Annotated in this window: 43 protein-coding genes, 3 tRNA genes and 1 pseudogene (1 of these 47 running past the window's edge); 26 read left to right on the top strand and 21 right to left on the bottom strand. The window is 38.5% G+C overall.

The window, feature by feature from the left end:
• From J7R10_RS04920 to glmS, 4 genes are all read left to right on the top strand, one after another.
• Positions 1-197 carry the end of a carboxypeptidase regulatory-like domain-containing protein gene (locus tag J7R10_RS04920; protein ID WP_245257366.1) on the top strand. 784 nt of this gene lie to the left of the window's left edge, so the window shows 197 of its 981 coding nt (coding positions 785-981); its start codon lies off the left edge, out of view; its stop codon occupies positions 195-197.
• A gap of 46 nt (positions 198-243) precedes the next feature.
• On the top strand, positions 244-1032 hold the full coding sequence (locus tag J7R10_RS04925; RefSeq protein ID WP_010705156.1) for a cytochrome c biogenesis CcdA family protein: 789 nt from the start codon (positions 244-246) through the stop codon (positions 1030-1032).
• 14 nt (positions 1033-1046) lie between these two features.
• Positions 1047-2396: a bifunctional UDP-N-acetylglucosamine diphosphorylase/glucosamine-1-phosphate N-acetyltransferase GlmU gene (gene glmU, locus J7R10_RS04930; RefSeq protein ID WP_010705157.1), complete on the top strand. Its 1350-nt coding sequence runs from the start codon at positions 1047-1049 to the stop codon at positions 2394-2396.
• A gap of 171 nt (positions 2397-2567) precedes the next feature.
• Positions 2568-4391 (top strand): glutamine--fructose-6-phosphate transaminase (isomerizing), encoded by a 1824-nt coding sequence (gene glmS / locus J7R10_RS04935; protein WP_010705158.1) that lies wholly within the window; start codon positions 2568-2570, stop codon positions 4389-4391.
• Positions 4392-4501: 110 nt separating this feature from the next.
• Here glmS and recG read toward each other — a convergent pair whose 3' ends face one another.
• Positions 4502-6610 (bottom strand): ATP-dependent DNA helicase RecG, encoded by a 2109-nt coding sequence (gene recG, locus J7R10_RS04940; RefSeq protein ID WP_010705159.1) that lies wholly within the window; start codon positions 6608-6610, stop codon positions 4502-4504.
• 393 nt (positions 6611-7003) lie between these two features.
• Here recG and dnaE point away from each other — a divergent pair, with 393 nt between their 5' ends.
• Positions 7004-10492, top strand: coding sequence for a DNA polymerase III subunit alpha (gene dnaE / locus J7R10_RS04945; protein ID WP_010705160.1), 3489 nt, complete (start codon positions 7004-7006; stop codon positions 10490-10492).
• 147 nt (positions 10493-10639) lie between these two features.
• Here the strand turns inward: dnaE and J7R10_RS04950 are convergent, their stop codons facing one another.
• Both J7R10_RS04950 and J7R10_RS04955 read right to left on the bottom strand, forming a co-directional pair.
• Complete coding sequence (locus J7R10_RS04950; RefSeq protein ID WP_010705161.1) at positions 10640-11878, bottom strand: FAD-binding protein; 1239 nt, start codon at positions 11876-11878, stop codon at positions 10640-10642.
• Between the two features lie 34 nt (positions 11879-11912).
• Positions 11913-12161, bottom strand: a complete 249-nt coding sequence (locus J7R10_RS04955; RefSeq protein WP_010705162.1) for a zinc-finger domain-containing protein — start codon at positions 12159-12161, stop codon at positions 11913-11915.
• Positions 12162-12482: 321 nt separating this feature from the next.
• On the opposite strand from J7R10_RS04955, the gene J7R10_RS04960 reads away from it, so the two are divergent.
• Entirely contained in the window at positions 12483-14663 is a 2181-nt protein-coding gene (locus J7R10_RS04960; protein ID WP_010705163.1) for an RNA degradosome polyphosphate kinase, read from the top strand.
• A 6-nt stretch (positions 14664-14669) separates the two neighbouring features.
• Positions 14670-16181 carry an exopolyphosphatase gene (gene ppx / locus J7R10_RS04965; protein WP_010705164.1) on the top strand — a complete coding sequence of 504 codons (1512 nt, stop codon included), beginning with the start codon at positions 14670-14672 and terminating at the stop codon, positions 16179-16181.
• A gap of 164 nt (positions 16182-16345) precedes the next feature.
• Here ppx and rnd read toward each other — a convergent pair whose 3' ends face one another.
• On the bottom strand, positions 16346-17500 hold the full coding sequence (gene rnd / locus J7R10_RS04970; RefSeq protein WP_026501325.1) for a ribonuclease D: 1155 nt from the start codon (positions 17498-17500) through the stop codon (positions 16346-16348).
• Positions 17501-17631: 131 nt separating this feature from the next.
• Here rnd and aspS point away from each other — a divergent pair, with 131 nt between their 5' ends.
• Both aspS and parC read left to right on the top strand, forming a co-directional pair.
• Complete coding sequence (gene aspS, locus J7R10_RS04975) at positions 17632-19425, top strand: aspartate--tRNA ligase (RefSeq protein ID WP_010705166.1); 1794 nt, start codon at positions 17632-17634, stop codon at positions 19423-19425.
• Positions 19426-20201: 776 nt separating this feature from the next.
• A complete protein-coding gene (gene parC / locus J7R10_RS04980; RefSeq protein WP_010705167.1) occupies positions 20202-22451 on the top strand; it encodes a DNA topoisomerase IV subunit A in 2250 nt (749 codons plus the stop codon).
• Positions 22452-22528: 77 nt separating this feature from the next.
• On the opposite strand, the gene J7R10_RS04985 is transcribed toward parC, so the two are convergent.
• From J7R10_RS04985 to rpe, 10 genes are all read right to left on the bottom strand, one after another.
• Positions 22529-23785, bottom strand: coding sequence for a multidrug effflux MFS transporter (locus J7R10_RS04985; protein WP_010705168.1), 1257 nt, complete (start codon positions 23783-23785; stop codon positions 22529-22531).
• 86 nt (positions 23786-23871) lie between these two features.
• On the bottom strand, positions 23872-24204 hold the full coding sequence (grxD, locus tag J7R10_RS04990) for a Grx4 family monothiol glutaredoxin (RefSeq protein ID WP_010705169.1): 333 nt from the start codon (positions 24202-24204) through the stop codon (positions 23872-23874).
• Between the two features lie 98 nt (positions 24205-24302).
• Positions 24303-24536: a BolA/IbaG family iron-sulfur metabolism protein gene (locus J7R10_RS04995; RefSeq protein WP_010705170.1), complete on the bottom strand. Its 234-nt coding sequence runs from the start codon at positions 24534-24536 to the stop codon at positions 24303-24305.
• A 65-nt stretch (positions 24537-24601) separates the two neighbouring features.
• The gene (gene purL / locus J7R10_RS05000; protein ID WP_010705171.1) at positions 24602-26812 is read right to left on the bottom strand and encodes a phosphoribosylformylglycinamidine synthase subunit PurL; all 2211 of its coding nucleotides are present in this window, start codon (positions 26810-26812) and stop codon (positions 24602-24604) included.
• A 302-nt stretch (positions 26813-27114) separates the two neighbouring features.
• Positions 27115-27786 (bottom strand): phosphoribosylformylglycinamidine synthase subunit PurQ, encoded by a 672-nt coding sequence (gene purQ / locus J7R10_RS05005; protein WP_010705172.1) that lies wholly within the window; start codon positions 27784-27786, stop codon positions 27115-27117.
• A 12-nt stretch (positions 27787-27798) separates the two neighbouring features.
• On the bottom strand, positions 27799-28038 hold the full coding sequence (gene purS / locus J7R10_RS05010; protein WP_010705173.1) for a phosphoribosylformylglycinamidine synthase subunit PurS: 240 nt from the start codon (positions 28036-28038) through the stop codon (positions 27799-27801).
• An 87-nt stretch (positions 28039-28125) separates the two neighbouring features.
• The gene (gene purC / locus J7R10_RS05015; RefSeq protein ID WP_010705174.1) at positions 28126-28890 is read right to left on the bottom strand and encodes a phosphoribosylaminoimidazolesuccinocarboxamide synthase; all 765 of its coding nucleotides are present in this window, start codon (positions 28888-28890) and stop codon (positions 28126-28128) included.
• Positions 28891-29061: 171 nt separating this feature from the next.
• Positions 29062-29610: an alpha/beta hydrolase gene (locus J7R10_RS05020; protein WP_010705175.1), complete on the bottom strand. Its 549-nt coding sequence runs from the start codon at positions 29608-29610 to the stop codon at positions 29062-29064.
• 89 nt (positions 29611-29699) lie between these two features.
• A complete protein-coding gene (purB, locus tag J7R10_RS05025) occupies positions 29700-31004 on the bottom strand; it encodes an adenylosuccinate lyase (RefSeq protein ID WP_010705176.1) in 1305 nt (434 codons plus the stop codon).
• A 10-nt stretch (positions 31005-31014) separates the two neighbouring features.
• On the bottom strand, positions 31015-31689 hold the full coding sequence (gene rpe / locus J7R10_RS05030) for a ribulose-phosphate 3-epimerase (protein WP_010705177.1): 675 nt from the start codon (positions 31687-31689) through the stop codon (positions 31015-31017).
• Between the two features lie 157 nt (positions 31690-31846).
• Between rpe and J7R10_RS05035 the strand changes: the two genes are divergently transcribed.
• Both J7R10_RS05035 and dksA read left to right on the top strand, forming a co-directional pair.
• On the top strand, positions 31847-32380 hold the full coding sequence (locus tag J7R10_RS05035) for a flavin reductase (RefSeq protein WP_010705178.1): 534 nt from the start codon (positions 31847-31849) through the stop codon (positions 32378-32380).
• Positions 32381-32695: 315 nt separating this feature from the next.
• Positions 32696-33112 carry an RNA polymerase-binding protein DksA gene (gene dksA / locus J7R10_RS05040; protein ID WP_010705179.1) on the top strand — a complete coding sequence of 139 codons (417 nt, stop codon included), beginning with the start codon at positions 32696-32698 and terminating at the stop codon, positions 33110-33112.
• A 52-nt stretch (positions 33113-33164) separates the two neighbouring features.
• On the opposite strand, the gene J7R10_RS05045 is transcribed toward dksA, so the two are convergent.
• Positions 33165-33683 (bottom strand): flagellar biosynthetic protein FliO, encoded by a 519-nt coding sequence (locus tag J7R10_RS05045; RefSeq protein ID WP_010705180.1) that lies wholly within the window; start codon positions 33681-33683, stop codon positions 33165-33167.
• Between the two features lie 212 nt (positions 33684-33895).
• Between J7R10_RS05045 and J7R10_RS05050 the strand changes: the two genes are divergently transcribed.
• Positions 33896-36439, top strand: a complete 2544-nt coding sequence (locus J7R10_RS05050) for a response regulator (RefSeq protein ID WP_010705181.1) — start codon at positions 33896-33898, stop codon at positions 36437-36439.
• A gap of 290 nt (positions 36440-36729) precedes the next feature.
• Here J7R10_RS05050 and purN read toward each other — a convergent pair whose 3' ends face one another.
• A complete protein-coding gene (gene purN, locus J7R10_RS05055; protein WP_010705182.1) occupies positions 36730-37320 on the bottom strand; it encodes a phosphoribosylglycinamide formyltransferase in 591 nt (196 codons plus the stop codon).
• Complete coding sequence (gene purM / locus J7R10_RS05060; RefSeq protein ID WP_010705183.1) at positions 37317-38402, bottom strand: phosphoribosylformylglycinamidine cyclo-ligase; 1086 nt, start codon at positions 38400-38402, stop codon at positions 37317-37319. Before purM ends, purN begins: the two co-directional genes overlap by 4 nt.
• A gap of 165 nt (positions 38403-38567) precedes the next feature.
• On the opposite strand from purM, the gene J7R10_RS05065 reads away from it, so the two are divergent.
• The 5 genes from J7R10_RS05065 to J7R10_RS05085 all read left to right on the top strand — a co-directional run bounded on the left by J7R10_RS05065 (position 38568) and on the right by J7R10_RS05085 (position 41449).
• Positions 38568-39779 (top strand): AI-2E family transporter, encoded by a 1212-nt coding sequence (locus J7R10_RS05065; RefSeq protein ID WP_010705184.1) that lies wholly within the window; start codon positions 38568-38570, stop codon positions 39777-39779.
• Complete coding sequence (gene hdaA / locus J7R10_RS05070; protein ID WP_010705185.1) at positions 39776-40465, top strand: DnaA regulatory inactivator HdaA; 690 nt, start codon at positions 39776-39778, stop codon at positions 40463-40465. Before J7R10_RS05065 ends, hdaA begins: the two co-directional genes overlap by 4 nt.
• A gap of 399 nt (positions 40466-40864) precedes the next feature.
• A tRNA-Pro gene (locus J7R10_RS05075) sits at positions 40865-40941 on the top strand.
• A gap of 87 nt (positions 40942-41028) precedes the next feature.
• Positions 41029-41334 carry an ETC complex I subunit gene (locus tag J7R10_RS05080; protein WP_010705186.1) on the top strand — a complete coding sequence of 102 codons (306 nt, stop codon included), beginning with the start codon at positions 41029-41031 and terminating at the stop codon, positions 41332-41334.
• 38 nt (positions 41335-41372) lie between these two features.
• Positions 41373-41449: transfer RNA gene (locus J7R10_RS05085), tRNA-Arg, on the top strand.
• Between the two features lie 658 nt (positions 41450-42107).
• On the opposite strand, the gene J7R10_RS05090 is transcribed toward J7R10_RS05085, so the two are convergent.
• From J7R10_RS05090 to J7R10_RS05100, 3 genes are all read right to left on the bottom strand, one after another.
• A tRNA-Val gene (locus J7R10_RS05090) sits at positions 42108-42182 on the bottom strand.
• A gap of 98 nt (positions 42183-42280) precedes the next feature.
• Positions 42281-42643 carry a cell cycle two-component system response regulator CpdR gene (gene cpdR, locus J7R10_RS05095; RefSeq protein ID WP_004858948.1) on the bottom strand — a complete coding sequence of 121 codons (363 nt, stop codon included), beginning with the start codon at positions 42641-42643 and terminating at the stop codon, positions 42281-42283.
• 669 nt (positions 42644-43312) lie between these two features.
• On the bottom strand, positions 43313-44230 hold the full coding sequence (locus J7R10_RS05100) for a serine aminopeptidase domain-containing protein (protein WP_010705187.1): 918 nt from the start codon (positions 44228-44230) through the stop codon (positions 43313-43315).
• Between the two features lie 274 nt (positions 44231-44504).
• On the opposite strand from J7R10_RS05100, the gene J7R10_RS05105 reads away from it, so the two are divergent.
• Positions 44505-44993 carry an Hsp20 family protein gene (locus tag J7R10_RS05105; RefSeq protein ID WP_010705188.1) on the top strand — a complete coding sequence of 163 codons (489 nt, stop codon included), beginning with the start codon at positions 44505-44507 and terminating at the stop codon, positions 44991-44993.
• Between the two features lie 145 nt (positions 44994-45138).
• Positions 45139-45696, top strand: a pseudogene (locus tag J7R10_RS05110) (phage tail tape measure protein); the annotation flags it as partial.
• Positions 45697-46109: 413 nt separating this feature from the next.
• Here the strand turns inward: J7R10_RS05110 and J7R10_RS05115 are convergent.
• Entirely contained in the window at positions 46110-46637 is a 528-nt protein-coding gene (locus tag J7R10_RS05115) for a helix-turn-helix domain-containing protein (RefSeq protein ID WP_010704483.1), read from the bottom strand.
• Between the two features lie 147 nt (positions 46638-46784).
• On the opposite strand from J7R10_RS05115, the gene J7R10_RS05120 reads away from it, so the two are divergent.
• The 7 genes from J7R10_RS05120 to J7R10_RS05150 all read left to right on the top strand — a co-directional run.
• Positions 46785-47078, top strand: a complete 294-nt coding sequence (locus J7R10_RS05120) for a helix-turn-helix domain-containing protein (RefSeq protein WP_010704484.1) — start codon at positions 46785-46787, stop codon at positions 47076-47078.
• A 73-nt stretch (positions 47079-47151) separates the two neighbouring features.
• Entirely contained in the window at positions 47152-47292 is a 141-nt protein-coding gene (locus tag J7R10_RS05125) for a hypothetical protein (RefSeq protein ID WP_192813159.1), read from the top strand.
• A complete protein-coding gene (locus tag J7R10_RS05130) occupies positions 47276-47674 on the top strand; it encodes a hypothetical protein (protein WP_010704485.1) in 399 nt (132 codons plus the stop codon). Before J7R10_RS05125 ends, J7R10_RS05130 begins: the two co-directional genes overlap by 17 nt.
• Positions 47674-48648 carry a ParB/RepB/Spo0J family partition protein gene (locus J7R10_RS05135; protein WP_010704486.1) on the top strand — a complete coding sequence of 325 codons (975 nt, stop codon included), beginning with the start codon at positions 47674-47676 and terminating at the stop codon, positions 48646-48648. Before J7R10_RS05130 ends, J7R10_RS05135 begins: the two co-directional genes overlap by 1 nt.
• Positions 48645-49103, top strand: a complete 459-nt coding sequence (locus J7R10_RS05140; protein WP_010704487.1) for a hypothetical protein — start codon at positions 48645-48647, stop codon at positions 49101-49103. Before J7R10_RS05135 ends, J7R10_RS05140 begins: the two co-directional genes overlap by 4 nt.
• Positions 49100-51079: a transposase domain-containing protein gene (locus J7R10_RS05145; RefSeq protein ID WP_010704488.1), complete on the top strand. Its 1980-nt coding sequence runs from the start codon at positions 49100-49102 to the stop codon at positions 51077-51079. The genes J7R10_RS05140 and J7R10_RS05145 overlap by 4 nt, the downstream gene beginning before the upstream one ends.
• A gap of 323 nt (positions 51080-51402) precedes the next feature.
• Positions 51403-52018, top strand: a 616-nt coding sequence (locus J7R10_RS05150; protein WP_484792987.1) for a TniB family NTP-binding protein, incomplete at its 3' end; no start/stop codon positions are given.

A 52018-nucleotide genomic window follows, 5' to 3' on the forward strand; every position in this document is an offset into this window, starting at 1 on the left:
ATTCTGGTGATATCATTTATGAAACAGTTGGCGCCTATGCTTCACTTGTGTTAGCTGAGGGAGAGTATATTGCGATCGCTAAAAATAAAGATAAAATTTATCAAAAAATTTTTTCAGTTGTTTCTGGCCATGATGAAGATATAAGTGTGATTGCAGATACACAAAATATGCAACAAATTGATGAAGAAATGGATTGATGCTTATGAAGCGGCATAAATCATCATTAAAAGTGGATAGAGTGTTTTGGTTGTAGAAATTTCAACAGTTAGTGTGTTTTTTGCTGGTGCTTTATCTTTTTTATCACCGTGTGTTTTGCCTTTAGTCCCTCCTTATTTGTGTTATATGGCAGGTATTGGTATTGATGATTTGCGTTCCCAAAAGCATGAGGGAAAAGTATTTATACGGCGAGGGCTGTTATCTTCTATTCTTGCTTTTGTGTTGGGTTTTACAACCGTTTTTGTTGCTTTAGGTGCGAGTGCAAGTACAGTTGGCAAGTTCATCGGTTATTATCGTGATTGGTTTGCAATTGCTGCTGGAATTACCATTATTATTTTTGGTTTAAATTTTCTGGGTCTTTTCAAAATTGCTTTTTTATTTCGTGAAGCGCGGTTTCAAACTCATAAAGTGCCTACTGGTCCTTTAGGAGCCTATGTTATTGGTTTAACTTTTGCATTTGGTTGGACACCTTGTATTGGTCCAATTTTAGGACCTGTTATAACGCTTGCGGGAACAAAAGAAACTGTAGGTGAGGGAGCACTCCTTTTAGGGATTTATGCGCTGGGTCTTGGTGTGCCTTTTGTGTTAGCAGCTTTATTTTCAAGTAATTTTATGAGATTTTTAGGTGCTTTTCGTATTCATTTAGGAAAAGTTGAAAAAATGATTGGTATTTTTTTGATCATTACAGGTATTTTATTTTTAACAGGCTCTATGCAGAATCTTTCCTTTTGGCTTTTGGAAAAATATCCTTTGTTGAGTGATATTGAAGCGATTCGTTGGCATGATATTGTCAGTTTTTTTGGATTTTCTCGTTAGTTTTATGTGTTTTTATGGTTAGAAATTGTCTTTCTATTGTTCTTGCAGCAGGTGAGGGGACGCGTATGAAGTCGTCTCTTCCTAAAGTATTGCATAAAATTGCTGGATTACCTCTTATATGCCATGTTCTCAAACAAATAGAATTGGCAGGCATTTCACGATTAGCAGTTGTTGTAGGGCTTGGTGCTGAAGATGTCACTGAAATTGTTCAATCATTTGTAAAAAATGCAATGATTTTTGAACAAAAAGAACGTTTAGGAACGGCTCATGCGGCTCTTTGCGCTCGTCCAGTTTTGCAAAAAGGGGCGGATGATGTTCTTATTGTTTTTGGTGACACGCCTTTGGTTGAGCAAGATTCATTGCTAAAAATTCGTGCGCAGCTTGCTGAGGGAGCTGATGTTGTTGTTGCTGGTTTTTATGCTTCAGATCCAACAGGTTATGGGCGTCTTCTTGAGAAAAATAGTAAAGTTATCGCGATTGTAGAAGAAAAAGATGCAAGTGATGAAGAGAGAAAAATTTCTTTTTGTAATGGTGGAATAATGGCCATTAATGGCAAGCATGCACTTTCTCTTTTAGAGAAGGTTGATAATCATAATTTGAAGCAAGAATATTATTTAACGGATATTGTTTCTATTGCGGCACGTGAAGGATTAGATGTTCGAGTTGTTGAAGTACCTTTTGACAATTTTATAGGAATTAATAACTGTTTGGAGCTTTCTGATGCTGATGCTGTGTGGCAAAAGCGCAAAGCACACGCTCTCATGTTGTCTGGTGTTACGATCCTTAAACCAGAAACTGTTTATTTTTCTTATGATACAGAAATTGAACCAGATGTCGTCATCGAGCCAAATGTTTATTTTGGGCTAGGAGTAAAAGTACATTCTGGTTCTGTTATTCATGCATTTAGTTATTTAACAGGAGCGGTGGTTGGTGCGAATGCAAGGATTGGTCCTTACGCACGTTTGCGTCCTGGAACAGAGTTAGCACGATCTGTGAAGGTTGGAAACTTTTGTGAAATTAAACAAGCAAAAGTAGGAGAGGCTACTAAAATTAATCATTTAAGTTATATCGGTAATGCAGAAATTGGTGCAGCGAGCAATATTGGAGCTGGTACGATTACGTGCAATTATGATGGATTTCATAAATATAAAACTGAGATTGGTGATAATGCTTTTATTGGTTCTAATTCAGCACTTATTGCTCCCTTAATTATTGGAAAAAGTTCTTATATTGCTTCAGGAAGCGTTATCACTGAAAATGTACCTATAAACAGTATAGCTTTTGGGCGTGCACGACAGGTTATAAAAGAGGATTGTGCAGCAAGATTGCGTGCACGTTTGTCAGCAAAAAAACAGAAAAAGTGATCAGATTCAGTTTATTTTTTTACTTTATGATAATCTCACAATTGGGAGACTTATTTTTAAGTATTGTTATGTTACATATTTGAGTTATGTGGTGATTTAAGGCTTTAAATAAAGGCTTATTGGATTGTTTTATGGAATACTCTAAATTTAGGATGTGAGTTGGAGCTTTTAATGTGCGGTATTATCGGAATTCTCGGCAATAAGTGTGTTACATCCTCTTTGGTTGATGGTTTGAGGCGTCTTGAATATAGAGGCTATGATTCATCTGGTATAGCGACAGTGCATAATGGACGCCTTTACCGTATGCGTGCTGAAGGAAAACTCTTTCACTTAGAAGAAAAGTTAAAAAAGACACCTCTAGAAGGAAATTTAGGAATTGGTCATACACGCTGGGCTACACATGGAGTTGCTGTGGAACGGAATGCGCATCCTCATGTAACGGAACGACTTGCGATTGTTCATAACGGTATTATTGAAAATTTTGTAGAATTGCAAAAGGAACTCATTGAAGATGGTTATATCTTTGAAACAGAGACGGATACAGAGGTTATTGCCCATTTAATTACCCGTGCACTAAAAAATGGTCTTTCTCCGCAAGAAGCAATGCGCACAAGTTGGAAAAGGTTGAAAGGCGCCTTTGCTATTGCTGTTATTTTTCAAGGTGAAGATAACCTTATGATTGCTGTTCGTTCTGGTCCACCTTTGGTGATTGGTTATGGAAAAGATGAATTTTTTGTAGGATCGGATGCCATCGCTTTAGCTTCATTTACAGATCGTATTAGTTATATGGAAGATGGTGATTTGGCTGTTCTGACACGGGAAGCTGTAACAATTTACGATGCCAATAACAAATTGGCAAAACGTCCTATTACAACATTATTTGAAGGAGCTTTATTGGTTTCTAAAGGGAATCATCGTCATTTCATGCACAAGGAAATGTTTGAACAACCTGAAGTGATTTCTCATAATTTAGCGCATTATCTTGATCTTGGAAATCATACGGTTCGCTCATTTGAGAATTTGATTGATTGGAAAAATATTAATCGAATATTTTTTGCAAGCTGTGGAACAGCTTATTATTCAACTTTAGTTGCACGTTATTGGTTTGAGAGTTTTGCTGCTTTAAGTGTTGATAATGATGTGGCTTCTGAATTTCGTTATCGTGAACCTCCTATCACAGCTGATGTCTTGCCGATATTTGTTTCTCAATCTGGTGAAACAGCTGATACATTGGCATCTTTGCGTTATTGTCGTGAGAATGGTATGAAAACAGCAACAATTGTCAATGTTGAGCAATCGACAATGGCAAGAGAAGCTGATTTTATTCTCCCAACATTAGCAGGTCCAGAAATTGGTGTTGCCTCAACAAAAGCTTTTACTTGTCAGTTGGCAACGCTTGCTGCAATGGCGCTTAGTGCTGCTAAGCAACGTGGGTTTATTGCAGAGAAAGCAGAACATCAATTTGTTCAACAATTGGCAGAAGTGCCGCGGATTTTAAACGAGGTTCTAAAGTTAGATGATAAGATTGAACAGATTTGTCGTCATCTCGTAAGTGTAAAAAGTGTTCTTTATCTCGGACGGGGGACTTCTTACCCCATTGCTTTGGAGGGAGCACTTAAATTGAAAGAGCTTTCTTATATTCACGCTGAAGGTTATGCTGCAGGAGAGTTAAAACATGGGCCGATTGCACTGGTGGATGAGACAATTCCAGTGATTGTTGTAGCACCTTATGATCGGTGGTTTGAAAAAACTTTTTTTAATATGCAAGAAGTGGCAGCACGCAATGGTCGTATTATTTTAATCACTAATAAAAAAGGGGCAGAAGCAGTTCATTTTGATACCTTATCAACTGTTATTTTGCCCGATATTCCAGAATTTATTGCGCCCATTATTTATGCTTTACCCATTCAATTAATTGCCTATCATACAGCTGTTTTATTGGGAACAGACGTTGATCAGCCCCGTAACTTGGCAAAATCAGTCACTGTTGAGTAAAATTTTTTGAGGGTTTTATTGAAAAATAATAAGAGATAAAAATTTATAAAAGCATTTTCACAATAGTATCTTGTGAAGCTTTTCATTTTTATTTAATTGCTTTTTTCTTGTTATCCTGCGCGTAATAGACGTGTAGCATCATCACGTCCGAAAAGATAAAGGAGCAAACGGAGCGTTTTTCCTCGTTCTGAAGAGAGGGTAGGATCACGTTGTAAAAATAAACGTGCATCTTTTCTTGCCATTGATAAAAGATCACTATGTACTGCAAGGTTTGCTATGCGGAACTCAGGCATACCAGATTGACGTGTTCCTAAAAGCTCCCCTTCTCCTCGTAAACGCCAGTCTTCTTCTGCAATTTTAAAGCCATCTTCTGTATTGCGTATGATATTAAGACGTTCTGCAGCATTTTTTGTGAGTGGATCTTTATAGAGTAAAATACAGGAAGACTTTTTTTCTCCCCGTCCAACACGTCCACGCAATTGGTGCAATTGTGAAAGACCAAAATGCTCCGCATGTTCTATGATAATGATGGAAACATCAGGAATATCTACTCCGACTTCAATAACCGTGGTTGCAACTAAAATACAGATATCTCCACATTTAAAAGATGCCATTGCGGACTCTTTTTCAACTGTAGACATTTTTCCATGTATCATACCAACACGTGCTCCAAATCGTTCATGGAGAATAGCAAAACGACTCTCAATGGAAGTGAGATCAAGAGTTGATGATTCTTCTACTAAAGGACAAATCCAATAGAGTTTTTCACCTTTTTCTAAGGCAACAGCAATGCGTTTTATGAGTTCATCAATACGTTTTAAAGAAAGTGTTGCTGTTGTAATTGGTTGTCGTCCTATTGGTTTTTCGGTAATTTTAGAAACATCCATATCACCAAAAGCGGTCAAGACGAGTGTGCGTGGAATAGGGGTAGCGGTCATTACCAGCATATCAGGTTTATGGCCTTTTGCTGTAAGGGCAAGACGTTGATGCACACCAAAACGATGCTGTTCATCGATAATGGCTAAAGTAAGATTATGATAGGTGACGGTATTTTGTATAAGAGCATGGGTTCCGATAATAAGAGAAGCTTGGCCTGATAAAATATTATTTAAAATATTTGTGCGTGATTTTCCTTTTTCTCGTCCTGTTAAAAGAACTGTTTGTAGCCCGATCCTTTCAGCAAGAGGCGCAATTGTAGCAAAGTGTTGCCTAGCAAGAACTTCTGTAGGAGCCATTAAAGCGGATTGTCCTAAATTTTCAGCAACTTGTGCCATTGCCATCAGTGCAACAACAGTTTTTCCTGCTCCTACATCACCTTGGAGAAGTCTTAGCATTGGTTCTGGTGAAGCAAGATCATTTGCAATATCTTGTATTGCTTTTGTTTGTCCAGTTGTCAGTTGAAAGGGGAGGGCTTTCAGCAATTTTTGAATGTAAGTTCCTGTTGATGGTTGAGAAGCGCCAGAAAGAGATTTGGTTTTTAAACGCATTAGGCCAAGAGCTAATTGAGAAGCGAGTAATTCATCATAGGCAAGACGTTTGCGTGCAGTACTTTCTAAGGTTAAATCATCAGGGTCTACGGGTGCATGGATGCGGCGTAAAGAAACAGAAAAAGAAGAAAAGTTTTGTTGCTTTTTGACGCTTTCTTCTATCCATTCTGGTAAGAGAGGGATGTAATCTAAAGCGTTTTGTATTGCACGTCTTAGTGTTTTTCCTGATAGTCCGGCGGTAGAGGGGTAAATGGGTTCAATGAAGGGAATTTGATTTGGTTGTTCGCTTGGTACGATATGATCGGGATGTACCATTGAAAGTTGACCATTAAACAGTTCAACTTTTCCTGATACAATAACTTTTTTTCCTTCAGGTAGTTGTTTTTTGAGCCAAGAATTTTGGGCACGAAAAAAAACTAAGTTTATTTTTCCTGTTGGATCATGCGCAATAACTCGATAGGGCAAGCGGTTATGGCCAACGGGTGGTGGTTGATGCTGATCAATAACAATTTCCAGAGTAGTGGTGCTCCCTTCTTGTGTGCAGGCAATGCTGGGACGCATTCTACGGTCTATAACGGAATGGGGCATTAATTGTAGCAGATCAATAAGGGTAGGGTCACGTTGTATTGGATTAATGTTTAAGACTTTGGCTAGTAAGCCATAGACCTTCGGTGTAACCCCAGAAAGAGTGCGGATAGAATTAAAAAGAGGTGTAATAAGGCTTGGAGGCATAAGGAAATTTAGCCTGCTCTTTTCATTTTTTCTAGTGTTTTAAAAGGCTTTTTGGGGATAAGTTATATACGTGAAATTTTCTTTCTTTATACTTTGCATTTTAAGAAAAAAATTCAATATTTAAAGGTACATAATAAAAAGAGTACAAAAATAGAGTGTCAATAATATTCTATCATTTTCTCCTTTTTGTTTTTGTGTGTTTATTTGCTGTGAATAGAGATATTTTCTTCATGGAAGTCTTCTGTAAATATCAATAAAACTGGAATGTCTTGGCTTCATATGCAGAGTAATGTTTTTATAGATTTAAGAGCATAATCATTTAGAGTATTTTGTTATGATTAAGACAAATAAGGATTGCAATTTGGTATTTATTTTGCAGTGGGAAATTTGAGAGTGGCAGAAGATAAAAATACAATACGAGAGATAAAAAAATCTCTTCCTCGCTTTATTCATTTGAGAGTGCACTCTGCTTATTCGCTGCTTGAAGGGGCTTTAAAAATTCCGCAAATTATTCAACATGCGATTTCGGATCAAACGCCAGCAGTTGCTATCACTGATACGAATAATTTATTTGGTGCGTTGGAGTTTTCACAATATTGTTTTTCGCATGGGATACAGCCTATTATTGGCTGTCAGCTTACCGTTGATTTTGGTGATGAAAATGATAATTCGCGTTTTGCTAAATGGCACCATCCTTCTGATTTGTGTTCTCTTGTTTTGTTAGCGGCTAGTGAGATCGGTTATGCTCATTTGGTTCGTCTTGTTAGTCGTGCCTATCTTGATAAGTGTGATACTGAACCTCCTCATATTAAAGCTGATTGGTTATCGTCACACAGTGAAGGAATCATCGCTTTAACAGGTGGTAAGGGAGGTCCACTTAATTTTTCTTTGGCAGAAGGAAGAAAAGAACGTGCTGTTGAACGTTTAATTTCTTTAAAAAATCTTTTTGGTGATCGTCTTTATGTGGAATTACAGCGGCATGGCTCTTTTGATCGACAAGTAGAAGCTGCACTTATTGAGTTGGCTTACGCACATGAAATTCCTCTTGTTGCAACCAATGACGCTTTTTTTCTGAAGAGAGAAGGCTATGAAGCACATGATGCACTGATGGCGGTTGCAGAAGGACAAATTGTCTCTAATCCAGATCGTAAACGTGTAACACCGGATCATTATTTGAAGTCACAAGATGAAATGGTTGCACTGTTTTCTGATCTTCCAGAAGCTCTGGAGAACAGCGTTGAAATTGCCTTGCGTTGTCATACGGCCACACCCATTCGAAAACCAATTTTGCCTCGTTTTATAGAGCAGTCTGTTGATTCAAACTTTGCTTTAGAAGTAGAAGATCGTGAATTATTAAATCAAGCCAAGGCGGGTTTAAAAATGCGCCTTGAGACAATTGGATTGGCCGAAGGATATACTGTTGCAGATTATGAGCAGCGGCTTGACTATGAAGTTTCCGTTATTACGCGTATGCAATTTTCTGGCTACTTTCTTATCGTTTCAGATTTCATAAAATGGGCGAAGGCGCATGATATCCCTGTTGGACCGGGACGTGGTTCTGGTGCTGGTTCACTTGTTGCTTATGCTTTGACTATTACCGATGTTGATCCATTGCGTTTTTCTCTTCTCTTTGAACGTTTTCTGAATCCAGATCGTGTTTCTATGCCAGATTTTGATATCGATTTTTGTCAAGAGCGGCGCGAAGAAGTTATTCAATATGTTCAAAAAAAATATGGACGTGATCAAGTTGCACAAATTATTACATTTGGTAAGTTACAAGCACGTGCGGTGCTGCGTGATGTTGGGCGTGTTTTAGAAGTTCCTTATCGTCAAGTGGATTATCTTACAAAATTAGTTCCTGCTACACCTGGGAGCCAAGTTGAATTGGCTGATGCTATCAAGGATGAGCCTAAATTTGAGGAAGAAAAGAAAAAAGATCCGGTTGTGGGACGCGTGTTAGATATAGCACTTCAGCTGGAGGGGCTTTATCGTCATGCATCAACTCATGCAGCAGGGATTGTCATTGGTGATCGGCCACTTTCAGAACTTGTTCCTATGTATCGTGATCCTCGTTCCGATATGCCTGTTACACAATTTAACATGAAATATGTTGAACAGGCTGGGCTGGTAAAATTTGATTTTCTTGGATTAAAAACGCTTACTGTTTTGAAAATGGCGGTAGATTTTGTCGCACGAAAGGGTATTCAAATAGATTTGTCGAATATCTCTCTGAATGATGAAGCAACCTATGCTATGATGGCACGTGGTGAAACGGTTGGCGTGTTTCAAGTGGAAAGTTCCGGTATGCGTAAGGCATTAATTGGGATGAAGCCAGATCGTATTGAAGATATTATTGCTCTTGTGGCGCTTTATCGTCCTGGTCCAATGGAGAATATTCCAACCTATAACGCGCGCAAACATGGGGAAGAAGAAATTGCTTCTATTCATCCGAAGATAGATCATCTGATTCAAGAGACACAAGGTGTTATTGTGTATCAAGAACAGGTCATGCAAATTGCTCAAGTGCTTGCTGGTTATTCGCTTGGGGAGGCGGATTTATTACGTAGGGCTATGGGCAAAAAAATTCATAAAGAAATGCAACAACAACGTACGCGCTTTGTAGAGGGAGCTGTTGCTGGTGGTGTTGATAAGGATCAAGCTGATATTATTTTTGATCTTTTAGCAAAATTTGCAGATTATGGTTTTAATAAATCGCATGCCGCTGCTTATGCGATTGTTTCTTACCAAACAGCTTATATGAAAGCACATCATCCAGTTGAGTTTTTAGCTGCTTCAATGACGTATGATATGACAAATACGGATAAATTAAATGATTTTCGGCGTGAAGCATTACGATTGGGTATTAAAGTGATTGCACCTTGTTTGCAAACATCACATCGGTTTTTTGAAGTTGGTGATAACTGTATTTATTATTCTCTTGCTGCCATTAAAGGTGTGGGAGAAGCGGTCGTCGATCATATTGTAGCTTGCCGTGGAAATAAACCTTTTAAGGATATAGAAGATTTTTGTGAGCGTATTGATCCCCGTATTGTTAATAAGCGTGCAATGGAAAGTTTGATTTGTGCTGGCGCCTTTGATTGCTTTCATATTGCACGTGAGATTTTATTGGAAAGTCTTGGAACTCTTCATGCACGTGCACTTCGTATTCTTGATAATCATTCTAGTGGACAGATTGATATATTTGGGATGACGGATGGGTTAAAAGAGCCTTTGATTTTATCGCAAACAGCTCCTTGGTTACCAGATGAAAAACTTTATCGAGAGTTTCAAGTAATAGGTTTTTACTTTTCTGCTCATCCTTTGGATGAGTATCAGGATATTCTTGCTAAAAAACGCGTACAAACTTGGATTAATTTTGCTAATGCTGTCAAAGGAGGAGCAGAAGCTGCTAGGCTTGCTGGAACTGTCGTAGCAAAACAAGTACGTAAAACAAAATCTGGTAAGAAAATGGGGATTATTCATTTTTCTGATACGAGTGGTCAGTATGAGACAGTTCTCTTTTCCGAGGGACTTTCGGATTATGAGGAGATTCTAGAGCCAGGGAAATCTTTTATCATTACAGTGAGTGCAGAAAATCGCTCTGAGGGCATCAGTTTGCGACTTGAGACAGTTCAATCTTTGGAAAATGAGGACTTACAACGTCATAAAATGATGCGCCTTTTTATCAAAACAGTTGATATGCTTCCGCAAATTGAGCAGAATCTAAATCTTGGTGGAAATGGGGAAGTGGGACTTATTCTCATTCAAGAGGATGGATTACGTGAAGTCGAAATTACGCTTCCAAAACGATACAAGGTTAATTCACGTGTGGCGAATGCTATGAAAGTGATACAAGGTGTTGTCAATGTGGAATTGGTTTAAAGCAAGAGTTATGAAGTAACGGCTTATTTTGAAGCGTGTTCTTGCTTTATCAGTGGCTTAAAACTTTGCTTTGAATTGGATTGTAAGTTTTAAAAGGTTTTATTGCGCTATGATGCATTTCTTATGTAACGAAATCAAAAAGACATCTCATTTTATTTCCGTTAAGTTCATAGCATCATACATATAAAGCCAATTAAGGCTAGACATGATATTCTCTGGTGTGCGAATTTTCATGATGAAATTACGTGCAATTGCTAGAGAACCCGTTGCATGATAAGCTATTTTATTAAAGTCTCCACGTTTTTTTACTGCTGTAATTCTGGGCATGCGTATTTTTTCGTAAAGCGAAAGAGCTTTCGTTAATGAAAGGTCTTTAAGCGAAAGCACTTCTGCTAATGTGGCTGCATCTTCGATTGCCATAGCAGCACCTTGCGCTGCAAAGGGTAAGGCTGCGTGCGCACAGTCTCCAACAAATACTTGTCTTTCTAAACCTAAAAAACGGTTCTGTTTCATTTGAAAGAGGGGCCAATAGGTCCATTCATCGATATGGTCAAAGACTTGCAAAATTTGCGAATTCCAACCTTTAAAAAGAGATTTCAAATTTTCTTTATTTCCTTTGTGTGTCCATCCTTTTTTTGAAATTTTTCCATGCGTAATGGCGACAAAATTAAACACGTTTGCTGATGATTGAATGGGATAGACAACAAGATGGTTTTGGGGTCCCATCCAAGCGGTAATTGTCTTCACATTTTGTAATAAAGAACAAAAGCTTTTAGGAAGATTATCAAATTCTGTTGTTGCACGCCAAGCAATAAAGCCACTGAAACTTGCTATTTCACGAAAAGGAGCTAATTGCCGTAATGTGGACCAAACACCATCACAGCCGATAAGAAGTGGTGTTGAACAAAACTGATGTTGTTGTGGCTCAGTTGATACATCTGTCTTTCTTGTTTTTATATGAATGCTATTAGGAGCCGTTTGGGTAGAGGATACAACAGTTTCGCCTGTTTTATATTTGACCAAAGGATTTTCCATGACAACGTTGTATAAAACTTTTTGTAAATCTGCACGATGAATCGTGATATACGGAGCACTCCAATTTTTGTCCGATAAATTGATGAGATTAGCACGCAGTCGCACTTTTAAAGAAATTCCATCTCTCAACTCAAGAAAAAGTGGTGTTGTACCTTTTTCAAGAAGCTTGCTGAGAATTCCCCAATGTGCAAGGATACGGGTTGCATTGGGGGTAAGCTGAATACCAGCACCTACAGCATCAAGCTGTGTACACTTTTCGATAAGTGTCGTTGCAATTCCTTTATGGGCGAGAGCCAGAGCAGTACTTAAACCAGCAATACCTCCTCCAACAATGATTGGTGATTGATCCATGTGTTTCCTTCATATTGAAAGAGCAGAGGATGCACTATAATGAATTGTTTGGGTGATATAAACATCCTGTGGGGTTTGTTTGATTGTATGATAGTGAGGGAACATAGCGATAAAGTGTTGAACAATAAGGACAAATTTTTTCATCCATTGATCCCATATCGATAAAAATATGGGGATGATCGAATGGTTGTGTCGCACCTACGCACATAAATTCTTTTACACCAATTTCGATGGTTTTATATCCAAGATCATTCTGAAAATGGGGAATGTTGTGATCGGCCATAAACAAGCTCCGAATAAATTGCATAAATTAGGTATGATTTCGATCTTCTCTTTTCTATACATGAGTTTGTAATAAAGCTTAGAATAATGCAAGGAGCTTTTTAAGATAAACCAAAGTTCTTTTTGTTATACAGACCCATTACCGTGTTTTGAACATTTGGAAAGGGAAGAGAGTTCCAAGGGTTTTGAAATATGAAATGCCTATAAATAAGGAAATTTATTCATTAATATGTTATTATTACGGTAACAGATCATAAAGCGTTTTATGAGATATTTATCCATAAGAATTTTAGAGAATAAAAAGGAAGCTTAGCGAGAGTCTATGAAACAGAGGGTGACAGATCAGATTTCTCTATCGGATATAACAATGAAAAATCCGATGCGGTTTGTTAATAGAGAATTTTCATGGCTACAATTTAATATGCGTGTATTGATGGAAGCAGCTAATCCAAAACATCCTTTACTAGAACGGCTACAATTTCTTTCGATTTCAGCAGCTAATCTTGATGAATTTTTTATGGTTCGTGTTGCTGGTCTTGCTGCTCAAATTCGTGATAAGGTTACAGTGTGTAGTGCGGATGGGCGTACACCACGGGAGCAACTTGATTTTGTGTTAGCTGAGACTTCACATTTGCAAGCGCGCCAACTAAAAGAGTTGAGAGTTTTACGTTACGAATTAAAACAGAATGATATTGAAATTATTTGTCCTGAGGGGCTTTCGGAAATTGAAAAATCATGGCTTGAAAAATATTTTCTTGATATAATTTATCCTGTTCTAAAACCTTTATCTGTTGATTCTACACATTCTTTTCCATTCGTTCCTAATTTAGGGCTTTCACTTGCTCTTCGATTATCTCGATGTGCTGATCAAAACTCATTCATAGTTGTGCTGCCTGTTCCAACGACTTTAAAGCGTTTTATTCTTCTTCCTCAAGAAAGCAGTAATTTTCGTTTTATTGCGTCTGAAGATGTTATGAGCCTTTTTATGCGTTATGTATTTCCTGATTTTAAAGTTGATGGAATTGGTACATTTAGGGTAATTCGTGATAGTGATATTGAAGTAGAAGAAGAGGCAGAAGACCTTGTTCATTTTTTTGAAATGGCTCTTAAAAAGCGCCGTCGCGGGCAGGTTATTCGCATTGAATTTGACGCAAAAATGCCCAAAAATTTACGTCAATTTATAACGAAAAGTCTTTCTGTTCCTGATAATTGTATCAGTGTTCTCGATGGATTTTTGGCACTTAATATGCTGTCAGAGATTGTGTCTATTCCACGTGATGATCTAAAATTTATTCCTTATAATCCTCGCTTTCCTGAATGTATATGTGAGCATAATGGTGATTGTTTTGCGGCTATTCGTAAAAATGATATCGTGATTCATCATCCTTATGAATCATTTGATGTTGTTGTGCAATTTTTACGTCAAGCTGCTCGTGATCCTGATGTTTTGGAAATCAAACAAACGCTTTATCGTACATCAAATGATAGCCCCATTGTTAGTGCTTTGATTGAGGCTGCTGAACAAGGAAAAGCGGTCACTGCTTTGGTAGAGCTTAAAGCACGTTTTGATGAGGAAGCTAATATTCGTTGGGCGCGTGATCTTGAGCGTGCAGGTGTGCGTGTTTTTTTTGGTTTTATTGCTTTAAAAACACATGCTAAAATGTCACTCATTGTAAGACGTGAAGGAAAACGTCTTTGCTCTTACGTCCATCTTGGAACTGGAAATTATCATCCAGTTAATGCTAAAGTTTATACCGATCTTTCTTTTTTTACCACTGATGATGCTATTGGTCATGATGTTTCGTTGTTGTTCAATTATATTGCTCAATATGAACGCCCAAATAAAACAATGAAGATTGCTTTTTCACCCTTAACATTGCGTAGTCGTATTCTGAAACACATTGAAGAAGAAATTACCAATGCAAAACAGGGGCGGTTTGCTGCTATTTGGATGAAAGTGAATGCATTGGTTGATCCTGAAATTATTGATGCTTTATATAGAGCTAGTCAAGCGGGTGTACAGGTTGATTTGGTGGTGCGTGGCATATGTTGTTTGCGTCCTCATATTCCAAGAATTTCAGATAATATTCGTGCAAAATCGATTGTAGGGCGTTTTCTTGAACATAGTCGTATTTTTTGTTTTGGTAATGGTCAAGATTTACCGAATGAGAACGCTGTTGTTTATTTAGGATCGGCTGACATGATGCCTCGTAATTTGGATTATCGGATTGAAATATTGATTCCAGTTTTGAATAAAACGGTTCGTAAGCAGATTCTTTTACAAATAATGCTGGCTAATATTATTGATAATCAACAAAGCTTTGATATACTAAATGATGGGACCTCAAGGCGTATAACACCGCAAAGAGGTGAAAGACAGTTTAATGCGCAGGAGTATTTTATGGCCAAAGCAGGTCTTTGGGGATGGGAGAAATCTTTTGAGTCTTCTGCTTCACGTTTGGTTGCGTTGCATCGGCAGCGAGCCGAAATACATAAAGACTGAAATCCAATGACATATAAAGATGCTCAGGGTCGGCTAAAAGGATGTAAGCCTGTTGCTGTGATCGATATTGGTTCAAACTCTGTTCGGCTTGTTATTTATGAGGGACTTGTTCGTTCACCAACAGTTTTATTTAATGAAAAAGTTCTCTGTGGTCTTGGTCAAGGTGTTGCAAAAACTGGTTTTTTAGAAGAGAAATCAATGCAAATGACATTGCGAACACTGAAACGGTTTCGTACGCTTTGTCAGCAGATTGGAGCAGATGATGTCTATACAATAGCAACAGCCGCAGCACGAGAAGCAAAAAATGGATTAGCATTTATTCAAAATGCCGAAAATGTCTTGCAAAATAAAATAGATCTTCTTTCAGGAACTGAAGAGGCGCTTTATTCAGCATATGGAGTTATTTCTACTTTTTACCAGCCAAAGGGGATCTCTGGAGATCTTGGTGGTGGAAGTCTTGAACTTATTGATATTGATTACCCTCATATGGGTGAGGGGATAACTCTGCCTTTAGGTGGTTTACAGCTACAGTATATGTCCAATCATGATATTGCTGTTGCTACAAAAATTGCTCATGAGCATTTTAGTAAATCTGCTGTTATTCGTAAAAGCATGGCACGTTGTTTTTATGCAGTAGGAGGAACTTGGCGTAATTTAGCAAAACTTCATATGGCAACCAAACATTATCGGCTACCTGTTATGCATGGCTATGAAGTTGATGCAGTTGAAATGGAAGATTTCCTGCGTTTTGTCGTGCGTGACAGTATCGATAATATGAAAGGAATTTCAGCTGTTTCAAAAAATCGCCGTCAGCTGTTATCTTATGGGGCGATTGTTCTTATTGAGCTTATTCAATGTATGAGATTTGAAAAGATTATCTTTTCTGGTGCTGGAGTTCGTGAAGGCTTTCTTTATTCACGGTTGCCGCAAGAGATTCGTCTTTCAGATCCTCTCATTGCAGCATGCACTGAAATGGCCATTCTACGGGCGCGTTCACCAAAGCAGGCAGAAGAACTCATTAATTTTACTACCAATGCTTTTGAGGTTTTTGGAATTTCAGAGACTGAAGATGAATATCGTTACCGTAAGGCTGCTTGTCTTCTTGCGGATATTGGTTGGCGTATCCATCCAGATTATCGGGGGAATGAAGCGGCGCATCAGATAGCTCTGGGATCTTATCCGGGAATTTCTCATGAGGGACGTGTTTATGCTGCGCTCGCTGTTTTTTTTCGTAATACAAGTTTGCTCGTTGATGAAGAATCTCTTCCTATTTTTCAATTAGCAACGAAGAACATAATTGAGAAAGCACGCATTCTCGGTGAAACTATGCGGATTGCTCACCTTTTTAGTGCTTCTACTGCAGGCATTTTACCCTATTTATCGTGGTATAAAAAAACAGATCATGTTGTTTTGCACATTCCCAAGCGTTATACTGATTTATTAGGAGAACGCCCTCTCGCTCGGTTAAAGAAATTATCAAAAATAGTAAAACTGCCTCTTTCTTTTGAAACATCCTGATTTTTACTGTATTATCACGTATTTTGATTGCTCTGCAGCATCATCTTTTAGTTGTTGAGCGATATGTGTGATAATGCATTCATTTTTATACTCAATAAGGTAAATCCCATCCTTAGAAGACTTTTATAGCAATTCTCTGAATACAAATAGCTCATTTTTGTAAATCAAAACTGTTTGGTGCTTATTTTTCCATTGTTAAAATAAAACCCTATCTGACCTTTGAGCATTTGTTCAGCTTTTTGACCAAATATTTCATAGCGCCAACCATTCATAGCGGGAATATTTTTCTTTTTACATCCATGGGCGATTTTTTCTAAGTCATTGGAAGTTGCAATAATTTTTGGTGCAATACCGTTTTCATTTGCAACAAGTTTTAATAACACTTTGAGAAGATCGACAACGGCATTCGATGTTTCATTCAGTGGATTATATTTAGGAAGAGCGGGTACAGTAGCAAGATCAACTTCTAAACCTTCGTGGACAGCTTTTATTAACGTTTGTGCGATGGAGAATTTATTCCAATTTTTATTCAAGCTACGCAAACGTTTCAAAGCAGCTTCATCTTTTGGTTGTTGGATGGCGATTTCAATAAGACATTCGTCTTTCATGATGTGACGACGTGGGATATTATATCTTCGTGCTTTGCGTTCACGCCAAGCTGCTATTTTTTGTAATACGGCAAGTTCACGCTGTTTTTGTACTTTGCCTTTTACTCTTTTCCATGCTTCATCTTCAGGCATATCATAGGTTTTTGGTGCTAACAGTACCGCTATTTCATCATCCATCCAATGGGTACGTTTGTTTTTTTCTAACTGCTTTTTTAATAAGAGATAAACGTCTCTTAGATAGGTCACATCAGCAAGCGCATAGAGCAGTTGTTTTTCGGAGAGAGGACGGTAACTCCAATCTGTAAAACGGGATGATTTATCAATGTGATGACCTGTGCAGCGTTGTACAATTTGATCATAGGAGATAGAATCACCAAATCCACAAATTGATCCTGCTATTTGTGTGTCAAAGAGAGGATAGGGAATGATTCCTCCAAGATGATAAATAGTTTCGATGTCTTGACGTGCAGCATGAAAAACTTTGATGATTTTTTTATCTACCATGAGATCAAAAAATGCTTGTAGATTTATATCTTGTGCTATTGGGTCAATGAGTATTGTGACATCTGGTGATGCAAGTTGAATTAAACACAATTGAGGCCAAAAGGTCGTTTCACGGATAAATTCAGTATCTACTGTTACAAAATCTGAGTTACGTAGAGCAGCAATGGCAATTTCAAGATCTGTTGTTTGTGTAATAAGATTCATCATTCTATTATAGCTAGATAAATTAAATTTGTCTTTTATTGACTTTTTTTTTGAGTCTTTATTCTCATATCTTGACAAATGGTTGTTAAAAAGCGTTTGTAACGCATGTGGAATTATAATCAAAGGCAAAAACTATGCATCGTTATCGCAGTCATCATTGCGCTGCTCTTCGTAAATGTGATGTAGGAACAAAAGTTCGTCTTTCGGGATGGGTTCATCGTGTCCGTGATCATGGAGGAATCCTTTTTGTAGACTTGCGTGATCATTTTGGAATCACACAGATTGTTGCTGATCCTGCTTCGCCAGCTTTTAAAATTATCGAAAAAGTGCGTTCTGAGTGGGTTATTCGTGTAGATGGGGAAGTGTGTGCACGTTCTGATGAAGTCATTAATAGCTCTCTTCCAACAGGAGAGATTGAAATTTTTGCGAAAGAAGTGGAAATCCTTTCAAAGTCTGAAGAGTTGCCTTTACCCGTTTTTGGCGAACCTGATTATCCAGAAGATATTCGATTAAAATATCGTTTTCTTGATTTACGTCGAGAAACTATGCACAAAAATATTATGCGGCGTACTGAAATTATTGCTGCTCTTAGACGATCCATGCAAGAGAATGGTTTTACAGAGTTTATGACACCACTTCTGACAGCATCATCACCGGAAGGGGCGCGCGATTTTTTAGTTCCAAGCCGTATTCATCAAGGAAAATTTTATGCATTGCCGCAAGCACCTCAACAATACAAACAATTGTTGATGATGTCAGGTTTTGATCGTTATTTTCAAATTGCTCCCTGTTTTAGAGATGAAGATCCGCGGGCTGATCGTCTCCCTGGAGAGTTTTATCAATTAGATGTTGAAATGAGTTTTGTAGAACAGGAAGATGTTTTTGTGACAATGGAACCTATTATGCGTTCTCTTTTTGAAGAGTTTGCAAATGGAAAGCCTGTAACACAAAGCTTTCCTCGTATTTCCTATGATGAAGCAATACGAAAATATGGTTCGGATAAGCCAGATTTACGTAATCCAATCATTATGGAAGATGTTTCTCAGCATTTTTATGATTCTGGTTTCAAAGTTTTTGCTCAAATTTTAGCGAATGATAAAAATGCGCAAGTTTGGGCTATTCCGGCTAAAACGGGTGGAAGCCGTGCTTTTTGTGATCGTATGAATGGATGGGCACAAGATGAGGGGCAACCAGGGCTCGGTTATATTTTCTGGCGTGAAGAAGAAGGAAAGTTTGTAGGTGCTGGTCCTATTGCCAAAAATATTGGTGAGCAAAGGACTGAAGCACTCCGTATGCAGCTTGGATTTGAAAGTGGTGATGCCTGTTTTTTTGTGGCTGGAAATCCAAAGAAATTTGCATCTTTTGCAGGAGCAGCGCGTATACGTGTAGGGGAAGAATTAGATCTAGTTGATAGGGATTGTTTTTCTTTAGCGTGGATTGTTGATTTTCCATTTTTTGAATGGAATGAAGAGGAAAAAAAGCTCGATTTTGCACACAACCCTTTTTCTATGCCTCAGGGTGGGGAAAACGCTCTTGAAAGTCAAGACCCTCTTACTCTTAAAGCTTTTCAATATGATCTTGTTTGCAATGGTTATGAGATTGCATCAGGTGGAATTCGTAATCATTCACCAGAAATGATGCTTAAAGTTTTTAATCTTGCTGGTCTTTCTAAAGAAGTCGTAGAAGATCGCTTTGGTGCTCTTTATCGTGCATTCCATTATGGAGCACCACCCCATGGTGGTATGGCGGCGGGTGTTGATCGTATTATTATGCTTTTGCAAGGTGTTAAAAATTTACGTGAGGTTGCTTTATTTCCTATGAATCAGCAAGCACTTGATCTTTTAATGAATGCTCCATCTGATATTTCTCCTGCACAATTGCGTGATTTAGGGATACGAGTTGCCCCTGTTTCGAAAAATGGTTCATAAATTGATTATGAGTTGTTGCCATTTTTCTCTATCAGTGAAGCTTTAATGCCTTTAAATGAACATCAGTATATATGTTATTTATAAAAAGCTTAGGCCTTATTTGAGTTTTTAACGTTGTAGAAAAGAATTGACGTGTCCTTAGTGTTTATAAGAATAATGCGCTGTTGTTAAATATCGCCTTATTCTAAGGGTTTATTTTATGAATTTTTAAGATGCTCTATAAAATATCATTTTATATTCATTATTGCCTGAGAAATTAGATTATTAATACGTAATCAGATTTTCAGGAAAAGATATCCGTATCAATAATCTTTTTGAAATATTCACACTAAAAATACCAGCAAGGGTAAATTGTTCTTATTAAAAATGTAATGCTTTTGGCTATTTTAGAGCCGCTAAACTTAAATTGGCAAGAGCATTTTTTTTAGATTTTCTGTTTATTCTAAAAGTGACAATCGCTAGATTTAATGATGAATGTGTTTTCTCATCTTTTTGTTTTGTTTGTTGTTTATATTATCTCTTAAAGGCGGTGTTTTATTATTTTTTCAAAAAGGTTTTGAATTAAGACATTAAGTATTTTGTTATCTTATTTGGTTAAAGTGTAAAGCACGCGTATGAATTTTTCAAATTGATATAATTTTCTGTTCATGTTTTAATCACAAGGTTTATTTTTATACAGTCGATTTTTAATAAAAATAATTGGCTTATGAAAAATTGTATCGAAGAAATCTTATAGAATAATTGCTCGTTATTTTAGGAATTGTTGTCCTCATATTATGTCTGATAAAATAAATTTACCTTTTGATAAAGAACATATTGAGCCAATAGAATTACGTTCTGCTTTACAGGAGCGTTATTTGGCTTATGCGCTTTCTACTATTACACACCGTGCATTGCCAGATGTGCGTGATGGTTTGAAACCTGTGCATCGGCGTATTGTTCATGCTATGCGTTTACTCAAACTGAATCCAGGGCAATCCTATGCAAAATGTGCACGGATTGTCGGGGATGTAATGGGAAAATTTCATCCGCATGGTGATGCATCTATTTATGATGCATTAGTGCGCTTAGCGCAGAGTTTCGCTGTTCGTTATCCACTGATTGATGGACAAGGAAATTTTGGTAATATTGATGGTGATAATGCTGCTGCTATGCGGTATACAGAAGCACGCATGACTGAAGTGGCTGCCTTGCTGCTTGAGGGAATTAATGAAAATGCTATTGATTTCCGTTTAACCTATAATGAGGAAGATGAAGAGCCTGTTGTGTTACCAGGAGCTTTTCCTAATCTTTTAGCGAATGGTTCATCAGGTATCGCTGTTGGTATGGCGACATCTATTCCACCTCATAATGTTGCTGAGCTCTGTGATGCAGCACTCCATTTGATTGCACATCCCGATGGAAATGATGCGGAATTAAATCAATTTGTGCTTGGTCCTGATTTTCCAACAGGTGGTATTTTAGTTGAGCCTAAAAAGAGTATTGAGGAATCTTATCGTTCAGGGCGCGGGTTCTTTCGATTGCGTTCACGTTGGCATCAGGAAACTGGTAGCCGTGGTTCTTATGTGATTGTTGTTACTGAAATTCCTTATCAGGTTCAAAAGTCACGCCTTATTGAAAAAACAGCTGAGTTACTCCTTGCACGACGATTACCAATGCTTGAAGATATTCAGGATGAATCGGCGGAAGATATCCGTATCGTGCTTGTTCCCAAAAATCGTACTGTTAATCCTGCGCTCCTTATGGAGTCTCTTTTTAAATTAACGGATTTTGAAGTAAGATTTCCTCTTAATCTTAATGTTTTGTCTTTAGGAAAAATACCCAATGTTCTTTCTTTGCGTGAAAGTTTGCAGCAATGGCTCCAACATCGTCAAGAAGTGCTTGTTCGCCGTTCTCATTATCGGCTTGATCAAATTGATTGCCGATTAGAAATTCTCCACGGCTATCTTGTCGCATATTTGAATCTTGATGAGGTGATCCAGATTATTCGTGAAGAGGATGAACCGAAAAAGCAGCTCATCAACCGTTTTGAATTAACAGAAAATCAAGCGGAAGCTATTCTTAATATGCGTTTGCGTTCTTTACGTAAACTTGAGGAATTTGAAATTCGTAAGGAATTTGAAGCGCTGAAAACTGAAAAAGAACAACTGCAGAATTTGTTAGCTTCTCGTACAAAACAATGGAAAATAATTTCAGAGGAAATCATAAAAGTTCGTAAAACTTTTGCTCCTGATACTCTCTTAGGAAAAAGGCGGACGACATTTGAAGAAGCACCAAAGCATGATATTGATGATATTCATCAGGCAATGATTGAAAAAGAGCCGGTCACTATTGTTATTTCTGAAAAGGGATGGATGCGTGCTTTGAAGGGACATTTGAGTGATTACAAAGCACTTTCTTTTAAAGAAGGAGATTCTTTAAAGATAGCATTTCCGGCATTTACTACAGATAAAATTGTGCTGCTAAGTACTGGTGGAAAGTTTTTTTCTATTGCTGCGAATAGTTTGCCTGGGGGACGGGGGCATGGTGAACCCATTCGTATTTTAGTGGATATGGATGATGAGCATGATCTTCTGACAGCTTTTGTGCATAATGCGCAGGAAAAACTTCTTTTAGTTTCATCTCATGGAAATGGTTTTATTGTATCTGAGGCGCAAGTCATTGCTAATACACGAAAAGGCAAGCAGGTTATGAATGTGAAGTTCCCTGATAAAGTGAGGCTTTGTGTTCCGGTAAGAGGTGATCATGTTGCAGTGGTTGGAGAAAACCGCAAGATGCTTGTTTTTTCTATTGAACAAATACCAGAAATGAGTCGCGGTAAAGGTGTTCGTTTGCAACGTTACAAAGAGGGGGGCATTGTTGATGCTAAAACTTTTAATTTATCAGAAGGCTTAAGTTGGCAAGATACAGCTGAGCGCAGTTTTCATCGTCAAGCTGATGATCTCATTGAGTGGATGGGAACTCGTGCTGGAGGGGGGTGTTTGGTTCCAAAAGGCTTCCCAAAATCAGGGAAGTTTAGCAATTAAATTATAAAGGTGTAAAGGGGAAATGCTGTGTGGTTTTGTTACCATGAGAGGTATTTTTAATCTTTTCAGAGTAGTGTTTATTCATGGGAATGATTGCTATATTGCCTAAAAAGACGCCCACGCTCCGCCCATAAGACAAAAAGTATGGCGACGAGGCTAAGAAAGAAAAAACCTGCCGAATTGGGGATGGTTGTTTCATTAAATTGCTGTGCAATAAAAAAGCCAAGGCCAGTTGCAATAGATGTTTGAAGAAAACCAGAGATAGAAGATGCTGTTCCTGCAATTTCCCCTACAGATTCAAGAGCGAGTGTATTGAAATTGGCCATCATGCCGCCGCAAGCAAACATCAGTATACAAAACAACAGCATGTATAAAGGAAAAGAGATAATACCATCTGTTAAGATGGAACTAATAAACCAGATGCATGAAGTAGCACAAAATAGCAAAAGCATAGTATGTGCGATACGTCGCATTCCAAGGCGTCCAACCAGCTGAGAATTAAAGAACGAAGATAAAGCTTGAAAAGCCGCGCCGATAGCAAACGCAATTGGAAACCAGAGACCTAGATTATAAATCCCTTCATATGTCTGCTGCGATGTATTAACAGCGGTAAAAATACAGCCTAAAATAATGGAAGTTGCCAGTGTGTAGCAAAGTGTTGTGCGATTGGTGATAACAATCCATAAGTTATGTTTGATCGAAGAAAAGGAAAGAGAGCGTTGTCTATAAAGAGTTTCAGGCAAGCGCAATTGAATCCAAATCATAAGTCCAAAACCAATAATTGCCATGAATATAAAAATAAATTGCCAGTTCCCAAATAGTAAAAAAGCTTGTCCTGTTGCGGGTCCAACCATTGGTGCAATAAGGAAAACCATCATAACGATAGACATAACTTCTGCCATTTTTCTACCACTATAGAGATCACGTACAACAGAAACTGTGAGCACGCGCATAGCAGCTCCTCCCATACCTTGTAAGGCACGCAAAATCAGGAGTATAGAAAAATTGGATACAAAGACACAACCAATTGCTGTAAATGAATATAAAGCAAGAGCAATAAGAATAATCTTACGGCGTCCATAACGGTCACTTATGGGACCGAAGAGTATTTGTGTGATGCCATAGCTAATAAGATAACCGGAAATGATATAATGTTGATCATTTTCATTCATAACATGTAAACTATTCAAAATATCGGGCATGGCTGGCAGCATAATATCAACAGCTATAGAATTAATAGCCATGAGCGCACCAATAAGAATAACAAATTCTTTATAACCAATTTTTTGTTTAATTGCGTCACTATGCTTCTGTTCGTCGATTGAATATGACATATGGCATCCTTGAAATAAAATTTCGACTGAACGCAGCTCTATAAAAGACTGAATACAATGAAAGATATCTATGACTTAGGAGATATCTACGGTTTGTTGCAGGGAATGTTCTTTTCTTTTAGAAATTCTTGCAATTCATTATTTTGAAACATTTCTTTAACAATATCACAGCCACCAATAAATTCACCTTTGATATAGAGTTGCGGAATTGTTGGCCAATTTGAATAATCTTTGATTCCTTGACGCAATTCGTCAGAAGTTAAGATATTAATTCCTTTATAATCTAATCCTAAATAATCAAGGATTTGAACAACCTGTCCTGAAAATCCACATTGTGGAGCATCAGGCGTTCCTTTCATGAATAAAATGACATCATTCTTTTTAATTTCGTTGTCAATAAAATCATGAACAGTGCTCATTTCTCTTCCTCGATATTGTAGATTTTTGTGAATGTATGTGTATGTTCGTACTATTTTCTAATCTTATTGAGTGAATGAATGCAAGAAGAAATTTTGGATTATTTTGGAATATGCGTTTGCAACATTAAAGCATGTAGGTCATTTCCCATATTGCCTTTAAGAGCATCATAGACCATTTTGTGTTGCTCGACACGGCTTTTACCACGAAAACTTTCGGAAATAACTTCTGCGGCGTAGTGTTCTCCATCGCCAGCAAGATCACGAATTGTCACAGTTGCATCGGGAATACCCTCGCGAATAAGTGTTTCAATTGCAAGAGCACTCATTGCCATGATTATCCTCCTTTATTGGTTTTTAGTAAGATGTAGCATATAGTCCAAGAAAGATGAAAAACTCTTTATTTCTCACCCATAAATTGTGGAAACCAACTCTCATAAGCTTGTGTGAGTTTGTCTACTGAAAGTGTTAATATTCCCTCTATGTTGAGCAAATTACCTTCAACTATACCAAGCTCTGTTAAAGAAACTGCGCTTACTTGTGCAAGTTCTTTAAGGTCGTTGAGGGCATGGGGTCTGACGGCTAAGAGATAACGTCCTTGGTCTTCTCCAAAAAGCTCTGCATGAGGAGGAAATGTGTTGCTTAATTTGGCTTTAACACCTTTACCTACTTTAATGACCATTTCTGCAAGTGCAATGGCTAATCCCCCATCAGAAATGTCATGAGCGGCATGAACAAAACCACGATGAATGACATCTCGAACAAATTCTCCATGTTTTTTTTCAAGCTGTAAATCTACATAAGGTGGTGCGCCTGTCTCAATCTTCAAAATGTTACGCGCGTAGATTGATTGTCCTAGATGAGAGCCGCAAGCTCCAATCAAAACAATATGATCTCCATTTTGCATACCATTGATTGTTGCCATTTTAGACCAGTCGTCAAGAAGTCCTACACCAGCGATTGTTGGTGTAGGAAGAATGGCTTCTCCATTGGTTTCATTATAAAGAGAAACATTGCCTGAAACGATAGGGAATTCGAGGACTTTACAAGCTTCACTTATACCTTTAATGGCGAATACCAATTGTCCCATAATTTCAGGTTTTTCAGGATTACCAAAATTGAGATTATCTGTGGCAGCAAGTGGTATTGCACCTGTCGTAGTGATATTTCGCCAGCATTCTGCAACGGCTTGTTTCCCTCCTTCATAAGGGTCTGCTTCACAATAGCGAGGCGTCACATCAGAAGAAAAAGCAAGAGCGCGTTTGTCGTTATTGCTTATGCGAATGACACCTGCATCACCACCTGGACGAACAAGAGTATTTCCTTGAATAAGTGTATCATATTGTTCATAAACCCACCGCCGTGAACTTTGATTTGCAGAATTTAATAGTGTGAGGAGTGCATCACCAAGATTTTCAACCCTTTTGACTTCTTCTACTTTAAGAGCCACTTTTTTTACAGGTTCACTCCAAGGGCGATCGTAAACAGGAGCTTCATTGCCAAGTTCTTTGATTGGAAGATTAACAACTTCTTCCCCTTGGTGGTATACACGGAAACGCAAATCATCTGTTGTTTTTCCAATAATGGAAAAGTGAAGACCCCACTTATGAAAAATTGCCGCTGCTTGTTTTTCTCCTTCTGGTTTAAGTACCATGAGCATGCGTTCTTGGCTTTCAGAGAGCATCATTTCATAGGCTGTCATGTTTTCTTCACGAACAGGCACTTTATCAAGATTAAGCTGTATTCCTAAATTTCCTTTTGCTCCCATTTCAACTGCAGAGGATGTGAGTCCTGCTGCACCCATATCTTGAATAGCAACAACAGCTCCAAGTTCCATAAGCTCTAAGCAAGCTTCAAGAAGACACTTTTCTGTAAAAGGGTCACCTACTTGAACGGTTGGGCGTTTTTCATCAATTGAATCATCAAATTCGGCTGAAGCCATTGTTGCTGCACCAACGCCATCACGTCCTGTTTTTGCTCCAAGATACACAACAGGAAGTCCTACTCCTTGCGCTTTAGAATAAAAAAGAGAGTCTGTCTTTGCAATACCAGCAACAAAAGCGTTAACAAGGATATTGCTATTATAACGCTCGTCAAAATTGACTTCTCCGCCAACAGTTGGAACGCCAAAAGCATTACTATAGCCACCAATTCCAGAAACAACACCAGAAACAAGATGACGTGTTCGGGGATGATCAGGAGATCCAAAGCGCAATGCATTCATCGTTGCAACAGGGCGGGCGCCCATTGTAAAGACATCACGCAAAATACCTCCTACACCTGTTGCTGCACCTTGATAAGGTTCAATATAGGAGGGATGGTTATGGCTTTCCATTTTGAAAACGACGCATTGACCTTCACCAATATCAACAACACCAGCATTTTCACCAGGTCCTTGAATGACACATTTTCCTTCTGTTGGAAGAGTTTTAAGCCATTTTTTAGATGATTTATAGGAACAATGTTCGTTCCACATTGCAGAAAAAATTCCAAGTTCAGTAAATGTTGGCTCTCTTCCAATAAGGGTTAGAATATGTTGATATTCATCATTTTTTAGACCATGTTGTGCAATCAATTCTGGTGTAATGGCGATGTTATTGCAAAGATTCATGAGTATTTCATTCCGTTAAACTAATCAAAATTTAGTATTCTTGTTGCTTCTAATCCAGCTTCTTAGTTCACTTATTTTGTTGTTTGATGACGAGATCATTAATGAACTATAAGCCAAAATTTTATTCGTTTGCTTTTTGAATTTAATGAAAGGGATTTATTTTCAGTGTCCAGAAAATATCTTTCATGATTTCAGGTGAAGAAATTTATTTGGTAAGATTATTTTCATTTCATAGTTTCTATGCCGTTTGGGATTGAGCAGTGCAAAAGGAATCTAAGGAGCTTTCAAAACTGTTAGTATGATCACCTATTTGCCCATTCTAAAACACTTTGGAAAAGCAAACGACCATCTGTACCACCATGTGCGGATTCGATAAAATTTTCAGGATGAGGCATCATACCAAGAATATTGCCAGCTTTATTGATGATACCAGCAATATCATGAATCGAACCATTAGGATTTGTATTTTCTGCATAACGAAAAACAATTTGCCCATTGTCTTTCATTTGTTTTAATGTTTCATTGTCGACAAAATAATTTCCGTCGTGGTGAGCAACAGGACAACGAATGATTTGCTCTTTAGAATAATATCGAGAAAACCTTGAGTTGGCGTTCACAACTTCAAGTTTTATTTCACGACAAACAAATTTTAATGAAGCATTACGCATTAAAGTACCAGGCAATAATCCAGCTTCCAATAAAATTTGAAATCCATTACATATACCGATTATCGTAACACCTTTTTGTGCTTTTTCACGAACGGCTTGCAAAACTGGTGTTCGTGCACCAATAGCACCACATCTTAAGTAATCACCATAAGAAAAACCACCAGGAATTACAATGACATCTACCTCTGGAATCGTGGTATCTGTTTGCCAAATTTTAAAGGGCTCAATTCCTGTTATATGATGTAACGCTGCAACCATATCCCGATCACGATTAAGTCCAGGTAATTGAATGATAGCAGTTTTCATGAAGAGATCCACTTAAAGAAGTTCTATAGTATAATTTTCAATAATAGTATTCGCTAATAACTCTTCACACATCTGTTCAAGTTTTTGCTTTGCTGTTTCAGTAGGTTGATCGTCCAGCACAATATCAAAAATCTTTCCTTGACGAATGGAGTGAATTCCTTTGAAAGCTAAACTTTTTAAAGCACCAACAATTGCTTCTCCTTGTGGATCAAGGACGCTGTTTTTTAAAGTCACTGTAACGCGTGCTTTCATTTCTTATTTCCTGTTGCTAGAATCTCTCTCTTTTGAAGAGGTATACTGAATCCATATAAGAAAGGTAACATGATGCTACCTTTTTGTTTATTTTACCAAAACGGGACCACTTGGTCGTGGAGGCTCATTTTCATTGATGATACCAAGACGTTTTGCAACCTCTTGATAAGCATTAATGAGTCCCCCCATATCGCGCCGAAAACGATCTTTATCCATTTTTTCTTGTGTTTGCATATCCCATAATCGGGCAGAATCAGGGGAGATTTCATCAGCAAGAACAATGCGCATTGTTTCATCTTCCCACAAGCGACCAAATTCCATTTTAAAATCAATCAATTGGATGTTAACGCCTGCAAAAAGTCCAGAAAGGAAGTCATTAATACGAATCGAAAGTTGCATAATATCTTCGATCTCTTGCGGTACAGCCCATCCAAAGGCAGTGATATGTTCTTCAGTTACCATTGGATCATCAAGAGAATCATTTTTGTAATAAAACTCAATGATGGATTGCGAAAGAGGCATTCCTTCTTCTAGTCCCAAACGCTTAGAAAGAGAACCAGCAGCAACATTACGAACAACAATCTCCAACGGAATAATTTCTACGGCCTTAATGAGTTGTTCGCGCATATTTATACGCTTGATAAAATGTGTTGGGATACTCAAACGGCTAAGATGGCTAAAGATATGTTCTGAAATGCGGTTATTTAAAACCCCTTTTCCGTCGATAACTTCATGCTTTTTTGCATTAAAGGCAGTTGCGTCATCTTTAAAAAATTGAATATAGGTCCCTGGTTCAGGTCCTTCATATAAAATTTTGGCCTTGCCTTCATAAATACGGTGGCGACGATTCATTATGATTCTCTATTGATTTGAGAGGTCTTAAATAACACGAATAAACAATACTATCCTAATTGGTAAAAATTCTCAATCATTGCTATAACACTTCTTACAATTTTTGTCATTGAGGCTTTACCAAAGAGAAATGAAACCCATAAAGGGTGAAGAAGATTACTTCTCTTAAAATCAGATTTTTGCAAGAAAATGGGAGAGAACCATAAGCCCTTCCGGCCAAGGACCATGCCCAGATTCTGCATTAATATGCCCAGATTGACCAGCATCAACAAAGAGTGCTCCCCAATTATTGGCAAGATTCTCTGCTACTGAAAATTCACAAAACGTATCGTTCTGGCTGGCTATGACAACAGAAGGGAAAGATAATTTTTGGCAGTGATAGGGACCAAACGTCATTAAATGTTTAGGACGTATTTTTTCATTGGTTATATCTGGAGGTGCAACAAAAAAGGCACCACGAACTTTTTCTGCGTTTTGTAGCGTTGCATGAATAGCTATGGGAACTCCTAATGAGTGAGCAATAATGACAACAGGTTTTTGAGCTTGTGCAATGGCGATTTTAACTTCATGAACCCATTCTTCACAAACAGGTTTTGACCATTGGGTCTGTTGAACACGGCGGGCTGTAGACAGTTTCTTTTCCCATCGTGTTTGCCAATGATCAGGACCAGATCCTTTGTAGCCAGGAACAATAAGAATATCGAGTTGATTTGCTTTCATGATATTGTTTCCTTCTTACAACAGATTTTGTATTATATTGGAAACAATATGTTTGTTCCCCGATGTTTGTTCTTTGTATGCATTTTTTGTCACTCTCCAAAAATGCGTTTAAAAATTGTGTTGATATGTTTGGTGTGGTAAGAAAGGTCGAATTTTTCACGCAGTTCTGCTTCACTTAAAGCTTTTGTTACATCTTTGTCATTGAGCAATTCTTCTAAGAAATCTTTTCCTTGTTCCCAAACCTTCATCGCATTTCGTTGTACAATCCGATAGGAATCTTCACGGCTTAGTCCAGCTTGCGTGAGCGCTAAAAGTACGCGTTGTGAGTGAACGAGCCCACGAAATTTATTGAGATTTTTTTGCATATTTTCTGGATAGACAATCAAATTTTCAATGACCGATGTGAGACGCATAAGAGCAAAATCAAGTGTAATGGTAGCATCAGGGCCAATATAACGCTCAACAGATGAATGAGAAATATCACGTTCATGCCAAAGTGCTACATTTTCCATGGCAGGTATTGCAAATGCACGTACCATACGTGCTAACCCAGTTAAATTTTCTGTTAAAACTGGATTGCGTTTATGGGGCATAGCAGATGAGCCTTTTTGTCCAGGTGAGAAATGCTCTTCTGCTTCAAGGACTTCTGTACGTTGTAGATGGCGTATTTCGATGGCTAATCTTTCAATAGATGAAGCAATAACACCAAGTGTTGCAAAGAACATGGCGTGACGGTCGCGTGGTATAACTTGGGTGGAAACGGGTTCAGCTCGCATTCCCAATGCTTGTGCTACATGTTCTTCAACACGCGGATCAATATTAGCAAAAGTTCCGACAGCTCCTGAAATAGCACAGGTAGAAATTTCTTCGCGTGCTGCAAGGAGGCGTTTGCGACAACGGAAAAATTCAGCGTATGCAAGAGCAAATTTAATCCCAAATGTTGTTGGTTCAGCATGAATGCCATGACTTCGCCCAATGGTAATGGTCTCTTTATGTTCAAAAGCACGTTTTTTTAATGCTTCAAGAAGTTGATCTATATCTTTTAGTAAAAGATCGCTGGCACGCATCAATTGAATATTAAGCGTTGTATCTAGAACATCTGATGATGTCATACCTTGGTGGATAAAACGTGCTTCTGGTCCAACAAATTCAGCTAAGTGAGTGAGAAATGCTATAACATCATGCTTGGTGATCGCTTCAATTTCATTAATGCGGTTGATATCAAATTCGGCGGCTGCCCCTTTTTCCCAAATGATTTTTGCTGCTTCTTTTGGAATGATCCCTAGCTCAGCTAAAGCATCACAAGCATGTGCTTCAATTTCAAACCAAATACGATATTTGGTTTGAGGTGACCAAATAGAAACCATTTCAGAACGAGAGTAACGTGTTATCATAATTTTTCCTTTATTGTGAGAGAGTGGCTGCTTGGCGCAATGCGTGAATACGGGTTTTGTAAAGTTCTTTGTTTCCATTTTTATAAATTGCAGAGCCTGCAACAAAGACATTTGCACCAGCTTTTGCAGCTATCCCAATTGTATCAACAGTGATACCACCATCGACTTCAAGATCAATAGGTTTTTTAGCAATCATGCTTTTAACACGTTTGATTTTATCTTTCATTTCTGAGATAAAGTTTTGTCCACCAAAACCAGGATTAACAGTCATAATGAGAATAAGATCTAATTGATCAAGCAAATATTCAAGCACATGTTCTGGTGTACTTGGGTTAATTGCAATTCCTGCTTTTTTTCCATTTTCTTTTATTTTTTGGAGTGAACGATGAAGATGGGGGCTTGCTTCAGCGTGAATGGTTATAATATCAGCACCCGCTTTCGCAAAAGCTTCAAGATAAAAATCGACTGGTGCAATCATTAAATGAACATCAAATATTGCGTTGGTTAATGGACGTAGTGCCTTGACGATATCAGGACCAAAAGTAATATTAGGAACAAAATGGCCATCCATAATATCAAGATGGAGCCAATCTGCCCCCGCAGCAACAACATCCAATACTTCTTGGCCAAGTTTGGAAAAATCAGAAGCCAAGAGTGAAGGTGAAATGAGATGAGAATGGGGCATTAAGATCTCCTTGATTGGCTTATTGGCTGTTTCTATCATGTAGTTCTGTATACTAAAATGTCTTTTGTGTTATATGATGTAAAAGAAAAAATACGTTTAATAGACCGTTTTATGGAAAGATTGTTTGAGATTTTAAAACTGTACTTAAGTGAAAGATATGTCAAACCATACAACACATTTAATGCCTAAACTTCAACATAATATTACTGTTTCTTCGCAAGAATATCGAGATGCTATGAGCCATTTTGCAGGAGCTGTACATATTGTGACAACAAATGGAATTCATGGAAAGCGCGGGGTAACAGTTTCAGCCTGTTGTTCTTTATCTGATGATCCTCCAACAATCCTTGTTTGCCTCAGACGACATAATCCTAAGAATCAGTGGTTTATAAAGAATGGAAACTTTTGTGTGAATAGTTTGGCAGGAAAGCATCGTTTCTTAGCAGATATTTTTTCTAGGCGTTGTAATTATGCACAAAATGAACCTTTTGGTAGAGAAAAATGGGGTACTTTGCAAACAGGTGCTCCTAGTCTTTCAGATGCTTTAGCGTCTTTTGATTGCCGTTTAATTTGTTGGCATGAACATGCAACGCATTGTGTTTTGATTGGTGAGGTTGTTGCAATTCACTCTAATCAAGAAAAAGACGCTTTGATATATTTGAATCGTGGATATCATACTCTTCTTTTGTAAGGATTTTAATTTGCATTTTGAGATGAATTTTGTTGGTAAGCTTGAGGTTGCACTTAATCAAATGGGTAAGGATTATTTCACATGACACTGAATATTTAAATTTCTCTCTTTATATAGACTTGCCGGCATAACGAAAAAAAGGGAGATTCCTGACAAAAGTTATGCCAAGAAAATACATGTTCTACAAAGAAGCGGCTAAAAAATGATAACTTTAAACATATTTGTAGGTTGTTATAAAAAAGCATTTTACTCTTGTGTTGATCATTGTTGAACAATATATAGACCACACTTACCATATGTGGAGATTTTTATGGCATGAGCGAAGAGATTGATAGTCAATATCGCCCTAGTGAAGATGAGCCTTTCATGAATGAGCGGCAAAAGGCATATTTTCGTGCTAAATTAGTTTCTTGGAAGAATGATATATTAAAAGAAGCGCGTGAGACTTTAGAAAATTTGCAAGAAGAGAATATTGGTCAACCTGATATGACTGATAGAGCCTCTTGCGAAACTGATCGTACAATCGAATTGCGTGCTCGTGATCGTCAGAGAAAACTTATCGCAAAAATAGAAGCTGCTCTGGAGCGTATTGATAATGGAACTTACGGTTTTTGTGAAGAAACTGGGGAACCGATTAGTATAAAGCGTCTTGAGGCGCGGCCGATTGCAGTTTTATCGTTGGAAGCACAAGAGCGCCACGAGCGACGGGAAAAAGTTTATCGTGATGATTAAGGTGGATTGCGGTGATTGACAAATGAATTGCATGGTATGGGAATTTTGTATTTTATTTTTTTTGAGTAGGGATAAATAGAGAGGGCTCTTGCCGCCCTTCAATTTCCGCAGTGATCGCTGAATCTTCAACATTTTGATTCATAAAAACTGTGGAGCTTTTGTCTTTCCTGTGTTCTCTTTTTCCCGAAGAAGATCTTTTTTCTGTAAGGCCAAATTGGGGGAGGACTTCTGTTGGTGTTAATGTTGGCTGTGTTTCTCTTTTTTGTATGATGGATGTGCTGTTAGTATTGGATTCTACAACAACATCTGTTAGCCCGCCGATAAGGAGCAAATGCTCTTTATCATCACACCGTACCAAAACGAGACGACGTGTGCGATCAAGAGCAATTGTCTCACATAGAGTTAATCGCGATGGATGCTTTTTTTTGTGGAAACTGAATTTTTTTCTCTTTAAACCGCGTAAAAACAAGAGGATTGCAGCAATAGCTGTTATTGTTATTATGAAAAATATAAAACTTACGGTTATGTTAGCCGCTGATGCGCCTATTTGGTTTGATAACCAGACATACATAGAATTCCTCCCATTTTAGAACGGAAATATTATTTTTATTGATATAGGTTCGTAAATATACCCCTAAAAGGTTTACTTATTAAGAGAAGAAAAGATCTTTTTAACATTGAGTGATTTTTCTGAGAAAGATATTATCATGGCCTATACTTCATAACAATGATTATGGAGAGCATTTGTGGCATAAGAAACAGCTATGATCAAGGCAAAGTGACATGAATAAAGGTTTTGAAAAGAGTAAGAAATCATCGTCTTTTTCTGTATATCGAAGAAGTATGATTCTTGGTATTTTTTTAATATTAACGTTTCTATTCATTATAGCACTTCTCAGTTTTTTTTATCCGCTGAGTCCTTTACAAAAGATGGAATTGGCATCTTTTTTTGTTTTGGCGTTTATAGGGGCTGCTGCACTTGTTCTGAGTGGAATGGGGGTTTTGAGATATCATGTGGCACAGTTGCATGATGCGTTTGATCTTGCTATCTTTAATAATACTGATGATGCAATTATAGTCTCTGATTTATCAGGTTTTGTTTATTATTCTAATCAAAGTTATCAAAAAATTCTTACCTATAAGCCTGAGTCTTCTTGCTATGTGGTTATTGCTGATCTTCCAGAAGCTGGTGCACTTGCGTATCGCTTAAAGGTCGCGGCATGTAGTAATCTTGCAGCACAAGAAGAGTTCAGAGTGGAGCAGTCGATTTTTTCCCATTCTACACATAAAAAACCTTTTTGGTATAACATTTCTGTTCAACCGATCACAAAGCACAGCAAAAAGTTTTTATTTTGGCGTATTGTTGATATTTCGCATTTACAGGAAAATCGTGAAGTTTTTTTCTCGAATCTTCAAGAAGCGATCAATCATTTAGATCAAACTCCTGTCGGTTTTTTATCCGTTAACACACAGGGGATGATTTTATATGCAAATGCGATTTTTGCTGAATGGTTTGCAATTGATTTGGCAAATTTTTCTGTTGGTCAATATAGTTTTGATCAGTTATTTGATGGTGGTGGAACCAATAGCACATGGAATGATATTTGTTTGCAAAGCAATAAATATCAAAGTTCAGGTTACTCTTTGCCGTATACGTTTTCGTTAGCTTTAAATTCAGAGACTTCTCCTAAAAAGATATTGAATTGTTTTATGTGTGCTTCTTCATTCTTAGAGGATGAAGCCGTTTATCGTATTGTGATGATCCCACAGCAAATAGAAAAGAGAGAAAACGATCATCAATTTAAATTACCTCATGCATTAGTAGAGTATTTTGATGCGAGTCCATTTGCAATAGCAGTGGTCAATCAAAAAGGACACTTTATTCACATCAATAATGTCTTTTCATCACTCATGGGATGTATAGACGGAACTCTTAACCTTTATGATGTTATCTCTCATCGTGATTGTGCACAGTTAGAGCGTGCATTTCAGAAAATTATGACAAATAAAGACTGTACAGTTTCGATAGAAACCGTTTTAGAAAATAATGAGGAACGTCATTTGCGTCTTCATGTTATGCCTGTAAAGCCGTATTATGATGATGTCTTACGAGATTTCATCATTGTCTCTGTTGTAGAAACAACAGAGCAAAAAACACTTGAAGATAAAATGGTGCAAAGCCAAAAGATGCAAGCTGTTGGTCAATTGGCTGGTGGTATTGCTCATGATTTTAATAATGTTTTAACAGCAATTTTGATGTCATGCGATTTGCTTTTAAATACACATCGCAGTTCTGATCCTGCACATGCTGATCTTATCAATATCAAAAATAATGCTAATCGTGCAGCAGCACTTGTGCAGCAATTATTAGCTTTTTCTAGAAAACAAACACTTCGCCCTGTAAAGGTTGATTTTACAGAATTTTTATCAGATATTCGCAATCTTATTTTACCCCTGTTAGGGAATAATATTCAGTTAAAGATTATTCATGGAAGAGATTTGTGGAGCGTTGAAGTCGATCAAGCGTCTTTCCAGCGTGTTATTATGAATTTGGTTATTAATGCGCGTGATGCTATGCTCGATGGAGGTATTGTTACGATTGCGACAAACAATATTACAAAACAACAAAGTGCTGAATTTGATCATGTTGGTTTTGGAATTGGTGAGTATGTGCAATTAACTATTTCAGATACAGGAACTGGTATATCATCTGCGATACAAGAAAAAATGTTTGAACCATTTTTTACAACAAAAGAAGTTGGAAAGGGAACTGGGCTCGGTTTATCCATGGTTTATGGAATTATCAAACAGACAGGTGGTTATATTTATTGTGAGAGTAAAGAAAGGGAAGGAGCAACATTTCATATTTTTCTTCCCCGCTATATTCCTCCTCATAATATAGAGGTTTTCCCACAGATTGAAAAAGGTGAAGAGCAAGAAAAAAATACTGACTTAACAGGATCTGCGACCGTTTTATTGGTTGAAGATGAAGATGCTGTCAGAACGGGTGGGGTGAGAGCACTTCAAATGAGAGGCTATACTGTTTTAGAGGCTGCCAGTGGAGTGGAAGCACTCAATATTCTTGACGAAAATAAGGGCACTGTTGATCTTATTGTTTCCGATGTGGTGATGCCAGAAATGGATGGACCGACTTTACTGAAGGAAGTGCGCAAAAGCTATCCTGATATCAAGTTTATTTTTGTTTCTGGATACGCAAAAGATGCTTTTGCTAAAAATCTTCCACAAGATGCGGTATTTGGTTTTTTATCTAAACCATTTACACTCAAGCAGTTAGCTTTAACAGTTAAAGAAACACTTGCACAATGAAATGAAAAATTATGTAAGAGAGAAATTGTTTGTCTTAAGTTTTTTAGTTGAAAAGTTGGAGTATTTTGGACAGATCAACATAGAACTTTCTAAAAATAGAGAGCAGGATAAGTAAAAGTAGTTTGGGAATTGATAGTCAGAAATTTTTAAAAATCATTACACATTCTAAAAAAATATTTGTCAGATAATAGATTCTGTTATGACAAAACTTTATAAGTGAGGAAGAGGTAAATTGGGAGTGCAATATTAAAAACCGGTGATTGACATACTCAAAAGGATAAAAGTTGTTGTTAAATATCTCTCATTTTTTCACTTCCTTCAATAAAGGCTTTTAAGGCTTCAGGATAAAGTTTATGTTCTGCTTTAAGAACTCTCTGCGCTAAGCTCTCAGCAGTATCGTTTGGACAGACTGGAACAGCCGCTTGAGCAAGAATCTTTCCTGCATCCATATCTTCTGTAACAAGATGAACAGTGCAACCAGTGATTTTAACGCCTGCTTCTAAAGCCCTTTCATGGGTATTTAAACCTTTAAATGAAGGTAAAAGGGAAGGGTGAATGTTTAAAATTCGTTCTTCATAAAGTTTTACAAAATGCGATGAGATAAGGCGCATATATCCTGCAAAGCACAGTAGATCTGGTTTATATTGGGATAAAATCGCCAAGATAGCTTCTTCGTGTGCTTCTTTTGTTGGGTAACTTTTACGATCAATGATATGCGTAGGAAAGTTATTGTTGCGCGCCTTTTCAATACCGGCAGCATGAGGATTATCGCAAATAACTGCGATGATTTCGGCGGGGTATTCCTTTTGTTGGCTGGCTTTGGCAAGAGCAACCATATTAGATCCGTTGCCGGAAATAAAAACAATTATTTTTTTTTTCATAAGTGAAGTCCCCCTTTATAGAGTATTCCTTTGTCTTGGCGTTTTGTTAAAACGCCAAGGAGGGTAACCGTTTCTCCTTGCATTTCGAGCATTTGCGTAATTTTTTCAACTGCCTGTTGTGCTACAATGATCACCATGCCAATGCCGCAATTGAATGTTCGTAGCATTTCTGTTTCCTCTATTTTGCTTTGTTTGGCAATCCAAGAAAAGACTGATGGAACATGGATAGCAGAAAGATTAATTTCAGCGCAGAGAGAAGATGGAAGCACACGAGGAATGTTTTCAGGAAAGCCTCCACCTGTGATGTGAGCAAGAGCTTTGATTCCTTTATAGTTTCGTATGATGGGCAGGAGTGATTTTACATAAATGCATGTTGGTGTGAGCAATGCTGTACCAAGACTGATTTGAGGATTGAAAGGAGCAGAGTCTTCCCATTTTAAATTACTTTGTTGGATGATTCGTCTTACGAGAGAAAAGCCGTTGGAATGAACTCCAGATGCGTTAAGGCCTAAAATAACGTCTCCTTCTGTAAGATCTTTTGAAGGGAGTAATGCGCTGCGTTCGCATGCTCCTACAGCAAAGCCCGCTAAATCATAATCTCCTTCTGCATACATATCTGGCATTTCTGCCGTTTCTCCTCCAATAAGGGCAGCACCTGCTTGTTTGCATCCTTCTGCAATTCCAGAAACAATTGCTGCACCCTGTTCAGGATCAAGCTTACCAGTTGCAAAATAATCGAGGAAAAAGAGAGGTTCGGCACCTTGTACAAGTAAATCATTGACACACATGGCAACGAGATCAATCCCTACAGTGTCATGGATACCTACTTCAATGGCAATTTTTAATTTTGTTCCTACACCATCATTGGCTGCTACGAGAATGGGATCTGTGAAGCCTGCTGCTTTTAAATCGAAAAGTCCACCAAAACCGCCAATTTCAGCATCTGCTCCTGCTCGTTTTGTTGAGCGTATGAAGGGTTTAATTTTTTCTACTATGGCGTTACCCATATCGATATTTACACCGGCTTTTGCATAGGTAAGACCACATTTGGATTTATCATTTATAATATCTTGATTGTTCATTGGAACCTTCCTTATGGAAAATCAGGTTTTGAAGTTATGCAATGCCATGATAGAGTTATCTCTGCAAGAGATATTAATTTACTCTTTAAGAAAATATGCAACCCTGCTTGAGACCCATGTTGAGGAAGTTTATAATCTTTGTGAAGCGTTTTTTTAGGATATTTTATGAGCAAGATATCAGATAAGCACGGACAGTCTTCTTGGAAGCTTATGAAGAAGAAAGTGAATGAAAATCAATCCCGTGACCATTATAAAACTTATGTACCAGCTTATACTCAAGTTCCGTTACCGAATAATATGAAAAAACAAATTTTTTTCTGGCTTGGTACGCTGGTTTTTTTCATTCTTTTTATGTTTGTTTTTGGATCTATTTTGCTTCCTTTTGTCGCTGGGATTGTATTGGCTTACTTTCTTAATCCTATTGTGCAATTACTTGAAAAATGTGGGATTCGTCGTGTTTTTGGCACTATTCTCATTACCTTATTTATTGTTGTTGTTTTTGTTGCTTCTTTAATCATTTTAATTCCTATTATCAGTTGGCAAATACAACAATTTATGAGTGATGGTTTACCCATTTATATTAATCGTATTCAAACTTTTTTTGTTGAGCATGATTTTGATTGGGTCAGGCACTATTTTGGGAGTGATCCAAATGAATTACAAAGTAACATTAAAGGGCTTTTGGGAAAAAGTTCTGATTTTATTACATCTCTTTTGAATTCACTTTTGAAGTCAGGAAAATCGATCGTTAATCTCGTTAGCCTTTTTATTGTGGCACCCGTTGTGGCATTTTACATGTTATTAGATTGGCCGCGTATGGTTGCAGCAGTTGATTCGTTGATACCGCGCGATCATCTTGAAACCGTTCGCAGTATTTTTCATGAAATAGATCGAGCTATTGCTGGCTTTGTTCGTGGACAAGGGACAGTTTGTTTAATATTGGGAGGATATTATGCTATTGCTCTGACGATTACGGGACTCAATTTTGGTCTTTTGATTGGTATGTTTATTGGTCTTATCAGCTTTATTCCTTACATTGGTACAATGAGTGGTTTTGTGCTCTCTGTTGGTGTTGCATGGGTCCAGTTTTATCCAAACAATTGGGGATGGATCGTCGTTATCATAGTTCTTTTCTTAATTGGTCAATTTATTGAAGGTTCTATTCTGCAGCCAAAACTTGTGGGTTCATCAGTGGGGCTCCATCCAGTCTGGTTAATGTTTGCACTTTTTGCATTTTCTTCACTCTTTGGTTTTACTGGCATGCTTGTTGCTGTTCCTGCAGCAGCAGCTGTTGGTGTTTTAGTTCGTTTTGCTCTTCATACTTACCTTAATTCTCAGATGTATTCGCGAAGTGGAAATTCGGAGACGCTAGAATGAAGAGGTATGAAATACAATTACCCTTAAATTTTTCTTATAATTCAACTTTCCAATTTGATGATTTGGTCGTAACGGAAAGCAATCGTATGGCTTTTCAGCTTATTGATCATTGGCCAAACTGGGTTTTACCTATCGCAATTTTGGTTGGAGAAGAGGGATCTGGAAAAACCCATTTTTCTAGCTTATGGGCGCAAAAAGCTAAAGCTTTAGTTCTTCCTCGCAATGAAATTGATCAAGCTATTGCTATGGCTTCTTCAGGAAGATCTTTTTTAATTGAGGATATTGATACGGGTGAAATCAATGAGACAGGGCTTTTCCACTTAATTAATAGCGTTAAGCAAGCAAATCTTGATGCATGTCAAGCTACTTTGTTGATAACTGCACGTACAGTACCTTCCGTGTGGAATTTAAAATTAAATGATTTAAAGAGCCGTCTTAATTCGGTGATGTTGGTTGAAATTAATCAACCTGATGATGCATTGTTAACAACTGTCGCTTTTAAACTTTTTTCTGATAGACAGATCATTGTCCATCCAGACACTGTTTACTATCTTGTAAGCCGTTGTGAGCGTTCTTTATTTTCATTGAAGCGTGTTATCGATTCTGTTGATCAATTAGCATTACAAAGGAAAAGAAAAATAACGCGTGCTGTTATTGGTGAAGTTCTTAATAGGCAAATACAATAAATGCTTTTTTAGCACAGTTCAAATTATCGAATAAAAAATGCTTGTGTTCTGTTGTTATTATAGTACGAGAGAGGAATGCTGTTATTTCCGTTTTCAGTTTTTGAGGACTTCCTGGAGGTGAAGAAACAGTAATTTTTATGGATTTCTTTTTCGCATGATGCATTTCTTTTATAATGCACTTTATACATTATTCAAATGGTTTATGGAGAAGTTGTAGCTTCGTTTTTTGGGGGGCTACTATTTCCTTATTTTTGCTTATTGAATGCGTCATTTAGCAGAAAAAGCTTTAAAAAAATTTTTCTTGTAAAGAAAAACAACAAAATTTAAAAAAAAATGTGTTTTTCTCTTGCACTTCTGTTGTGAAAATTTTAGGGAATATGCATCATAAATGTAAAATGGCGGAGCGTAGCGCAGCCTGGTAGCGCACCTGATTTGGGATCAGGGGGTCGTAGGTTCGAATCCTATCGCTCCGACCATGTTTTTTTTATATAGGAGAATAGTCCAATTGAATGTGTGATGAGGGATTATTATTCAAGCGTTGGATATTCTGAAGGAAGATAACCATGATCGCACGTATTTATAGTCCTGCGAAGACGGCGATGCAGTCAGGTAAGAGAAATACTGGTTTTTGGATTTTACAATATGAGCCGTTGCAGGCAAAAATGCTTGAACCTTTTATGGGATATACGGCGACATCTGACATGAATAATCAGGTGAGAATTCATTTTAATAAGAAGGAAGAGGCAATTGCTTTTGCGCATAAGAATGCTATTCCTTATCGTATAGAAAAGAGACATAGATCGATTCGACGTGCTGTTTCTTATTCTGATAATTTTCGCAGTGATAGACAGCTATCTTGGACACATTGAGTTAAGAATGCTCTTTTGAATTGAGGAAATGATCAGTTGGTCCCGTAGCTCAGCTGGATAGAGCAACGGCCTTCTAAGCCGTGGGTCACAGGTTCGAATCCTGTCGGGATCACCATTTTTAAGTAAAATTAATAGATTATTCAAAAGTTCGGGAATTTTGATTACATTGATTCTTTTAACTTATTTTCAGTCTATCCCGAACCTTTTTGAAGCTTTTTCATTGTTTCTATTTCTGGTTGTTTTCTCTATGTTTCTTTTTGTAGAGAAAGATATTGCGCTATCTTCAGTTTAATTAAGAACTCGCTTTCATTTTTGAAGCTGTAGCGCCAGCATTATCTTTATACTTACTGTTTCTTTTTTTAATTTTTATGTACTGTTTTTAATCTCTGCTGCATTGCAGTTTTATATCAGACAGTTTTGGCAAAAAATCCAGTAGGAATGAAAAAATTATCAAGAAAAATCTCTTATCTTAAGAGATAACAGTACTCTTGAGAAAAGAAGCAGATGTTTGTCGTAAAATCATTACAACTAAATCTTTTGATTCGTTAGGCTGTGGAATCATAGACATGTTTGTAAGATTATTGAATAGTTCTTCATAATAGGATTTAGAAGTATTCAAAAATTTTTTAAAAGTGATTAGAGAAAGGGAAAGCAAAAAAATACCCCGCTGTAGAGGCATAATTCGAAATCCTATTCCCACACTTTTATTCACGCATCCCTCACTTTAAAAAATACATTTAGAATCAGTAAATTACGTGAAGTTTAAAAGCGCATGGTGGGCGTGACAGGGATTGAACCTGTGACCCCTACGATGTCAACGTAGTGCTCTCCCGCTGAGCTACACGCCCATTCAATGACGTTGCATACACCACATAGAATTACAAACGTCAATGCCTAATTTAGTTTTCTCTTTAATTAGGCGTGAATATCTTAGAAAAATGTTCTCTTAAGCAGCTATAAGTATTTTTTCAACCTCATTAACGAGCTCACGCAAGTGAAATGGTTTAGAAAGTACTTTTGCGTCAGGGGGAGCATCACTATTTGAATTGAGTGCAACTGCTGCAAAGCCTGTAATGAACATTACTCGTAAATCAGGATCAATTTCAGTCGCGCGTCGTGCCAGTTCAATTCCATCCATTTCTGGCATCACAATATCAGTCAGGAGAAGGGAAAAGGGTTCTTCTTGTAAACGTTCATATGCGCTAGCACCATTATCGAAATCGGCAACTTCGTAGCCTGCACGTTCTAAGGCTTTTGCTAGAAAGCGACGCATATCGTTATCATCTTCTGCGAGCAGGATTCGTTTCATGATTATGTTCCAATAGCTCCATTCATCAGAGTTTTTTGCCACATCAATTATACAATAGAGAGTATTTATAAAAAAGATGATAAAATCCTCATAATTGAAATGAATAGCAAAATGGTTAATTCTTACATTTTGTCAAGAATACAGCATATTAGTTGTGAGTTCGTTAAATTCGAAATGTATGTGACATTGAAAGAAAGAAGTTAAGTGCGATTAATCGTAATTTGTATTTCTTTTTTTCATTTTGGTTAGAGCTCCTATAAGAGTATTCACTTGAGAGACTATCTTAGGAAATCAGAGGGATATTATATTCATTCACTCTTTTTGAATATATACGGGAAGGTAGAGTTTATGGCTATTTGTTTTCTGTATTTTTACGGATGTACATTGTAAATGTACAGAGTTTGTTTCTAGAGTATTAGCTTTAAATGGATAAAAATCATCATCTCTCTATACTATAACATAAGAATAAAATTTTTAATAACATACTAGAAATAAAATCTTAATATGTTTTAAGAGCTACATGATATTATCTTAACATAAAACTCTTAAATTTGACAATATTATAAGTAAAGATCTCACTTTGAGTTTTTTTATAGCATTCATGAAGTTTTGCGAAAAGATTTTTTATATAAAAAGCAATTTCTCTTTATCCATTAAATTATGGTTTTATTAAAAAAGATGACTTTCATTGGGAATAAATGCATCAAATGCAGCCCAAAATTGTTTTTTGTAGTCTTCTTCATGCATGATTGTATCAAGGTTAGCACCTGTGATGGTAATACACTCTGTCAAACGTATCTGTTGACATAATTGTTGCACTTCAATGTTGTTCGCAATATTGTTTTGATTGGCGAGAATAAACAGTGTTGGGATTTGTAAATGCCCAAGAAATATATTTTTTTTCATAGAATCAATGGCATTAAGTACTGATGTCATCCATTGGGATGTTGGATTCTTGATAAAGGGAAAAGGAGTGTTGTAAGTGCGCTCCAATTGTCTATTTTTTTGTTGTGTTTGTTTGAGTTTTTTCCCACCTTTAGCCGGTAAGAATCCAAGACCTATATCAGTAAGAAGCTGTGTTAATTTATGTTGAAAACCATTCGTTTTATTGCCAAATGGAGCAAAAAGGGGAGAAACACAGAGCATTCTCTTAAACTGATGATTAATGAGATCCAGCCCGCTAAGGGCAATCAATCCACCTATACCATAGGTTAACATGTAGTAAGGTGATGGACAATTAGGATAAACAACATTTTTAAGAAATTCATCTAAGTCATTAATATTATTATTAATATCAAAATAATGATATCTGCTTTGTTTTTTTGTATTAGAAGGTGATTTTTTTCCACCAAACCAGTCAAATATTGCTGTATGAAAGCAGCGTTTAGAAATTTCATTCATTGGTAAAAAATATTCTTCTAAAGAATCCGCATACCTTTCGAGAATAACGACTGTTCCTTTGGATTTTCTTATTTCAGGATGCGTTATCGCAAAACGAATTTCGCGATCAATAGCGGTTTTAAGGGAGTTATTCCAGATATGAGGAGGAATGGAATTCCAGTTTGTGCAATAAATAGGTGTTTCCAATTGACAACTTTTATAGTGTATTTTGCGACTTAGTGCAAAGTGAAATAATGAAAGGATCGCTCTTTATATCATGATAAAGAAGGGTTAAGAAACAGTTATGTTGCTTTTTTTGTATTTTTTACGAATTCAAGCACAAAAGAGTTGACATAGAGCAGAGCAATTACCAGATAATTAATGTGGTCGCCACTCTGGGGCCGCTGGTTCACGAGCAAGTTTGCTCTTTGGAACTTTGTGAGCCAATTTCATTATAGTCGCTCTAAAGGAGGGCAATGTTATGCGTCAAGTAGATTTTTCACCATTTTATCGTTCAACGGTAGGTTTTGACCATCTTTTTAACTGGTTTGATTCTAGAACAAAACCAGACGATATTTCTTCATATCCACCATATAATATTGAGCGTTTAACTGAAGATTCTTATAGAGTTTCTATGGCTGTTGCTGGTTTTTCTCAAGATGAAATTGATATAGAAACGCATTGTAATCAGCTAATCATTAAGGGTGAGAGAAAACCTGATAACGATGACGAAGAGCGAGAATTCCTTTATCGAGGGATTGCTTCGCGTGCTTTTGAACGGCGTTTTCATTTGGCTGATCATGTTAAGGTTATTGGAGCAGAGCTTTGTGATGGACTTCTTCATATTCAGCTTAAAAGAGAAATGCCGGCTGAGCTAAAGCCAAAAAAGATAGCTGTACAGACATTATCATCTGCTATGAAAAATGATAATAATAACCATAATATGCGTAAAGCGAGTTTAGAAGCTTAAAAAACAGAATAATAATCAATTCTTTTAATATAGCAGGCTAACGCGAGGCTTTTGTCTCGCGTTTTCTTATCCTTTCTATTAAAAGAAAAACTATGTAGATAAAAACTCTTTCTTCCCAATTTATGATAATACTCTATTGGATCAGAATCAAGCGGGCATTGAAGATCTAGGCGATGCTATCAATCATCTCTCCAACCATATGGCGGCAAAAGCCAGTGAAGTGTCTGATTTTACCAATCGTGCCACCGGTGCGGCAACCATGTTTAAACTCACCGCACGGGAAACAGCGGCTTTTGGCACGGCAATGATTTCTGCGGGGATTGTCCCTGAAAGTGCAGCACGTGGTTTTAATGCTATGAGTGCCCGCATTCAGGCAGGGGGCAAACATATTGAAGATGCTTTTGCCAATATCGGTCTTTCACGCCAAAAATTCATGGAAGATTTGGATAAAGATGCTACCGGTACTTTGGTGCGCTTTTTTGATGTTTTAGCCAAATCAGAACAGGGCATGCGTTCTCTGATTGCCATTGCTGGGCGCGATTTTACAGGTGATTTTGCCAAATTGGTTGGTAATCCAGAATTGTTAGGGCAAGCTTTAGAATATGTGAAAGATCCGCAAGTCTTTAAAGGCTCTGTAGAGCAAGAGGCGGACAAATGTAGTTTGACACTAGGTTTTATACTAAGTGGGAAGAGGTGGGATTAGGTAGGAATACGTGGTAATTTATTGTTTTTATGGATATTTTTTACCATTAAATGCGCGTTTTATCAAAATCTATTTTGACACCTAGAATTGCAAAAAAGAGCGAAAATCAGAAAAAAGTGCGTTTCAAAAGTAAAAATGAGAGAAAGCTTTGAAAGGTCTTTGAAAATGCTTTGAAAAATTTTAAAAAGTCTGTGAAAGCCCAGAAAACCGCCTTTTAAGCCCTTTTGAAAAAAATGAAACAAAAAGTGAAACCAGCTCAAAAATCAGCCAAAAATGACCAAAAAAGCAAAAAAGATTTTCATCTATTGATGATTATCTATTTTTAGAGGTAATATATACTTATTAATCAAATGGTTATATTATTTTTTTAATGTAAAAAGATTTTCATATTGATTTTTCATATTAAAGGGGCATTAAGCCGTATCTTGTGTAGTTTCTAGATGTACTCTTTCAGCCTCTATTTGACGCTTTAAATGCAATTTTAGAAGAGGCAAAGTAAGTTCCACTTCTTCACTGTCGTTTATGTTTTGAACAAGCTCTTGCAACTTTTTATAAAGCTCTGCCGCTAATTCCGCTATCTCTTCAGGGGGGAGTTTTATTTTTGCATCGCGATAGGTTGTATAAGCCACGCGGCCGAGCTTTTTCATGAGCCCAGCAGGAATGGTAGGTGGAGAGATATTGAAAGCCCGAGCCATCATCATGTCTATAAACATCGCATCTTCACCAGTTAAAAGCCAATTCAGGTTCACTCCAAATTTTTCCTTATATGCTGATAAAACTGTTGCGTCTGGAGTTCTGTCACCGCGTTCGTAATTTCCGAGTCCCTGAATACTGATACCAATTTTAAGAGAAAATATATCACGAGATAAGCCCACAAGCTTTCTAACTTCTGTGAGTCGTTTTGCTAATGCGGTTTTGGGCTCATTTTTTTGTCGTTTCATATTACAAATGTTTACAAATGGGGTTGACTAATATCCCATTTGTAGATATACCTCATATTACCGTCTGTTAAAAAAGACAGTTATTACACAAAGAACCCCACAAAAGACGGATGGTTGCAGCATCCGTTTGAAGCAGGAGCGAAAGTTATGACTCTCACACAAACATGGGATCGCCATAGTATTTTAGCCGAGCTACGCCGCCGTAATATGACCTTGGCGGAGCTCGCGAAAGCTTATCAAATACCGTCATCCAGTGTCAAAAACATTTGGACACGGCCTAATGAGAAAGCCGAACGTGCCATAGCCGATTTTATCGGTTTGCCCGTCGAGCAGGTTTTTAGCGACCGCTACCCCAAAAGTCGCCGTCGTATTTTCAAAGCAGCAAAACATGCCAATACGGTTTCGATAAAGCATTCCGCTTTGCGTGGTAACGCTGCTTAAACTTCGTTACACGGCTTTGCGTTTTTGCGCATTTGCCATGAATTTAAATACCATAAGATAATAAGGTTTATCAATGTCTAAAGATCAATACGAAATGGGCAAGATAAATTGCAGAGAGTTGCGTCGTCAGGCAGCCGTTTGGAAGGGTTGGTTTTGGCGATTAGGTGGTGAGCATATTGTTTTTATAGGGGGTGGTTATGGTTGCTGCTTGTAATTTATGGACCCCAGATGTCAGAAGCGATATCGTTAATCCTTATTCAGAAGTTGAACGTTTACAGGTGATGCTTTCCTGTTCTTTTAAGGCCGTGAGTAGTGGATTTAAGCATCTGCCGATCCGGTATATTATTGACCCTCCGCATGGCTTATTTGATGCAGCATTAGCACGGCAGATTGTTATTCATATCTTGCATTATCAGTTTGAGGTGCCACGGCGGCGTATTGTTGCCATACAGGCACGGCAGCGGACTTCTATTTCTCTGTCTCTGCAGGTGATTAACCGGCGGTTAATGGAACCTGTTTTTGCCAAAGCTTACCAAAAATGGGCAGGGCGTGCGATGGATTTGTTTTTAAAAGAGATCAGAAAGGCGGCGGCGTGATGGCACAGTTTCAAAAGCTTTCTCTTGCTATGATTGTTGTGCCGGAGCGCATTCGCCCTGTGGATGATGAGCATGCCAAGGCACTTGCGCAATCGATGGCGCGGGAGGGATTGATGAATCCGATTACGGTGCGCCATACCCCCAATGCTAAAGAGGGTAATTATACGCTTATTGCTGGTGCGCATCGGCTTCGTGCTGCTGAGCTTTTGGGCTATAGTGACATTGATGCGGTTGTGGTGCAGGCTGATAAGGACAATGCCGCGCTTTTAGAAGTTGCAGAAAACCTGTTTCGCAATGAATTGTCTGTTATTGACCGTGCCTTGTTTGTCCAGACTTACCGCGAATTGTGGGAAAAGAAGTATGGGGAGATTAAGATTGGTCGGAATAAAAAATCAAAGGTGCAAGTTGCGCCAATTGCTCTAAAGGACAGCAATACATCTTCAGATCACAATGAAATCGCGTGTGAAGGGGATGGAAAATCAAACGGTCAAGTTGACCGTTTGATCGGCGGTGATGGACATTTAGAGAAATTGGATCAAGTTGATCCTATTTTTTATACGAGTGAAGAAAGTGGCGCCAAAGGGATAACTTTGTGCTTTTCTAAACATGTAGCGGACCGTATTGGTTTGTCTCAAGTTTCAGTAAAACGTCTTAACAGCATTGCCCAGCATTTACAGCCGGAGTTGCGGGCGGTTTTGCGAGGGACCGCCTTGGCAGATAATCAAGCGCAATTGTTAAAGTTGGCGAAGATGGAGCCGGTTGCGCAACGGCGGGTTGCGGTTGCTTTGCAACAGAATGAGGGGGATTTACGGCGGGCTGTTGATTTGGTCAATGGCATTAATATAAGCCCACAAATCAATGAACAGGAACGGATTTTTGCTCAGTTATTAGGGGTGTGGCAGAGAGCAGATGCGCAGACAAAGGCGCGGTTTTGTGATTATCTTGCAAGAGAACGGGGGGAGGTGGTGTCATGAAGATGCATGGTTGCGGGCAGCTTGATTTTTTTCAACAGTCGGTTTTTCCCTGCCGCGAACCGGTTGCGCAGATTGATTTAGGGCGGTTTCGCTCACACATGAAGCGTGCTATGGCGCGGGCTTTACGCGAATGCCGGGTTGAACGCAGTGTGATTGCTGAACGTATGGCGCATTATTTGGGCATTGGTTGTTTGAGTAAGGCGAGTTTGGATGCTTATGTTGCGGAGAGTAAGCAGGTGGATATTTCTCTGCCGCGTTTTAAAGCCTTTGTGCGGGCGACGGAAGCCTTTTGGCTTTGGGATGAGGTGGTGCGTGAAGATGGTTTGTTGTTGTTGCAAGGGGATGAAGCGCGCTTGGCAGAGATTGCTAGGCTTCAACAGGAACAGCGGGAGATTGCGGCACGGTTAAAGGTTATGCGTGCGACACCTGTGAGAATTAGACGGGGGCAGCCATGAAAGAATGGTTTAGTATCGCCGAATTGGCTGAGGCTCATTTGCCAGGGTTGCCGAAAACAAAAATTGGTCTCAACAATCTTGCGCTTAAGAAATGGCGTTTGAATACACAATTGTTTCGCCAAACATTAGGCAAAACTAAGCCGGTTTGGGAGTATCACATTTCTTTATTGCCGGAGGGGGCACGGGCGGCATTGTTGGTGCGATTTGGAGTGGGTGTTGATGCGAAACAGATGCAAGGGGAGCAAAAGACAAGCATTTGGGTGCGTTATGAGGGGCTTTCAAAGGCGCATAAAAGGCGCTGTGAAGAGCGTTTAAAGGCGCTTTGTTTTATGGATGATTTGCTCCATGGCGGTCTTGGCGTGCATGATGCGGCAACAAGCACTGCGGTGCACTTTGGTGTGAGCCGGATGTCGCTGTTTAATTGGCGGCAGATGGTGGAGGGATATGCGCGCCCTGATTGGTTGGCAGCGCTAGCGCCTTGTTATGGTGAGGAGAATGTTTCGCAATTTGCGCTTTGTCATGAGGAAGCTTGGGAGGTTCTCTGTTCGGATTATTTACGTCCCTCTAAACCAGCATTTTCGGCGTGTTATCGGCGGATGGTTTCGGTTGCGCAGGAGCGGGGTTGGGCGCCAATACCCTCAGAGCGGGCTTTGCGGCGTCGTTTTAATAAGGAGATTTCCAAAGCGGTTGTGGTTTTGGCGCGTGAGGGAGAAGAAAAGGCAAAAAAGCTTTATCCGGCACAACGGCGTGATCGCTCATGTCTGCATGCTTTGCAAGCGGTGAATATGGATGGACATAAGCTAGATGTTTTTGTGCGTGTGCCTTGGGCAGAGAAGCCTGTGCGGCTTTATTTGATTGCCATTCAAGATCTTTATTCGGGCAAGATTTTATCGTGGCGCTTGTCTGATGCCGAGACTTGGGAAATCGTGCGTTTGGTGATTGGGGATATGGTGGAGGCTTATGGAATACCGGAGCGAATGACTTTGGATAATGGGCGCGCTTTTACCAGCAAATGGATTTCTGGGGGTGTGCAAAACCGCTTTCGTTTTAAGATTAAGCCGGATGATCCGCAAGGGCTTTTGACGAGTTTGGGTGTGCAATTGCAATGGACGACCCCTTATAGCGGGCAGTCTAAACCGATTGAGAGAGCATGGCGTGATTTAGCAGAAGCGATTTCGAAGCATCCTTTTTGTGCGGGGGCATATACGGGCAATAAACCAGATGCCAAGCCTGAAGATTATGGTAAGCGCGCGATAGAATTTGAAGCGTTTAAAGCCCATGTTGGCGCGCAGATTATAGCGCATAATGGGCAAGCGGGGCGCAAGGCACTTAACTGTGCGGGGCGTAGTTTTGATGAGACCTTTACTGAGAGTTTAAAAGCCGATGGGACGATTGTTCGGCAAGCAACGGCGGCACAACGGGCTTTATGGCTTTTAACATCTGAAGGATTGCGTGCGCAAAAGGGGACGGGAGAGATCCATTTTTATGGCAATCGTTATTGGGCGCGGGCATTGAATGAGCATGCGGGGCAGAAGGTGATTGTACGCTTTGATCCGGATCATTTGCATCAGGATTTGCGGGTTTATGATTTGCATAATCGGTTGATTTGTCTAGCACCATGCCTTTGCGATGTTGGTTTTTACGACCAGCGGGCGGCACGTCTCAATGGGCGTTTGCGTAAAGAGTATGTGAAGGCTGTTAAAGCAGAAAAGCAGTTAGCGGCAAAGCTTGCGCCTGATCACTTGGCAGATGTTTATGGGCGCCTTGAGAAAAAGGATGAAGCGTTCAAATCTAAGCTTTCGATAAAGCCAAAGGTTACGAGATTGGTTCCAAACAATGTGGGCAATTTAGCTTTGCAAGCAAAGGAGGACGAGGCTTTGGGGGAAGAAGAATTTAGCCATCATTTGCATAAAGCTTTGAGAAAACTTTCAGCGTCTGATGAGGGGCGTGAAGTGATAAAGTTTCCCAAGCAATAGAATAAGGAACTAGGAAAAGGAGAGGGGGGATTTAAGGGGACTGGTTGAGGTCCATGTGCGGGGTTGAAGAATGAACAAAGAAAGGGGGGAGAAGTCTTATCCATTTCAATTTTCAAATCAATACAATTAAATTTTCAGGTGCCTTTGCTGATCGGGTGAGGAGTATCAAGTGATTTAAGTTTCCCCTTTGAGTGAAGAAGGAGCAGGGGGGAGATTGTCGGGAGCCGGTTGAGTATCGCGTACGGCTTGAAAAATAACAGGAATGGGTAGGTGGGAGCCTACCCATTCAAGAGTCTAAAATCAATACGAGAGGGAGATTATAGATGAAACACGCGATAAATGCAACGGTCGATAAAAATCCTTGGGCGCGACCTAAAATCCAGCCTAATGGAACAGCACAAAACCGCAGCAGTGATGATATTGCCTTATGGAATGCACTTGTGGATTCGGTGAGAGCTATCGCAAAAATGCATGATTGGACGAAGGCGGAAGTGGCGCGACGCATAGGCATGCCGGATGGAACATTTTCGCAATGGTATGCGGGCAGTTATGCGGGGCAATTGGGCAAGCAGAATGCAAAAGTTCAACAGTGGGTAGAGGCTTTAAAGGAAACGGCGGGGTTTTTGGAGAAGATCCCTGAAAAGCCGGCCTTTCAGAGGAATCGCATTGCCAGTGAGATCATTGATACTTTAACGCTGGCACAAAGCACGGGTGATATGGTGATGATTACGCTTGATGCGGGCAGTGGCAAGACGGAAACCTGCCGCCATTACCGTGCGACCCGTCCGCATGTTTATCTGGTGACAGCAAGCCCGCATACGCGCAGTGTTCATGGTATTTTGAATGATATGGCAGCAGAATTGGAAGTGGTGGAATATAATCCCACCCGTTTAACCCGTGCGATTGGCAAGAGGTTAGAGCGGGTAGGTGGTGGGACGT

This window comes from Bartonella vinsonii subsp. berkhoffii ATCC 51672 (assembly GCF_902825225.1).
GTDB classification, from domain to species: domain Bacteria; phylum Pseudomonadota; class Alphaproteobacteria; order Rhizobiales; family Rhizobiaceae; genus Bartonella; species Bartonella berkhoffii.

What these genes read in the sequence shown, in the direction of transcription:
- dksA (WP_010705179.1), top strand. Translation starts at nt 32,696, where the DNA reads ATGAGCGAAGAGATTGATAGTCAATATCGCCCTAGTGAAGATGAGCCT.
- J7R10_RS05120 (WP_010704484.1), top strand. Translation starts at nt 46,785, where the DNA reads ATGACTCTCACACAAACATGGGATCGCCATAGTATTTTAGCCGAGCTA.
- J7R10_RS04955 (WP_010705162.1), bottom strand. Translation starts at nt 12,161, where the DNA reads ATGGCCGATCACAACATTCCCCATTTTCAGAATGATCTTGGATATAAA.
- J7R10_RS05145 (WP_010704488.1), top strand. Translation starts at nt 49,100, where the DNA reads ATGAAAGAATGGTTTAGTATCGCCGAATTGGCTGAGGCTCATTTGCCA.
- purS (WP_010705173.1), bottom strand. Translation starts at nt 28,038, where the DNA reads ATGAAAGCACGCGTTACAGTGACTTTAAAAAACAGCGTCCTTGATCCA.
- J7R10_RS05080 (WP_010705186.1), top strand. Translation starts at nt 41,029, where the DNA reads ATGATCGCACGTATTTATAGTCCTGCGAAGACGGCGATGCAGTCAGGT.
- purM (WP_010705183.1), bottom strand. Translation starts at nt 38,402, where the DNA reads ATGAACAATCAAGATATTATAAATGATAAATCCAAATGTGGTCTTACC.
- purL (WP_010705171.1), bottom strand. Translation starts at nt 26,812, where the DNA reads ATGAATCTTTGCAATAACATCGCCATTACACCAGAATTGATTGCACAA.
- J7R10_RS05035 (WP_010705178.1), top strand. Translation starts at nt 31,847, where the DNA reads ATGTCAAACCATACAACACATTTAATGCCTAAACTTCAACATAATATT.
- J7R10_RS04960 (WP_010705163.1), top strand. Translation starts at nt 12,483, where the DNA reads ATGAAACAGAGGGTGACAGATCAGATTTCTCTATCGGATATAACAATG.
- J7R10_RS04950 (WP_010705161.1), bottom strand. Translation starts at nt 11,878, where the DNA reads ATGGATCAATCACCAATCATTGTTGGAGGAGGTATTGCTGGTTTAAGT.
- purB (WP_010705176.1), bottom strand. Translation starts at nt 31,004, where the DNA reads ATGATAACACGTTACTCTCGTTCTGAAATGGTTTCTATTTGGTCACCT.
- cpdR (WP_004858948.1), bottom strand. Translation starts at nt 42,643, where the DNA reads ATGAAACGAATCCTGCTCGCAGAAGATGATAACGATATGCGTCGCTTT.
- hdaA (WP_010705185.1), top strand. Translation starts at nt 39,776, where the DNA reads ATGAAGAGGTATGAAATACAATTACCCTTAAATTTTTCTTATAATTCA.
- J7R10_RS05045 (WP_010705180.1), bottom strand. Translation starts at nt 33,683, where the DNA reads ATGTATGTCTGGTTATCAAACCAAATAGGCGCATCAGCGGCTAACATA.
- recG (WP_010705159.1), bottom strand. Translation starts at nt 6,610, where the DNA reads ATGCCTCCAAGCCTTATTACACCTCTTTTTAATTCTATCCGCACTCTT.
- purN (WP_010705182.1), bottom strand. Translation starts at nt 37,320, where the DNA reads ATGAAAAAAAAAATAATTGTTTTTATTTCCGGCAACGGATCTAATATG.
- ppx (WP_010705164.1), top strand. Translation starts at nt 14,670, where the DNA reads ATGACATATAAAGATGCTCAGGGTCGGCTAAAAGGATGTAAGCCTGTT.
- purQ (WP_010705172.1), bottom strand. Translation starts at nt 27,786, where the DNA reads ATGAAAACTGCTATCATTCAATTACCTGGACTTAATCGTGATCGGGAT.
- J7R10_RS04985 (WP_010705168.1), bottom strand. Translation starts at nt 23,785, where the DNA reads ATGTCATATTCAATCGACGAACAGAAGCATAGTGACGCAATTAAACAA.
- grxD (WP_010705169.1), bottom strand. Translation starts at nt 24,204, where the DNA reads ATGAGCACTGTTCATGATTTTATTGACAACGAAATTAAAAAGAATGAT.
- aspS (WP_010705166.1), top strand. Translation starts at nt 17,632, where the DNA reads ATGCATCGTTATCGCAGTCATCATTGCGCTGCTCTTCGTAAATGTGAT.
- J7R10_RS05105 (WP_010705188.1), top strand. Translation starts at nt 44,505, where the DNA reads ATGCGTCAAGTAGATTTTTCACCATTTTATCGTTCAACGGTAGGTTTT.
- J7R10_RS05065 (WP_010705184.1), top strand. Translation starts at nt 38,568, where the DNA reads ATGAGCAAGATATCAGATAAGCACGGACAGTCTTCTTGGAAGCTTATG.
- rnd (WP_026501325.1), bottom strand. Translation starts at nt 17,500, where the DNA reads ATGATGAATCTTATTACACAAACAACAGATCTTGAAATTGCCATTGCT.
- J7R10_RS05050 (WP_010705181.1), top strand. Translation starts at nt 33,896, where the DNA reads ATGAATAAAGGTTTTGAAAAGAGTAAGAAATCATCGTCTTTTTCTGTA.
- rpe (WP_010705177.1), bottom strand. Translation starts at nt 31,689, where the DNA reads ATGCCCCATTCTCATCTCATTTCACCTTCACTCTTGGCTTCTGATTTT.
- glmU (WP_010705157.1), top strand. Translation starts at nt 1,047, where the DNA reads ATGGTTAGAAATTGTCTTTCTATTGTTCTTGCAGCAGGTGAGGGGACG.
- J7R10_RS05135 (WP_010704486.1), top strand. Translation starts at nt 47,674, where the DNA reads ATGGCACAGTTTCAAAAGCTTTCTCTTGCTATGATTGTTGTGCCGGAG.
- J7R10_RS05125 (WP_192813159.1), top strand. Translation starts at nt 47,152, where the DNA reads ATGTCTAAAGATCAATACGAAATGGGCAAGATAAATTGCAGAGAGTTG.
- J7R10_RS04995 (WP_010705170.1), bottom strand. Translation starts at nt 24,536, where the DNA reads ATGGCAATGAGTGCTCTTGCAATTGAAACACTTATTCGCGAGGGTATT.
- purC (WP_010705174.1), bottom strand. Translation starts at nt 28,890, where the DNA reads ATGAATCGTCGCCACCGTATTTATGAAGGCAAGGCCAAAATTTTATAT.
- J7R10_RS05115 (WP_010704483.1), bottom strand. Translation starts at nt 46,637, where the DNA reads ATGAAACGACAAAAAAATGAGCCCAAAACCGCATTAGCAAAACGACTC.
- J7R10_RS05140 (WP_010704487.1), top strand. Translation starts at nt 48,645, where the DNA reads ATGAAGATGCATGGTTGCGGGCAGCTTGATTTTTTTCAACAGTCGGTT.
- glmS (WP_010705158.1), top strand. Translation starts at nt 2,568, where the DNA reads ATGTGCGGTATTATCGGAATTCTCGGCAATAAGTGTGTTACATCCTCT.
- J7R10_RS05130 (WP_010704485.1), top strand. Translation starts at nt 47,276, where the DNA reads ATGGTTGCTGCTTGTAATTTATGGACCCCAGATGTCAGAAGCGATATC.
- J7R10_RS05020 (WP_010705175.1), bottom strand. Translation starts at nt 29,610, where the DNA reads ATGAAAGCAAATCAACTCGATATTCTTATTGTTCCTGGCTACAAAGGA.
- parC (WP_010705167.1), top strand. Translation starts at nt 20,202, where the DNA reads ATGTCTGATAAAATAAATTTACCTTTTGATAAAGAACATATTGAGCCA.